This is a genomic window from Caldicellulosiruptoraceae bacterium PP1 (assembly GCA_041320695.1).
Classification (GTDB): Bacteria; Bacillota; Thermoanaerobacteria; order Caldicellulosiruptorales; family Caldicellulosiruptoraceae; genus JBGGOQ01.
The window spans coordinates 1-57,671 of record JBGGOQ010000011.1 but is presented as its reverse complement, the minus strand read 5'-3'; the positions used below and the strand labels follow the sequence as shown (position 1 = coordinate 57,671).

Annotated in this window: 44 protein-coding genes, 1 other RNA gene, 2 pseudogenes and 1 riboswitch (1 of these 48 running past the window's edge); of the genes and pseudogenes, 38 read left to right on the top strand and 9 right to left on the bottom strand. The window is 28.7% G+C overall.

Features of this window, described 5'->3' with window-relative positions; genetic code table 11:
* Window positions 1-777, bottom strand: partial view of a sensor histidine kinase gene (locus ACAG39_10905; GenBank protein MEZ0537740.1) — the 5' portion only. 702 nt of this gene lie to the left of the window's left edge; the window shows 777 of its 1,479 coding nt (coding positions 1-777); it begins with the start codon at window positions 775-777; the stop codon falls past the left edge of the window.
* 10 nt (window positions 778-787) lie between these two features.
* Entirely contained in the window at window positions 788-1,483 is a 696-nt protein-coding gene (locus ACAG39_10900) for a response regulator transcription factor (protein MEZ0537739.1), read from the bottom strand.
* A 205-nt stretch (window positions 1,484-1,688) separates the two neighbouring features.
* Between ACAG39_10900 and ACAG39_10895 the strand changes: the two genes are divergently transcribed.
* The 4 genes from ACAG39_10895 (at window position 1,689) to ACAG39_10880 (ending at window position 5,712) form a co-directional block, all read left to right on the top strand.
* Window positions 1,689-3,863, top strand: a complete 2,175-nt coding sequence (locus tag ACAG39_10895) for a glycosyltransferase family 39 protein (protein MEZ0537738.1) — start codon at window positions 1,689-1,691, stop codon at window positions 3,861-3,863.
* Between the two features lie 17 nt (window positions 3,864-3,880).
* Entirely contained in the window at window positions 3,881-4,816 is a 936-nt protein-coding gene (locus tag ACAG39_10890; GenBank protein ID MEZ0537737.1) for a glycosyltransferase family 2 protein, read from the top strand.
* Window positions 4,816-5,247: a GtrA family protein gene (locus ACAG39_10885; GenBank protein MEZ0537736.1), complete on the top strand. Its 432-nt coding sequence runs from the start codon at window positions 4,816-4,818 to the stop codon at window positions 5,245-5,247. Before ACAG39_10890 ends, ACAG39_10885 begins: the two co-directional genes overlap by 1 nt.
* Window positions 5,248-5,316: 69 nt before the next feature.
* Complete coding sequence (locus ACAG39_10880; protein ID MEZ0537735.1) at window positions 5,317-5,712, top strand: VOC family protein; 396 nt, start codon at window positions 5,317-5,319, stop codon at window positions 5,710-5,712.
* A 26-nt stretch (window positions 5,713-5,738) separates the two neighbouring features.
* On the opposite strand, the gene ACAG39_10875 is transcribed toward ACAG39_10880, so the two are convergent.
* Entirely contained in the window at window positions 5,739-6,473 is a 735-nt protein-coding gene (locus ACAG39_10875; GenBank protein MEZ0537734.1) for an SIMPL domain-containing protein, read from the bottom strand.
* A gap of 184 nt (window positions 6,474-6,657) precedes the next feature.
* Here ACAG39_10875 and ACAG39_10870 point away from each other — a divergent pair, with 184 nt between their 5' ends.
* Window positions 6,658-8,844, top strand: coding sequence for an alpha-galactosidase (locus ACAG39_10870; GenBank protein ID MEZ0537733.1), 2,187 nt, complete (start codon window positions 6,658-6,660; stop codon window positions 8,842-8,844).
* A gap of 55 nt (window positions 8,845-8,899) precedes the next feature.
* Here the strand turns inward: ACAG39_10870 and ACAG39_10865 are convergent, their stop codons facing one another.
* Window positions 8,900-10,603, bottom strand: a complete 1,704-nt coding sequence (locus tag ACAG39_10865; protein ID MEZ0537732.1) for a phospho-sugar mutase — start codon at window positions 10,601-10,603, stop codon at window positions 8,900-8,902.
* Between the two features lie 193 nt (window positions 10,604-10,796).
* Here ACAG39_10865 and ACAG39_10860 point away from each other — a divergent pair, with 193 nt between their 5' ends.
* The 13 genes from ACAG39_10860 (at window position 10,797) to ACAG39_10800 (ending at window position 28,163) form a co-directional block, all read left to right on the top strand.
* Window positions 10,797-11,237: a MarR family winged helix-turn-helix transcriptional regulator gene (locus ACAG39_10860; GenBank protein MEZ0537731.1), complete on the top strand. Its 441-nt coding sequence runs from the start codon at window positions 10,797-10,799 to the stop codon at window positions 11,235-11,237.
* 38 nt (window positions 11,238-11,275) lie between these two features.
* Entirely contained in the window at window positions 11,276-13,501 is a 2,226-nt protein-coding gene (locus tag ACAG39_10855) for an ABC transporter ATP-binding protein (GenBank protein MEZ0537730.1), read from the top strand.
* Complete coding sequence (locus tag ACAG39_10850; protein ID MEZ0537729.1) at window positions 13,498-15,384, top strand: ABC transporter ATP-binding protein; 1,887 nt, start codon at window positions 13,498-13,500, stop codon at window positions 15,382-15,384. Before ACAG39_10855 ends, ACAG39_10850 begins: the two co-directional genes overlap by 4 nt.
* Window positions 15,385-15,552: 168 nt before the next feature.
* The gene (dinB, locus tag ACAG39_10845) at window positions 15,553-16,791 is read left to right on the top strand and encodes a DNA polymerase IV (protein ID MEZ0537728.1); all 1,239 of its coding nucleotides are present in this window, start codon (window positions 15,553-15,555) and stop codon (window positions 16,789-16,791) included.
* Between the two features lie 23 nt (window positions 16,792-16,814).
* On the top strand, window positions 16,815-17,045 hold the full coding sequence (locus tag ACAG39_10840; protein ID MEZ0537727.1) for a hypothetical protein: 231 nt from the start codon (window positions 16,815-16,817) through the stop codon (window positions 17,043-17,045).
* A gap of 136 nt (window positions 17,046-17,181) precedes the next feature.
* A complete protein-coding gene (locus ACAG39_10835; GenBank protein MEZ0537726.1) occupies window positions 17,182-17,853 on the top strand; it encodes a 4Fe-4S binding protein in 672 nt (223 codons plus the stop codon).
* Between the two features lie 221 nt (window positions 17,854-18,074).
* A complete protein-coding gene (locus ACAG39_10830) occupies window positions 18,075-19,100 on the top strand; it encodes a substrate-binding domain-containing protein (protein ID MEZ0537725.1) in 1,026 nt (341 codons plus the stop codon).
* Between the two features lie 454 nt (window positions 19,101-19,554).
* Window positions 19,555-21,057: an alpha-N-arabinofuranosidase gene (locus tag ACAG39_10825; protein ID MEZ0537724.1), complete on the top strand. Its 1,503-nt coding sequence runs from the start codon at window positions 19,555-19,557 to the stop codon at window positions 21,055-21,057.
* Window positions 21,058-21,191: 134 nt separating this feature from the next.
* Entirely contained in the window at window positions 21,192-23,132 is a 1,941-nt protein-coding gene (locus ACAG39_10820) for a glycoside hydrolase family 127 protein (GenBank protein ID MEZ0537723.1), read from the top strand.
* 284 nt (window positions 23,133-23,416) lie between these two features.
* Complete coding sequence (locus tag ACAG39_10815; GenBank protein MEZ0537722.1) at window positions 23,417-25,504, top strand: ribonucleoside triphosphate reductase; 2,088 nt, start codon at window positions 23,417-23,419, stop codon at window positions 25,502-25,504.
* Between the two features lie 120 nt (window positions 25,505-25,624).
* On the top strand, window positions 25,625-26,311 hold the full coding sequence (locus ACAG39_10810; GenBank protein ID MEZ0537721.1) for an anaerobic ribonucleoside-triphosphate reductase activating protein: 687 nt from the start codon (window positions 25,625-25,627) through the stop codon (window positions 26,309-26,311).
* A 15-nt stretch (window positions 26,312-26,326) separates the two neighbouring features.
* Window positions 26,327-27,601: an MFS transporter gene (locus tag ACAG39_10805; protein ID MEZ0537720.1), complete on the top strand. Its 1,275-nt coding sequence runs from the start codon at window positions 26,327-26,329 to the stop codon at window positions 27,599-27,601.
* A 97-nt stretch (window positions 27,602-27,698) separates the two neighbouring features.
* Window positions 27,699-28,163, top strand: coding sequence for a hypothetical protein (locus ACAG39_10800; protein MEZ0537719.1), 465 nt, complete (start codon window positions 27,699-27,701; stop codon window positions 28,161-28,163).
* Between the two features lie 28 nt (window positions 28,164-28,191).
* Here the strand turns inward: ACAG39_10800 and ACAG39_10795 are convergent, their stop codons facing one another.
* Window positions 28,192-29,067 (bottom strand): helix-turn-helix domain-containing protein, encoded by an 876-nt coding sequence (locus tag ACAG39_10795; protein ID MEZ0537718.1) that lies wholly within the window; start codon window positions 29,065-29,067, stop codon window positions 28,192-28,194.
* A 155-nt stretch (window positions 29,068-29,222) separates the two neighbouring features.
* Between ACAG39_10795 and ACAG39_10790 the strand changes: the two genes are divergently transcribed.
* From ACAG39_10790 to ACAG39_10780, 3 genes are all read left to right on the top strand, one after another.
* A complete protein-coding gene (locus ACAG39_10790) occupies window positions 29,223-30,311 on the top strand; it encodes a Gfo/Idh/MocA family protein (GenBank protein ID MEZ0537717.1) in 1,089 nt (362 codons plus the stop codon).
* A 25-nt stretch (window positions 30,312-30,336) separates the two neighbouring features.
* On the top strand, window positions 30,337-31,125 hold the full coding sequence (locus ACAG39_10785; protein MEZ0537716.1) for a sugar phosphate isomerase/epimerase family protein: 789 nt from the start codon (window positions 30,337-30,339) through the stop codon (window positions 31,123-31,125).
* Window positions 31,126-31,214: 89 nt separating this feature from the next.
* Window positions 31,215-32,657, top strand: a complete 1,443-nt coding sequence (locus ACAG39_10780) for a glycogen synthase (GenBank protein ID MEZ0537715.1) — start codon at window positions 31,215-31,217, stop codon at window positions 32,655-32,657.
* Here the strand turns inward: ACAG39_10780 and ACAG39_10775 are convergent.
* Window positions 32,654-36,097: a tetratricopeptide repeat protein gene (locus ACAG39_10775; protein ID MEZ0537714.1), complete on the bottom strand. Its 3,444-nt coding sequence runs from the start codon at window positions 36,095-36,097 to the stop codon at window positions 32,654-32,656. The two genes, ACAG39_10780 and ACAG39_10775, sit on opposite strands and share 4 nt — an antisense overlap.
* Window positions 36,098-36,209: 112 nt before the next feature.
* Window positions 36,210-36,295, top strand: a riboswitch (cyclic di-GMP riboswitch).
* 107 nt (window positions 36,296-36,402) lie between these two features.
* Here ACAG39_10775 and ACAG39_10770 point away from each other — a divergent pair.
* Window positions 36,403-36,810: a hypothetical protein gene (locus ACAG39_10770; GenBank protein ID MEZ0537713.1), complete on the top strand. Its 408-nt coding sequence runs from the start codon at window positions 36,403-36,405 to the stop codon at window positions 36,808-36,810.
* A 53-nt stretch (window positions 36,811-36,863) separates the two neighbouring features.
* Here the strand turns inward: ACAG39_10770 and ACAG39_10765 are convergent, their stop codons facing one another.
* Window positions 36,864-38,069 (bottom strand): diguanylate cyclase, encoded by a 1,206-nt coding sequence (locus ACAG39_10765; protein ID MEZ0537712.1) that lies wholly within the window; start codon window positions 38,067-38,069, stop codon window positions 36,864-36,866.
* Window positions 38,070-38,090: 21 nt separating this feature from the next.
* Window positions 38,091-38,792: an MBL fold metallo-hydrolase gene (locus tag ACAG39_10760; protein MEZ0537711.1), complete on the bottom strand. Its 702-nt coding sequence runs from the start codon at window positions 38,790-38,792 to the stop codon at window positions 38,091-38,093.
* 198 nt (window positions 38,793-38,990) lie between these two features.
* Between ACAG39_10760 and ACAG39_10755 the strand changes: the two genes are divergently transcribed.
* The 3 genes from ACAG39_10755 (at window position 38,991) to ssrA (ending at window position 40,416) form a co-directional block, all read left to right on the top strand.
* Complete coding sequence (locus ACAG39_10755; GenBank protein MEZ0537710.1) at window positions 38,991-39,392, top strand: pyridoxamine 5'-phosphate oxidase family protein; 402 nt, start codon at window positions 38,991-38,993, stop codon at window positions 39,390-39,392.
* 195 nt (window positions 39,393-39,587) lie between these two features.
* Window positions 39,588-40,055: an SsrA-binding protein SmpB gene (gene smpB, locus ACAG39_10750; GenBank protein MEZ0537709.1), complete on the top strand. Its 468-nt coding sequence runs from the start codon at window positions 39,588-39,590 to the stop codon at window positions 40,053-40,055.
* Window positions 40,055-40,416, top strand: a transfer-messenger RNA (tmRNA) gene (gene ssrA / locus ACAG39_10745). Before smpB ends, ssrA begins: the two co-directional genes overlap by 1 nt.
* Window positions 40,417-40,754: 338 nt before the next feature.
* Here ssrA and ACAG39_10740 read toward each other — a convergent pair.
* Complete coding sequence (locus tag ACAG39_10740; GenBank protein ID MEZ0537708.1) at window positions 40,755-41,264, bottom strand: hypothetical protein; 510 nt, start codon at window positions 41,262-41,264, stop codon at window positions 40,755-40,757.
* 294 nt (window positions 41,265-41,558) lie between these two features.
* Here ACAG39_10740 and ACAG39_10735 point away from each other — a divergent pair.
* The 13 genes and pseudogenes from ACAG39_10735 (at window position 41,559) to ACAG39_10675 (ending at window position 57,576) form a co-directional block, all read left to right on the top strand.
* Window positions 41,559-41,783: pseudogene (locus ACAG39_10735) on the top strand (ATP-binding protein).
* Between the two features lie 139 nt (window positions 41,784-41,922).
* Window positions 41,923-42,499, top strand: a pseudogene (locus tag ACAG39_10730) (transposase).
* Between the two features lie 220 nt (window positions 42,500-42,719).
* Window positions 42,720-45,893 carry a DUF4091 domain-containing protein gene (locus tag ACAG39_10725; GenBank protein MEZ0537707.1) on the top strand — a complete coding sequence of 1,058 codons (3,174 nt, stop codon included), beginning with the start codon at window positions 42,720-42,722 and terminating at the stop codon, window positions 45,891-45,893.
* 26 nt (window positions 45,894-45,919) lie between these two features.
* Window positions 45,920-48,094 (top strand): beta-glucosidase BglX, encoded by a 2,175-nt coding sequence (bglX, locus tag ACAG39_10720; GenBank protein ID MEZ0537706.1) that lies wholly within the window; start codon window positions 45,920-45,922, stop codon window positions 48,092-48,094.
* Window positions 48,095-48,291: 197 nt separating this feature from the next.
* A complete protein-coding gene (tgt, locus tag ACAG39_10715) occupies window positions 48,292-49,365 on the top strand; it encodes a tRNA guanosine(34) transglycosylase Tgt (protein ID MEZ0537705.1) in 1,074 nt (357 codons plus the stop codon).
* Between the two features lie 115 nt (window positions 49,366-49,480).
* Entirely contained in the window at window positions 49,481-50,203 is a 723-nt protein-coding gene (locus ACAG39_10710; protein ID MEZ0537704.1) for an ABC transporter ATP-binding protein, read from the top strand.
* Window positions 50,203-51,402, top strand: coding sequence for an ABC transporter permease (locus tag ACAG39_10705; GenBank protein ID MEZ0537703.1), 1,200 nt, complete (start codon window positions 50,203-50,205; stop codon window positions 51,400-51,402). Before ACAG39_10710 ends, ACAG39_10705 begins: the two co-directional genes overlap by 1 nt.
* An 87-nt stretch (window positions 51,403-51,489) precedes the next feature.
* A complete protein-coding gene (gene yajC / locus ACAG39_10700) occupies window positions 51,490-51,843 on the top strand; it encodes a preprotein translocase subunit YajC (protein MEZ0537702.1) in 354 nt (117 codons plus the stop codon).
* A 52-nt stretch (window positions 51,844-51,895) separates the two neighbouring features.
* Window positions 51,896-52,732, top strand: coding sequence for a 16S rRNA (adenine(1518)-N(6)/adenine(1519)-N(6))-dimethyltransferase RsmA (rsmA, locus tag ACAG39_10695; protein ID MEZ0537701.1), 837 nt, complete (start codon window positions 51,896-51,898; stop codon window positions 52,730-52,732).
* Window positions 52,733-52,861: 129 nt separating this feature from the next.
* Entirely contained in the window at window positions 52,862-54,619 is a 1,758-nt protein-coding gene (locus tag ACAG39_10690; GenBank protein MEZ0537700.1) for a phosphoenolpyruvate carboxykinase (GTP), read from the top strand.
* Window positions 54,620-54,682: 63 nt separating this feature from the next.
* On the top strand, window positions 54,683-55,831 hold the full coding sequence (locus ACAG39_10685; protein ID MEZ0537699.1) for a hypothetical protein: 1,149 nt from the start codon (window positions 54,683-54,685) through the stop codon (window positions 55,829-55,831).
* Between the two features lie 4 nt (window positions 55,832-55,835).
* Entirely contained in the window at window positions 55,836-56,891 is a 1,056-nt protein-coding gene (locus tag ACAG39_10680; protein ID MEZ0537698.1) for a mannose-1-phosphate guanylyltransferase, read from the top strand.
* Window positions 56,892-56,994: 103 nt separating this feature from the next.
* Window positions 56,995-57,576, top strand: coding sequence for a sporulation protein YunB (locus ACAG39_10675; protein MEZ0537697.1), 582 nt, complete (start codon window positions 56,995-56,997; stop codon window positions 57,574-57,576).
* The last annotated feature ends 95 nt before the right edge of the window (window positions 57,577-57,671 follow it).

Here is a 57,671-nt window from a genome sequence, read left to right as displayed (position 1 = left end):
TTCTTTATAAACAGGCATTTCTATTTTTTTCCCAAAATTTCTTTCAGCAATATCTTCTATATGTTGGTTTAAAGTAGCAAAAGGTTTTGTAATCTTCCTCGCTGATAAAGATGAAGGTATTATTATTATTAACGCAGAAAAAATTAAGATAATAAAAAGAATTATATATATGCCTATTTGAAGCTGATTTATTTTTTTAAGGCTTGAATAAATAACAATATAACCTAAACCAAAAGTATTTTTTTGAGAAACTTGCTTAATTAATGCTATATAATTAGTACCAGATAAATTAAAATTTAGGTACTCTACCTTTTTGATATTTTTTACTTTACTTAATTCTTGCAATATTTTATTAGAAACTTCTTTAGAAGGTTTAAAATATTCATCTTGTGTTGGTGTGATTATCTTTTTTTCTAAATCAAGTAGAATATAGTTCGCATTTAAAACTGACAAAGGTTCTCTTAATGATCTATCTAACATTAAATAAAATCTAAATATTTCATCATTTGTTTTGTTGCTTTCAATTTTAATATTATTTGATATTTCAGGGGGTATTGGTGGCGGATTTTTAATTTCTTTAGGTGGGAAAAAATCAGGCCCTTTTTTTAAAGCTGTTTCTTCAGTTCTGTTTGCAATTTTATTTAACTGCTGAATTATATCATTTTTAAAATAAATGTTTATTGCAATATTAAATATTACTGCCACTAAAGTTATTAATGTAATAACTATAATAAGGTTATATAAAAAAATACTCTTTTTTATGGAAATCTTACTCATTTTAATCATCCTATTCCTCAATAATAAAACCATAACCCCAAACGGTATCAATTTTTAATTTTGATCCAGCATTGGCTAATTTTTTCCTAATTCTTTTTATCATATCATCTGTTGCTCTTGTTTCAACATCGCTTTCAAATCCCCAAATTTTTTCAAGAAGTTCATTTCTGCTTATAGCTTTATTTTTATTTTCTACTAAATAATATAAAAGAGAAAACTCAGTTTTAGTAAGTGGAATATTGATACCTTTGCAACTTACATGTTTTGTATCAGGGTTAATGATAATATCCTTTATTATCAACTCTTTACTGTTATTTGTTTGGCTTATTGAACGATCCAATTCAATTCGACGGAAAATGCTTTTTACTCTTGCTAACAATTCCATAGGACTAAATGGCTTGGTTAGATAATCATCACTACCTAAAGTAAGCCCGGCAATTTTATCAGGTTCAGTATCTTTAGCAGATACAATAATTATTGGAACTGAACTTTTTTGTCTTATAACAGAGCAAAGTGAAAAACCATCTATTTCAGGCATCATAATGTCAATTACCAACATATCAGCAGGTTTCTTTTCAAATGCCTCAAGAAGTGACCTGCCGTCATAAAATACTTCAACATCATAACCTTCTTTTATAAAAAAAGATTTTATGATATTACATATATTTAATTCATCATCTGCAATGTAAATAAGTTTTTTGTCCATATTCATCCCCTCACAAATTATTTTACCATCTCTATAAAACCAATTGAAATATTTTAAGCTAATTGCTTCATTATTGCCACAAATTCGCCTAAAAATAAACCTGATTTAAATTAATAATACCACAGTTTATCCAAGATTATTTTTGTAGAAGTTAATAAAATAAGCTATAGAAAATACATAAATGAGATTATAGGAGATGGTTATTATGAAAATACTAAAAAATAATTATCATAAGATTGCATTATTGTTGATAATGATGTTAACTGGTTTTTTAAGTTTTTATGCAGTTACACAGGAAGGATATGTAAACACATATTATACAGCAGCAGTAAAAAGTATGCTTACTAGCTGGAAAAATTTCTTTTTTGCATCTTTCGATCCAGGTGGTTTTGTAACAGTAGATAAGCCTGCATTTGGTCTTTGGCTTCAAGCAATTAGTGCATTTATATTTGGAGTTCATGGTTGGAGTGTTGTTTTACCTGAAGCATTATGTGCTGTAATATCAGTTGCAGTAATTTACCACATTATGCAAAGATCCTTTGGCAAAGCAGCAGGATTAATATCAGCGTTAATTTTATCAATAACTCCTATATTAATTGCTGTAAGTAGAACTAACAACCTGGATTCATCACTTGTCCTTGTTTTATTATTAGCTACTTGGGCTTTAATTGTAGCTTCAGAAAGAGAAAGCTTTAAACATCTTGCACTTTCAATGATATTAGTGGGAATTGGATTTAATATAAAAATGCTTCAAGCGTTTATGGTATTACCAGCATTTTATTTGGTCTATCTTTTTACTACAAATATTAAAATTAAAGAGAAAATAAAACACTTAGTTGCAGCAACAGCAATACTTTTAACTGTATCTTTTTCATGGGCAATACTTGTAGATTCTATTCCTGCTAATAACAGGCCATATATAGGAAGTAGTAAAACAAACTCTGTTATAGAGCTTGCATTAGGTTATAACGGCATTCAAAGATTATTAGGTAACACAATGAATGGGAATAATAGACCCAATATTAATATAAATAATAATGTTTCAAATAATCAGACAATAAATCAAAATAATAGTATACAAAATATGCCGGTTCCACCTAATTGGAATAACAATCAAAATGGTTCTCAGTCTTCAAATAATAATATGGTTCAAACACCTAATAGCAATATGTCTCAAAGTAATACAAATGAAAATATGCCTAATCCTCCACCAAATTTACAGAATGGAAATAATGGAAGATCATTTATGGATAGAGGTTTTGGTGGGCAAAATGGATTTGGAGGCCCTGGAGGAATAGGAGAGAACGGGCAAAAAGGTATTCTAAGAATATTTAATCAAAACTTAGCAGGACAGATAAGTTGGTTTATTCCACTATCATTATTTGGAATATTAATTTTAATATTAAGAGTTAGAAAAAAAGATGTTAATTTAAGAAATTTGTATCTTAGGCATTTAATTTTATGGTCTGCTTGGTTAATCCCAATGATAATATTTTTCAGTATAGCTGGATTTTATCATAGATATTATCTATCAATGTTGGCACCAGGTATTGCTGCATTAACTGGTATTGGCATTGTTGAGATGTGGAAGGCATATATGCAAAGTGGATGGAACTTTATGTTACTGCCTATATCTTTATTTTCTAACGCATTAGTTCAGATATTGATTGTTTCAAGATATAATGAATGGAGTAAATATTTAATTCCAATTATTGCAATATCTACTGTTATAGCAGTACTAGGTCTAATTATAATAAGAATTTTAAAAATGGATTATTTAAATAAAACTATCAAAACATTAATTGCATTAGGGTTAGTTGGACTTTTAGTTTCACCTGCTATATGGTCTTACACTCCAATAATGTATGGCTCTCAAACAACTTTACCAATAGCAGGTCCAGAACTTAATTCACAAAGAGGAATAAATATGTCTATGAATACTCAAGTTTCGAATAGCAATAAGATTAAACAAAATTCTGAGGATATTGTATCTTCTAAACTTATTGATTTCTTACTTAAAAATAGAAATGGAGAAAAATATATTGTTGCTGTTCAAAATGCAAATTCTGCAGCACCTATAATATTAAAAACTGGATTACCCGTAATGGCTATTGGAGGCTTTTCTGGATCAGATAATATTTTAACTGTTGAAAAACTAAAACAAATGGTTAAAAATGGAGAAATAAGATTTATTATGATTGGCGGCATGGGTGGTAACCAATCTGATATTATGCAATGGGTAATATTAAACGGGAAAATCATTTCTGCTGATAAATATACAGATTCTTCAAACCAATCAAATTCATTTGGTTTTGGTGGACGGGATATGGGACATGTAACAGCACTTTATGACCTCGCACCTGAAAAGGGACTAAAGTAATAGGGGGGGAAAGTGAAATGAATAGCAATGTTGTTTATTCGATCGTTGTTCCAGTTTTCAACGAAGAATTAGTTATTAATGAAACATATAAAAGATTAAAATATGTAATGGATAGCCTAAATGAGAGCTATGAAATAATATTTGTAAATGATGGTAGCAAAGATAAATCTGGTGAGATTCTAAAAAATATATGTAATAAGGACAAGAATATTAAACTCATTAGTTTTTCAAGAAATTTTGGGCATCAAGTAGCTATAACCGCTGGAATTGATTATTCCAGTGGTAGTGCAGTAATAATAATTGATGCAGATTTACAAGATCCACCTGAAATAATACCAAAAATGACTGAAAAGTGGAAAGAAGGATATCATGTAGTTTATGGTAAGAGAATCAAAAGGAATGGTGAATCATTTTTCAAAAGATTTACTGCAAAAGCCTTTTATAGAATTCTTAGAATGATGACAGACATTAATATACCTGTTGATACAGGTGATTTTAGACTCATGGATAGAAAAGTTTGTGATGCACTAAAATCAATACCAGAAAAAAATAGATATGTTAGAGGTCTTGTAAGTTGGATTGGTTTTAAACAAACTGGTGTTGAATTTGTGAGAGAAGGAAGATTTGCTGGGGAAACAAAATATCCGCTAAAAAAGATGCTTAAGTTTGCATTTGACGGAATTACTTCTTTTTCATACAAGCCATTGAAACTTGCCACTTATATTGGAACTATTATATCAGTATTAAGTTTTTTCTATTTAGTTGTTGTTATAATTGAGAAATTATTCACAAATTTTACTGTTAAGGGTTGGACCTCAATTGTAGCTTTAAATCTTTTCTTTAATGGTCTTATGTTTATAATGATAGGTATTATTGGAGAATATATAGGAAGGATTTATGATGAAGCAAAAGGCAGGCCACTCTATATTGTAGATGAAAAGGAAGGATTTTAATGCAAAACTTTGATAATTATGAGTTAAATAATAATAGCTTATTTATTAAATATAGGTCATTTTTACGTTTCGTATTAGTGGGATTACTAAATACAAGTGTAGATTTCTTTGTTTTTACAATATTTCATAGTTTGTTTTTCTTAGATGTGTCATTTTCTCAGTCAGCTGGTTATATTACAGGGACATTAAATAGCTTTGTTCTAAATAAATTATGGACATTTGAAAATCAAAAAACAAAAAAAGTTACAACTATTAAACAATTTTTAAAATTTATTTTAGTAAATATTGTGTCTCTTATAATATCAGTAATTTTAATAAGAAACTTAACCTATAGCTTAAATTTAAATCCATATTTTTCAAAGATAATTGTCACTGTAATTACACAATTTGTTAATTATTATGGTTATAAACTATGGGTTTTTAATAAATAACCTTTCTTGATATATTATTCTTTAATAGGGTAAAATTAATCTAATATCACATTAAGGGAGGATAATTTTGTGAAAAGCATTATTCCACATATAACTTTTAATAATTGTAAAGAAGCTATTGAATATTACAAAAGTATTTTTGGTGGAGAAGTGAAGAATGTACAATTAGCTTCTAACAATCCAATGTTTAAGGAACACAAAGACAAGATTTTACATGCTGAACTTCATATAAATGAAAATTGTATCATTTATATGGTTGATAACTTTGGGAAAGATATAACATCTAATTTTATTGATCTAATTTTAGAAATGGATAGTGAGGACGAGATAAAAAGAGTATATGAAGCACTTTGTAAAGATGGAACTATTAAATTAGAGTTGCAAAAAACATTTTGGGGAGCACTTCATGCAATGGTTACCGATAAGTATGGAGTAACATGGGGGTTAAATTATACTATTAAATAATTGAGGGAAGTTTCTTCTTCCCTCAATTATTTAATTTCAAACTCACAATTAACAATTGCAGTTATTTCTTTATCAACAGATGATGTATCATTGATACCATAATCAGCAACCTCTGTTGAATATAATGGGGTTATTTGAAATACTCCCATTTTGGCAGATCTAAGATTACCAATCTTTATACCAGTACTATTGGCTATTTGACTTGCTCTGTTCATTGCATCTTTAGTTGCAAGCCCCAGCATATCAACCTTTAGGTTAGCTATTTTTGTATAATAGTATTGTGGAGGTAGAGACTCGAATTGAATACCAAGATTTATAAGTTCAGTTGATTGTCTTGAAAGCTCAGTTATTTTGTCAACGTCACTTGAAGTAATCTGAATACTTTGAACTAATCTGTAACTATCAACCTTAGTAGAATAAACACCATTTGGTAATACTTCATAATTTGTAATGGTTGATATTGATGAAAAAACAAAATCCTTTTCACTAAGACCTTTTGATAAGAAATAATTTTTGACTTTTTCATGACTTTCTTGAAGTGTTTTATATGCTTCTTTTAAATCTTTTGATTGTGTTGAGAAGTTACCTGTCCATTTTACCAAATCTGATTTTATTTGCTTCTTTGCAGAACCAGTCACTAAAATTGTGTTTTGATTTGACCTTAGATTAATTAAACCTTTGGATAAAAACGCAGAGGAAATGGTTAAAGAAGCTCCTAAAATTAAAGCAATTATAATATAGGTTATATTTTTGCTATTCATATTTTTGTACCTCCTTTTTCCTTATACTACCTTTTAATTATTAAAACGTCAATAAATATTATTCGTTATTAAATAATGATTGATAAAATAAAATGAATTTAGATATTTTATTATTTATATTGACAAGACTGTTATTAATGCTATATTTTGATTATAAAAAATATATTAAGGCGGTGTTGAATTTATGCCAATAATTTTTGATAAGATTAATAATGTTTTTCACATTAAAGCTAAAGAAACAAGTTACATAATTAAAATCTTTAAAAATAAATATCTTGCCCATATTTATTGGGGTAAAAATATTGATTATGTAAATTTACCAGATGAAGTTGTAACAGGTGGAAGAGCATTTGGAGCAACACCAGATGCAAATGATAAAACTTATACATTTGATGCCATGGCCATGGAATATCCTGTATATGGTAATTCTGATTTTAGAGCTCCTGCATTTCAAATTGAGCTTGAAGATGGCTCAAGAATTTGCAATCTTGTATATAAATCTCATTTTATATATAATGGTAAACCAAAGTTAGAAGGTTTACCTGCAACTTATGTTGAAAATGATAACGAAGCCCAAACACTTGAAATTGAGCTATATGATGAATTGGTTAATTTGAAAGTTATTCTATATTATACGGCATATGAAGATTATAATGTTATAACACGTAGTGTTAAAGTAATAAATGAAGGTACAAAGAAAATTAAACTTTTAAGAGCTCTAAGTATGTCTGTGACATTTGATAATGCTGATTTTGATTTACTCCATCTTTGGGGTTCCTGGGCTAGAGAAAGAATGGTTGAAAGAGTTCCAGTTATTCATGGCTTACAAGTAATTGAAAGTGCTAGAGGTGAAAGTTCGCATCAACATAATCCATTTATTGCTCTTTTAAGCAAAGATGCTACCGAAAAGAGTGGTGATGTATATGGATTTAGCTTGGTTTACAGTGGTAACTTTGCGTCAATAGTGGAAGTAGATCAATTTGATACTATAAGGGTATCCATGGGAATTAATCCTTTTGAGTTTACATGGGTGTTAAATCCAAATGAGAGTTTCCAAACACCTGAGGTAGTCATGGTTTATTCTTCTAATGGCATTGGAGATATGTCGCGTACTTATCATAGACTATATAGAAAAAGGCTATGCCGAGGAGCTTATAGAGATAAGAGAAGACCAATATTAGTTAACAATTGGGAAGCAACATATTTTAACTTTAATGAAGAAAAATTATTAAGTATTGCAAAAGAGGCTGCAGATTTAGGAATTGAGCTTTTTGTATTAGATGATGGATGGTTTGGGAAAAGAGATGATGATACTACTTCTTTAGGAGACTGGTTTGTTGATAAAAGAAAATTACCTAATGGGCTTGATGGGCTTGCTAAAAAGATAAATGAAATGGGATTAAAATTTGGACTTTGGTTTGAACCTGAGATGATTTCCCCTGAAAGTGAACTATTTAAAAAACATCCTGATTGGTGTTTCCAGGTTAGAGGAAGAAGTATAACACAGTGTAGAAACCAATATGTTCTTGATATTTCGCGAGAAGAAGTCAGAAATGAAATACTTAGAATGATGAAAGAAATTTTAAAAACTACTCCAATTGAATATATTAAATGGGATATGAATAGACCTTTGACAGAGGTTTGGTCTTTTGATTTGCCACCTGAGAGGCAAAAAGAGGTATTCCATAGGTATGTATTAGGATTATATAAGATGATGGATGAGCTAATCACAGAGTTTCCACATATACTATTTGAAGGTTGCTCTGGCGGTGGTGGTAGATTTGACCCCGGTATTTTATATTTTATGCCTCAAATATGGACTAGTGATGATTCAGATGCAATTGAAAGACTCAAAATTCAATATGGAACAAGTATAGTTTATCCTGCAATAACAATGGGGGCTCATGTATCTGCTGTTCCTAACCATCAGGTAGGCAGAATAACACCAATGGAGACAAGAGGACATGTTGCAATGTCTGGTTGTTTTGGATATGAGCTTGATCTAAATAAACTTTCTGAAGATGAAAAGAGGATAATAAAAGAACAAATAGCACAGTATAAAAAGATTTGGCATATTTCACAAGAAGGGGATATGTACAGGCTAATTAGTCCATTTGAAAAAAATGCTGCTTCATGGATGTTTGTAACAACTGATAAAAAAGAAGCATTTGTTGTGTACGTAAATATTTTATCTGAGCCTTTACCACCTTTAAAGAGACTTAAACTTGATGGACTTGATCCAAATAAAAAGTACAATATTGAAGGCACAGACAAAGTTTATTATGGTAGTGAACTTATGAATTTGGGATTAGAAATTCCAAGTATTTTTGGAGACTTTAAGTCGTTTTTGTGGGTTTTAAAAGAGTGCTAATTATTAGTTTACAAATAAAGGGTGTCCTGGAATTAAAAAGAACACCCTTTATTTATTATTTTATCAAATTCAAGAAATCTTCTTTAATATTATTAAGCTTCAAATTTGCATCTTCGAGTGTTTTACTTGATGTAGCAAAATAAAATTTTATCTTTGGTTCAGTACCTGAAGGTCTTGCTGTTACAATGCTCTCGTCTTCTAAAACAAGCTGAATAACATTTGATTTTGGAAGAAGTATTGTAGAGGTACTATTTGTTTTTAAATCTTTATCGATGCTATATAGATAATCCTTTACTTTTACTACTTCTAAATTTGCAATACTTTTTGGTGTATTTGATCTTAGCATTTCCATTATGGATTTTATTTTTTCACTGCCTTCTATACCTTCAAGGGTTATTGATTTTAAATCTTCTTTATAATATCCATATTTTTCATATAAGGAAATAAGGCCTTCATAAAGGCTCATACCTTTTAATTTATAGTATCCAGCCATCTCACATATCAACATAGAAGCTATAACGGCATCTTTATCTCTAACAAATGTTCCTGCTAAATATCCATAACTTTCTTCAAATCCAAAAACAAAGCTATTGCTATTTGTTTCTTCAAACTCTTTTATCTTTTCACCAATATATTTAAATCCTGTTAGAACATCAATAATATGTGCATTATAACTTTGTGTAATCTTTCTTGCCATTTCAGTAGTTACAATGGTTTTCACAATAGTTGGATTTAGTGGCATTGTATTTGTCTGCTTTAGGTTTTCTAAGATATAATGTGTTAAGAGTGCTCCTGTTTGATTACCAGTTAAAACTACATATTCTCCTTCTTTATTCTTAACAACAACCCCAACTCTATCACAATCTGGGTCTGTTCCAATAATTAAGTCTGCTTCAATATCTTTTGCCATTTCAATTGCTCTTGTAAAAACCTCATGTTCTTCTGGGTTAGGGTATTTAACTGTTGAAAAATTAGGATCAGGATTTTCTTGTTCTTTTACAACATATACATTTTTGTATCCAAGTTCACTTAAAACCCTTCGTACAGGCTTATTACCAGTTCCGTGTAAAGGAGTATATATAACTTTCAAATTATCTTTAACTTTTTCAACAATATCTTTGTTAACAGTAAGACCTTTTACAAGTTCAACATATTTTGCTTCAACTTCATCTTCAATATAATTAAAAAGCCCTTTTTGTATAGCATTTTCTAATTCTAATTTTTTAATATTATTATAATCAACAGCATTAATTTCTTTTAAAATCCCTTCAGCATGTTCTTCTGTAATCTGTCCACCATCAGACCAATAAACTTTGTAACCATTGTATTGCTTTGGATTATGACTTGCAGTTATTACAATACCTGCTGTTGCGTTTAAATGTCTAACTGCATAAGAAAGCATTGGAGTAGGTTTTAGTTCTTTATATATATATGTCTTTATTCCATTTGCATTTAATACTAAGGCTGCTTCTTTTGCAAAAACATCACTAAACTTTCTTGAATCATAAGCTATTGCAACCTTTGCATCTTTAATATTTTGTTTATTGATATAGTTAGCAAGACCTTGTGTTGCTTTTCTAACAGTATATATATTCATTCTATTTGTTCCAGCACCAATTATGCCTCTTAGTCCTCCTGTACCAAATTCAAGCTCTCTATAGAATCTTTCTTTGATTTCGTTTTCATCAAGGTTTTCAAGCTCTTTTTTTGTTTCAGGATCAAAGTTAAGCCACATATTATACATTTCTTTATAGTTCATTAATTTATAACCTCCTGATAGTGAAAAATAATCTTAATAACCATTTTATTTATTTTTATAGAAAATGGCAAGGATATAAAAAGTTTTTTATATGCTTGACAAATATATTAAATAGAATTAAAATATATTTCGCACACAAAATATTTCTATGCAAAAAATATGAATAGAAAATAATTTTTGAGGGTGGTGAATTATGGAAGAAGTTAACAATGGCTATAAAATACTTAAGATGTTAAAACAGATTATGTCAATGATTAAACAAAGAGTGGAATATCAATATAAAGATTTTGATCTTACAGGACCACAGGGTATGCTTATTGGAATATTAACTCATTATGGAGAGATGAAAATAAGTGATCTTAGTGAAAAAATTGGCTTATCAAATAGTACTGTATCTGGAATTATTGACAGATTAGAAAAACAGCAACTTGTAGAAAGGGTGAGAAGTACTGAAGACAGAAGAGTTGTTTATGTTAGAGTAACTTCAAAGTTTGAAAAAATGTTTCAACAGTACTTTAAGGACATTGAAAAAAGATTTGAAGAAAGTATTAATAAGGCTACACCTGAGGAATTAGATAAAATTTTTGAGGGGTTAAATACATTAAAAAATGTATTAGAAAGAAGAAAAGACTAATAATATGATACAAACTTATATAAGGAGAAGATGTGACAATGCTAAAACTAACTAAATATCTTAAGCCCTATGTTATTACAATAATAATTGCAATAACTTTTATATTTATTCAAGCAATGGCAGACCTTACATTACCTGATTATATGTCGAATATTGTTAATAAGGGTATACAGCAAGGAGGTATTGTAAATGCAGTACCTATTGCAGTTAGAAAAAGTCAAATGGATAAGCTAATCTTGTTCATGAGTAAAGAAAATAAAGAAGAGGTTTTAAAAAATTATACATTAGTAGATAATACCAGTAATGATTATGATAAATATGTTAAAGATTATCCTTTAGTTTCAAAAGAACCTATTTATATTTTAAAGAAGATTGATAAAACTGAGATTGATAAAATAAACTTGCCAATAGCCAAAGCTATTGTTACAGTAGATGGAATTCAAAAGGCTAAAGCTAATGCAAAAAATGGAGTTTTAGAATTTAATGGGCAAAAAATACCAGCAAATATTGATATTTTTGCACTTATGTCACAACTACCACAAAGTGAGCTGCAAAAGATAAGTGAGCAAATGGATAAAAGGCTTGCTTCATTAGGGGATAATATGATTATACAAGCTGCTACAACAGCAATAAAAGATGAGTATAAAGCAATAGGTATGAATACAGATAAAATTCAGAACAACTACATTATCAAAACTGGACTTTTAATGCTTTTAATAACATTACTTAGTGCTTTGTGTACAGTTCTCATTGGGTATTTTGCAGCTAAAGTAGCTGCTGGTTTAGCAAGAGATTTAAGAAAATTTGTATTCACAAAGGTAGAGAATTTTTCAAATGCTGAATTTGATAAGTTCTCAACAGCATCTTTGATCACTCGAACAACAAATGATATAACGCAAGTGCAGATGCTAATGGTAATTATGATAAGAATGATTTTTTATGCACCGATTATGGGCGTAGGTGGAGTGTTTAAGGCATTAGCAAAAAGTTCATCAATGTCTTGGACTATTGCTTTAGCTGTGATAGTTTTGTTAGGACTAATATTATTATTATTTTCAATTGCTATGCCTAAGTTTATGCTTATGCAAAAGCTGATTGACAGACTAAACCTTGTAATAAGAGAAAATCTTTCAGGAATAATGGTTATAAGGGCATTTAATAATCAAAAATTTGAAGAGGATAGATTTGATAAAGCTAACACAGATATAACTAAAGTTGGACTCTTTGTAAATCGTGCTATGGCAGTTTTGTTTCCAGCTATGATGTTTATTATGAATGGTGTTTCAATACTAATTGTATGGGTTGGAGCACACCAAATACAAAACTCAAGCATGCAAGTTGGCGATATGATGGCATTTATGCAATATGCAATGCAGATTATATTCTCTTTCCTAATGCTTTCTATGCTATTTATTATGATACCTAGAGCTTCAGTTTCAGCTAATCGTGTTGCTGAAGTTTTAAACACAGAACCGACAATTATAGATCCAAAAACACCAAAACAATTTAATAAGAATATGTCTGGAACAATTGAATTTAAGAATGTTTCTTTCAGATATCCTGGAGCTGAAGAAGATGCACTAAAGAACATAAACTTTAAAATACTTCCTGGTCAAACAACTGCTATCATAGGTAGAACTGGATCAGGGAAAACAACATTAATTAATTTATTATTGAGATTTTATGATCCAACAAGTGGGGAAATATTAATAGATGGAGTAAACATAAAGGATGTAACACAACATGAATTACGCAGTAAAATAGGCTACGTTCCGCAAAAAAGTTGGTTATTTAGTGGAACTATTGAATCAAATTTAAGATATGGTAAAGAAGATGCCACATTTGAAGAAATAAAAGAAGCAGCAGAAATTGCTCAAGCTATGGAATTTATAAATGAAAAACCGAAGAAATTTGAAACAGAAATTGCTCAAGGTGGAACCAATGTTTCTGGAGGTCAAAAACAGAGATTATCAATAGCAAGAGCACTTATTAAGAAGCCAGAGATTTATATTTTTGATGAAAGCTTTTCTGCTCTTGACTTTAAGACAGAATCAGCTTTACGGAAAGCTATAAAAGAAAGATTAACATCGAGCACAGTTATTATGGTATCTCAACGTGTATCAACTATTGTTAATGCTGATCAGATTATTGTTCTTGAAGATGGTGAAATAGTTGGTATAGGTAAACACAAAGAATTATTAAAGAACTGTGAAACATATAGGGAAATTGCATTATCGCAGCTATCTGAGGAGGAATTGGCATGAGCGAACAAAACATAAATAAAAATGATTCAAGATCACATAGTCCTAGAAGAAGACCTGGTCATGGACCTAGGCCTGGTGGAATGATGATTGTTGGAGAAAAGGCACGAGATTTTAAGGGAACAATGAAAAAACTTATTCAATACCTTAGTGAATATAAATTAGGTATAATAACTGTATTTATATTTGCGGCAGCAAGTGCAGTATTTTCTATTGTAGGTCCTAAAATTCTAAGTAAAGCTATCACTAAGATATTTGAAGGAATAATGAGCAAAATAACTGGAACAGGTAATGGTATTGATTTTGAATATGTTGGTAGAATTATCCTTATACTTTTAGGCCTTTATATAATAAGCTCTTTGTTTGCATATTTACAAGGATGGATAATGTCTGGAGTTTCGATGAAAGTAACTTATAGATTCAGAAAAGAAATATCAGAAAAGATAAATAGAATGCCACTTAAATATTTTGAAAGCACTAATCAAGGAGAGATTTTATCTCGTATTACCAACGATGTTGATACTATAAGCCAGACATTAAATCAAAGTTTATCCCAAATAATTTCATCAGTTACAACAGTAATTGGTGTATTGATTATGATGCTCAGCATAAATTGGCTTATGACATTAGTTTCGTTAGCTATAATTCCATTATCTTCTGTTTTTGTAGCCGTTATAATTAAATATTCTCAAAAGTATTTTAAAGAACAGCAAGAATATTTAGGACATTTAAATGGACATATTGAAGAGATGTACGGGGGACATAATATTGTTAAAGCATTCAATGGAGAAAAAAAGAGTATTAAGAAATTTGAAAACTTAAATAATTCGCTTTATACTGTATCTTGGAAGTCGCAATTTTTAACAAGTATTATGATGCCTATTATGAACTTTATAGGAAATTTAGGATATGTTGTTGTTACTGTTATGGGTGGTTGGCTTGTAATTAAGAAAACTATAGAAGTTGGTGATATACAAGCCTTTATTCAATACATTCGTTCATTTACACAACCTATAGCTCAAATAGCAAATATTTCAAATATATTGCAGCAGACTGCTGCCTGTGCTGAACGTGTATTTGAGTTTTTGGGAGAATCAGAAGAAATACCTGATACTCCAAAACCTATTAATTTAGATGATATAAAAGGTTCTGTTGAGTTTAAGAATGTTCATTTTGGATACAATCCTGATAAGATAATAATTAATGATTTTTCTGCATTTATTAAACCAGGACAAAAAATAGCAATTGTTGGACCAACTGGTGCAGGAAAAACTACAATGGTTAAACTTTTGATGCGTTTTTATGATGTTAATGATGGTGCTATTCTTATTGATGGACACAACATTAAGGATTTTTCACGTAAAGACTTGAGGTCTTTATTTGGAATGGTTTTACAAGATACTTGGCTATATAATGACACTATAATGGAAAATATTAGATATGGCCGACTTGATGCAACAGACCAAGAAGTAATACAAGCAGCAAAGGCGGCTCATGTAGATAGTTTTGTTCATACCTTACCTGGTGGGTATAATATGGTTTTAAATGAAGAAACAACAAATATTTCACAAGGGCAAAAACAGTTAATTACTATTGCAAGAGCTATACTAAAAAATCCTAAGATACTTATTCTTGATGAAGCTACAAGCTCTGTTGATACTCTTACTGAGATACAAATACAAAAGGCTATGGATTATCTTATGAAAGGACGAACAAGTTTTGTTATAGCACATAGGCTTTCTACAATACGTGATGCTGATTTGATACTTGTAATGAACCATGGCGATATTGTAGAACAAGGAACTCATGAGGAACTACTTAAAAAGGGTGGATTTTATGCAAGCCTTTATAACAGTCAGTTTGAAACAGAACAAATAAGTGCATAAATAATTTAAAGGGTGTCTTTTTGTTAAAGAAAAAGGCATCCTTTTTTTATTTAAATATTATCATCACTTATAAAGTATTTTTTATCAATACTAAAAATTACCTCTTTACTATACGAATATTTGTTTGTATAATATATATGCAAACAATTGTTCGTAGAGGGTGATTGCATGGATAGAGTAATATTACACTGTGATTTAAACAATTTCTATGCATCTGTTGAGTGTCTTTATAATCCAGAGATAAGAGATAAACCAGTTGCAGTATGTGGAGACCCTGATTTAAGACATGGAATTGTTTTAGCAAAAAACAATATAGCTAAAAAGTATGGGATAAAGACAGGGGAGGTAATATGGCAAGCAAAGAAAAAGTGCTCACCTTTGGTGGTAGTAAAACCAAACTATTCTTTATATTTACGCTTTTCGAAAGAGGCAAGGGAGATATACAATGACTACACAGACAAAATAGAATCTTTCGGGATTGATGAATGTTGGCTTGATGTAACCGAAAGTGCAAAGGTATTTGGTAGTGGTGAAAAGATTGCAAATGAAATAAGACAAAGAGTGAAAGATGAACTTGGAATTACTGTGTCAATTGGTGTTTCGTTTAATAAAATATTTGCAAAACTTGGAAGTGATCTTAAAAAACCTGATGCTGTAACAGTTATAACAAAAGAGAATTATAAAAAACTTGTTTGGCCTTTACCAGTAGAAGATCTTCTATATATTGGTAGTGCAACTAAAGCAAAACTATATAAAGTAAATATAACTACTATTGGAAGATTAGCAAATACTCCAATACATGTTTTAAAATCAATGTTTGGTAAATGGGGAGAAATAATTTGGAATTTTGCAAATGGACTTGATAATACTCCTATTATACCAAACAGCTTAGAAACTTCAATAAAAGGGATAGGTAATAGTATGACATTACCCTATGATTTAAACAACAATAGTGATGTTTTATATGTTTTTTACGTTCTTGCTGAAAGTGTTGCTGAAAGACTAAGAAAGCACCATTTTAAATGTAGAACGATACAGATATATATCAGGGATAATAATTTATTTTCAATAGAGCGACAAGAAACTATGGAAACACCAACATATATATCAGATGAAATTGCTAAAAAGGCCTTTGAGATATTTACGAAAAATTGGAATTGGATATATCCTATAAGGTCTTTGGGTATAAGAACAACCAATTTAGTACCTTCTGATATACCCATGCAAATGGATGTATTTGAAGGTTATAGAAGGTTTAAAAAAGAGGAGATAGAAAAAAGAGTAGATGATATAAGAAAAAGATTTGGACATTATTCTATCCAAAGAGCTTTGATGCTTATAAATCCTAAGCTTAATGCTAATCCAATTGAGGAGAATATCATTCATCCTATCTCATATTTTAGATAAAAAATAAAGGAAGGTAGGGTACAATGCAAAAAATATTTTTAGATGTTTATGCTCGTTTTACAAAAGAGGGTGACATGGAACCTGTATATTTTGTTTGGGAAAATGGCAAAAAATACAAAATAGATAAGGTTTGTGAAAAGAGGAAAGCCGCCAGCCTAAAAGTTGGTGGACAAGGAATAAGATATAAATGTAGGGTATTAGGAAAAGAAATATATCTTTTTTATGAAGATGGGAAATGGTTTTTTGAAACATAGAATATATAAGCATGATATACTAAAAAAAGTAAAGTTTCATAAATGATTTTATTAATGATGTCAGTTGACTACCATACCCATGTAGAGTATATAATATAACCTGCAACTTAAATTTATACTACTTGGGGGTGGCAAAATGAAATATATATTAAAAAACACAAAAGAAACTGATAAAAAAGTAAAAGAAGCAAAATACAAAAGGATAATTGGATTAATTGTCCCTATTGTTATAGTAATAGGTTATGTGAATCCATTATTTGGGTTAACCATTTTTGGTTGTATGTTAGGAGCACTATTACTTAGTCTTTATAAAGGTAGAATTTGGTGTGGTAAAATGTGTCCAAGGGGAGCTTTTTTAGATGCTTATATTAGCCTTTTGAGTAAAAATAAAAAGATACCCAAAATTATGAAGGCAAAATGGTTTAAGATATCAATTATTATAATATTAATGTTTTTAATGATTACAAATTATATTAGAAGCAATGGCAACGTGTTGTTATTTGGTGAATGTATGGTAAGGCTACTTTTAATAACTACGGTCATAGCAATAGCTTTAGGTATAATCTATAAACCAAGAACATGGTGTTCAATATGTCCAATGGGGACTTTAAGTGGCTTAATTGGCAAAAAAAATAGATCATTATTAATTAACAAGAATAATTGCGTTGGCTGTAAGTTATGTAATAAAAAATGCTTAATGGAAGTAAAAGTTTATAAATATAAGGACATTGGAAAAGTTATAGATGCAAATTGTATAAAATGTGGACAATGTGTAAATGTATGTCCGAAAGAGGCATTACAACAATAATAATATATAAAAGACCGTCAATGAATATAATAAGTTGACGGTCTTTTTACTTGTTCTTATACAAGTTTAACAAAAAATGATATTGACTAAAAAAAACCAAAGTGGTATATTAAAAATATCATATTGGTATTAAATAGGTATTATTTATAATTCATTATTGGTATTTTAAATGGTATACATAACGTAAAAAATTGCAGGAGGTTATTTAAATTAAGACTAAAATGTTAAGCAAAGAAAAGGTAATAGAAGAATTAAAAAAACTTATAAGCACAAACAGAAATGGTACGTATAAAAAAATACCGGCTGAAAGAGAATTGGCAGAGCTTTATAATGTAAGTAGAACAACAATAAGAAATGCAATAAAGGAATTGATAAAAGAAGGTCAGCTAATACAAATACAAGGTAAAGGAACATATATAACACCAGGAATAAAAAACAAAGAAGTTCATATTATATGTTCTCCCGATATAAAAAGAAACGACCCATTTTATAATAAATTATTTGGTGATATTACTGATATTACTACTAAAGAATCAATAAATCTATTATTAATTACAGCAGACAGTATACCTAATGATGTAAAGGATATTCCAGTAATTGTTGTTGGTATTATTGATGATAATTTATTACAAATATTGAAAGATAATTATAAAGTGGTGATTACGCTCGAAGAATATATAAATCATAATGATATTATACAGATTTCATTTGATGATTATAAAATTGGATGGAATGCAGCAAATTTATTAATTGAGTATGGCTATGAGAACATTATTCATTTAGCAGGTCCAGACAAATACACCTCCTCACTATTAAGAAAAAATGGATTTATTGACAGAATAAAAAAAGAAGAATATATACAATTACAATATGAAATTATTAGTGGAAAAATGAATTGGAGTTCAGGTTATAAATTGGCTGACATTGTTTTAGAAAGATATATGAAATATAAAAAACCTATAGCAGTATTTGCAGCTAATGATTGGATGGCTGTTGGGCTAATTCAGAGACTTAAAGAAGAAGGAATCAAAATTGGAAGTGATATATCAATAATAGGATGCGATAATATATTCCTATCCTCTGAAATAGTTCCATCACTAACTACATTTGATTGGGACTTAAAAAATTTAATGTTAGAGATACTTCAATTAATTAACAACAATAATTTATCGGCAAAAAAAATCCTATTGACAGCTGATATTGTAATGAGAGAGACACTAAAAAAGAAAAAAGATGGTCCTCAATAAAACAGAGGACCCATAAATATATTGTTTTTAAGCATATTAAAGTAATTATAATAATGAAACATTACAAAATCAATATCAAAAATAGCAAAATTATAAATAAATTAGCTGCTATGAAATATCAAAATATTAACAACTTATTATATTTATTCACAAAGTAAAAATACATAATGAAAAGCAATAGCATAAAAAATATTTTTGAAAAAGGGGGGATGATAAAGGAAATTGATAGTCAATTTTTATTCAAAAGTTTTGTGGTTGTGTAAACGTGTTAAATAAAATCAAATAATTAGTTAGAAAATAGAATTTTTTATACTATTCACCGGATTAGATAAAAAAGGCATATCTGTTTGGGGCAAAAAAGTAAAATAAATTTTTCATTATTAAAAGTTTATAAAACTATATTAATATAGTTTTATATAAAATTACTAACATTATAAGGTTAAGGAGGCTTAACATGAAGAAGGCAAAAATCATTTATAATCAAGATTATTCAATAGCAAAAATTGATAACAGAATTTATGGTTCATTTATTGAGCATCTTGGAAGAGCAGTTTATACAGGGATATATGAACCTGATCATCCAAGTGCTGACGACATGGGATTTAGAAGAGATGTTTTTGAAATTGTAAAAGAAATTAATGTTCCAATTATAAGGTATCCAGGTGGGAATTTTGTATCAGGATATCGTTGGGAAGATGGTGTAGGTCCTGTTGAAGAAAGGCCAATAAGACCAGATCTGGCTTGGAGGGCAATAGAGCCTAATAAAATCGGAACAAATGAATTTGTTGAATGGGCAAAAAGAGCTAATTCAGAAGTTATGATGGCTGTAAACCTTGGGACAAGAGGACCAGAAGATGCAAAAAATTTAGTAGAATATTGTAATTTTGAAAAAGGAACTTATTACAGTGATTTAAGAAGAAAACATGGATATGAAAAACCACATAATATAAAAGTATGGTGTTTAGGGAACGAAATGGATGGTGACTGGCAGATAGGCCATAAAACCGCAGAAGAATATGGTAGGGTTGCCCATGAGACTGCAAAGATGATGAAGTGGGTAGATCCTACAATAGAACTTGTTGCATGTGGAAGCTCTGGGAGAGGAATGCCAACATTCCCACAATGGGAAGCAACAGTATTGGAACATACCTATAATGATGTAGATTATATATCACTTCATACTTATTATGGTAACTATGATAATGACACAAAGAACTTTTTAGCAAAGCCATTAGAAATGGATGATTTTATCAAAACAGTTATTTCAGTATGCGACTTTGTGAAAGCTAAGAAAAGAGGTAAAAAAACAATAAATATATCTTTTGATGAATGGAATGTGTGGTATCATTCAAATGAAGCAGACAGGAATATGGAACCATGGATGGAAGCACCACCATTATTGGAAGATATATATACATTTGAAGATGCTATTGTTGTTGGAGGAATGCTTATCACCCTTTTGAAACATTCAGATAGAGTAAAAATTGCATGTCAAGCACAGTTAGTAAATGTTATTGCTCCAATATTTACTGTCAAAGGTGGTCCTGTTATAAAACAAACAATATATTATCCATATATGTATACATCGGTATTTGGTAGGGGTACAGCTTTAATGCCAATAATACATTCAGAAAAATATGATTCAAAAGAAATTACTGATGTACCATATATTGATTCAATAGCAGTAGTAAATGAAGAAAAAAGAGAGTTAGTTATATTTGGAATTAATAGAGATCTTGAAGAAGATTCAATAGTTGAAATAAATTTAGGAGGTTTTGAAAATATACAATTTAAGGAACAAGTGGTATATATAAATGATGATATAAAAGCAAAGAATACTCCTGATAATCCTAATAATGTAATACCACAAAAAAGAAATGATGTAAAAATAGAAGGAAGTTCAGTTGAATGTGTATTTCCAAAATTATCATGGAACATGATTAGATTGTCATATTAGGCTTTATTTATTTTGATATATACTATCCTCCTCTTAGTAAAAATATAAAAATTAATACTTATTAAGAGGAGGTTTATTTTTGCCAAATAAAAATTAATAAAACATTATAAAATTTAAGAGGAGTGATCTGACAAATGATTATTCTCAAAAACCCCGAAATAAAACAAGTGGAAATTACAGATTTATTTTGGAGTAAATATGTAAAACTTATTAGAGATGTAGTTGTTTGTTATCAATGGGAAGTTTTGAATGATTTTATTGATTTGCCTGATAAAAGTCACGCAGTTAAGAATTTTAAAATTGCAGCAGGACTTGAAGAAGGAGAATTTGAAGGCTTTGTATTTCAAGATAGCGACCTTGCAAAATGGATTGAAGGTGCTTCGTATATACTTGAGAGATTCCCTAACAAAGATTTAGAGAATAAGGTAGATGAAATAATTGATATAATAGCAAAAGCACAGTGGGAAGATGGATATCTAAATACATATTTTACTTTAAAAGAAAAAGGGAAAAGGTGGACTAATTTAGAAGAGTGTCACGAATTATATGTAGCAGGACATATGATAGAAGCTGGTGTTGCATATTTTAAAGCAACTGAGAAAAGAAAGCTTTTGGATGTTGTTTGTAAACTTGCTGATCATATTGACCAAATTTTTGGAGAAGAAGAAGGAAAATTGAAAGGCTATGATGGGCATCCAGAAATCGAACTTGCATTAGTTAAACTTTATGAAGTTACAAATAACCAAAGATACCTAAAACTTGCCAAGTTTTTTGTTGAAGAAAGAGGGAAAGAGCCATATTTTTTTGATATTGAATGGGAAAAAAGGGGCAAAAAAGAACATTGGCAAGGCTTTAAAAGATTGGGAAGAGAGTATTTACAAGCACATCTACCAGTAAGAGAACAAAAAGAAGCAGTTGGTCATGCTGTAAGAGCTGTATATCTATATTCTGGTATGGTGGGGGTAGCAGCTCATACAGACGATATGGAGCTTTTAAAGGTATGCAAGAATTTATATGAGGATATTATTAAAAGAAAAATGTATATCATAGGGGCTATTGGGTCTTCTGCATATGGTGAAGCTTTTACATTTGAGTATGATCTTCCAAATGATCTTGCTTATGCAGAAACTTGTGCTTCTGTTGGACTTATTTTCTTATCTAATAATCTATTTAAGACAAGTCCATCTTCTTTGTACTATGACACAATTGAAAAAGCATTATATAATACAATTATTGGTGCCATTTCATTAGATGGGAAAAAATACTTTTATGTAAACCCTCTTGAAGTAAATCCAAAAGAATGTGAAAAAAGAGCAGACCATCACCATGTAAAACCAACAAGACAACCTTGGTTTGCTTGTGCTTGTTGTCCGCCCAATGTAATTAGGTTATTAGCATCTTTAGGAAAATACATTTACTCATATTCCAATGATACTATCTTTGTAAATCTTTATATAGGCAGTTCAGCTAGTTTACCAATAAGTAATAGTAATATTGAATTAGAGCTGATTAGTAGCTATCCTTTTGGTAATGAAGTAAAATTGCGTTTAAAAGGAGCAAATAATTGTAAATTTAAACTGATGTTAAGAATCCCAAGCTGGAGCAAAGACTATTCTATTTATTTAAATGGCACACCAGTTTTTGCTAAAATAAATGAAAATGGATATATAGCCATTGAAAGAGAATGGAATGATGCTGATGAAGTTAAACTTGAGATAATAACTGAGATAAAAAAGATTAGATCAAATCCTAATGTTAGAGAAAATATAGGGAAAATTGCAGTAACAAAAGGACCAATAGTTTTTTGTGCTGAAGAAGTTGATAATGGGAAGAATCTTAATCAGATTTTTATAGATGAAAATGCTTCAATTAGTTTGAAATTTGATAAAGAGATATTAGATGGTGTTTTTGTAGTTGAAATGAATGGATATAAAATAGATTCTGAAAAATGGGGAGATGAACCATATAAGGAAGAAGCATACAAACTAATACCACACAAGATAAAATTAATTCCATATTATGCTTGGGCAAATAGAGGTATTGGTGAAATGAGTGTTTGGCTTAATACATTATAACTTAATTAAATCTAAAGCATTATATATTAAATTTATAAATAAAAATTAAAAAATAGACTAAATTGCACTTTTTCTGATACTTGCATTTATTTTCAATTGCTAAGTATTCAGAATTAGTGCTTTTTTTATGCAGTCATTTTTATATAATTATTTTTTAAAGATATTGTTATATAAAATCATTTTTATGTTCGCTCTTTTAAATTTTTTTGGTAAGATATATAATATATTGTGTCAAAAATAAATTACCATACAATATATTGTATATTATTAAGGGGTGAAGGGTAATGATTACTAAGGTAAAGAAACGTGATGGTTCAATTGCAGATTTTGATAGAAAAAAAATAGAAAACGCAATATTTAAAGCAGCAAAGGCTGTCGGTGGTTCAGATTACTCGATTGCTGAAAAGCTAACCGACCAAGTGGTGGAAATACTTGAAAAAAGATTTGGATTTGGGACTCCAAACGTTGAAGAAATTCAGGATATAGTAGAAAAGGTTTTAATTGAAAATGGACATGCTAAAACAGCAAAAGCATATATTTTGTATAGAAAACAACATCAAGATATAAGAGAATTTAAGAACCTTTTCCTTGATATTGAGAATACTGTTGACCAATACATAGGTAAAATTGACTGGAGAGTAAATGAAAACAGCAATATGAGTTATTCACTTCAAGGGTTAAACAATCATATATCAACTGCTGTTATATCAAAGTATTGGTTAAACAAAATATATCCTAAAGAAGTTGCTGAGGCTCATAGCAATGGCGATTTTCATATTCACGATTTAGGTCTTCTATCTGTATATTGTTGTGGTTGGGATTTAAGGGATTTACTTATTTCAGGTTTCACAGGTGTTGAAGGGAAAGTTGCTTCAAAACCAGCAAAACACTTTAGAACAGCTTTAGGACAGATAGTAAACTTCTTTTATACACTACAAGGCGAAGCAGCGGGTGCTCAAGCTTTTTCAAGCTTTGATACTTATCTTAGCCCATTTATATATTATGACAAACTAACATATTCAGATGTAAAACAAGCATTACAAGAGTTTGTATTCAATACTAACGTTCCAACTCGTGTAGGATTTCAAAGCCCATTTACAAACATAACTCTTGATTTAGTTCCACCATCCACACTAAAAGATGAACCAGTTATAATTGGTGGGCAGTTAATGGACAGAACTTATGGTGAATTCCAAAGAGAGATGGACATGTTTAACATGGCTTTTGCTGAGGTTATGATGGAAGGTGATGCAAAAGGCAGAATATTCTCTTTCCCAATACCAACGTATAATATTACAAGAGATTTTGATTGGGATTCACCAGTGATTGATAAAATAATGGAGATGACTGCAAAATATGGACTTCCCTACTTCAGTAATTTTGTAAACTCAGATATGAGTCCAGAAGATGCGAGGTCAATGTGCTGTCGCTTAAGGCTTGACAACAGAGAGCTTAGAAAACGTGGTGGGGGACTATTCGGTGCCAACCCATTAACTGGTTCAATAGGTGTTGTAACAATTAATTTACCAAGAATAGGGTACTTATCAAAGAGTGAAGATGAATATTTTGAGAGATTAGCAAAACTTATGGATATAGCAAAACAGAGCTTAGAAATAAAAAGAGAGATACTAGAAAAGCTAACAAAAACAGGCCTTTATCCTTACTCAAAGTTTTATCTTAGAGATATTTATGAAAGATACGGAGAGTATTGGAAGAATCACTTTAACACAATAGGAATTGTTGGAATGCATGAGAGTTTACTTAACTTTAAGGGTATTGGTATTGATACCGAAGAAGGAAGAGAGTTTGCTTTAAAAGTTCTTGATTTTATGAGAGATAGGATAATGAGCTATCAAGAAGAAACTGGAATGTTATATAATTTAGAAGCAACTCCTGCAGAAGGAACATCTTATAGATTAGCAAGAAAAGATAAAGAACAGTATAAAGATATAATTACTTCAGGACAAGAAGAACCATTTTATACTAATTCTACAATGCTACCTGTAGATTTTACAGAAGATATATTTACAGCTATTGAACTTCAAGAGGAGTTACAATGTAAATACACTGGTGGGACAGTTATCCACGGATTTATTGGTGAAAAAATTGATGATATTAATGTTTGCAAAGATATTGTTAAGAAAATTGCATATACTTATAAGATTCCATATTATACAATTACTCCGACATTTTCAGTATGTCCTGACCATGGATATATTGCAGGAGAAAACTTCAAGTGTCCTATATGTGGTAAAGACTGTGAGGTTTACAGTAGAGTAGTTGGATATTATAGACCAGTACAATGCTGGAATAAGGGAAAACAAGAAGAATTTAAGTTTAGAAAAGAATACAAAATAAAAGCTTTAGTTTAAAAATATTGATATATTTAAGAAATTTCTAATATAGATTTTTTAATTAAATTAATGATAAAATAATTTAGAATCGAAAATTAATAATTTAGAATTGAAAATTGAGAATGGAGATTGGAAACAATGTTAGTAGATTTTATGAAGGTATCTACTGTTGATTATCCTGGAAAAGTTGCAGCTACCGCTTTCTTTGGTGGCTGCAACTTTTCGTGTTATTTTTGTCATAACTCAAAATTGATAAGAGCATATAACGAAAAGATGAACGAAGAAGAATTTTTTAATTATTTAGATAAAAGAAAAGGAATTGTTGATGCTGTATGTATAACAGGTGGAGAGCCTACATTAAATGAAGAATATCTTATTTGGTTTATAAGACAACTTAAAAAAAGATCTCTATTAGTTAAATTGGATACAAATGGATCAAATCCAAATATCATTAAAGAAATAATAAATAATAATTTAATCGACTATATAGCTATGGATATTAAAACTTCACTAAAAAAATACAAAGATTTAACAGGATATGATAATATAGATAACATAAAAGAAAGTATAGAAATTATAAAAAACTCATTTATTAATCATGAATTTAGGACAACAGTTAGTGAACGTTTCCATGAATTAAACGATTTTATTGAAATAATCAATTTAATTGATAATAGCAAGTATTATTTACAGCCATATTCATATTCTCCAAATGTATTAGATGTAGAAATCTCAGGGCAACAAAATCAAGATCTTTCTTTTTTATATAAAATAAAAGAAAAGTTGAATAACTTGGGACACCATAATATCATAATTCGTAGCTAAAATGGGGGTTATTGTATGTCAATAATAAAGGACCAATTTGCAGCACTTGTGGAATCATTTAAAATGATAAATAAAAACACAAAAAGGGTACTACTTTTTGAACCGTTTTTTACTATTCCTTATGGCATGTTTGTTATATATTCATCTATTTATATGACACGTATGGGTGTTAAAGACTATCAAATAGGAATATTATCAACAGTATTAAATCTTGTTATGCTTTTATCCGCACCTATTGCAGGAATTTTAGCAAACAGGTTAGGTAGAAAAAAGACGTTATTTATTGGTGATTTTTTAGCATGGGTATTATACGCTTATATTTTCTTTTTTGCTAAGGATTTTAAATGGTTCTTAATTGCAACAATATTTAATGGGTTAACTCGTATACCAGAAATAGCATGGAGACTTCTACTAATTGAAGATGCTACCGAAAATGAAAGAGTAGCTATATACTCTTTAACCGTTTTTATATGGAATATAGGAAGTCTTTTTGCTCCACTTATGGGCATTTTAGTTGCGAAATTCGGAGTTATTCATGCTACAAGAGGTGTGATATTAGCTTTTGCAATATTAGTTAATGTTCTTATACTGGTAAGACATTTGATTACTTCAGAAACATCAGTTGGTAGGACAACATTAAAAGAAAATGAAAATAAAGAAAGAAGCATAACAAAAAGATTTATTGAGTACAAAGAAACAATTATTTATATTATAAAGAAAAAAGAACTACTTCTTATTATGTTGGTAATTGTTTTAAATAACTTTAATATGATATTTAGAGATACATATAGAAATCTTTATCTTACAGAAAGGTTAAAATTTGCTGACGATATAATCTCTACATTTCCAACTATTTCTGCAATAATAACAATTATCTTTATATTAATTGCAATACCAACTTTAAAAGATAAAAATCATGACAAGGTTTTATTATATGGCATAATATTAATATCAATATCAAATTTAATATTTCTATTTGCACCGTCGGGAATAATTGGATTTATATTAGTTATTTTTGTTGTTCTGCTTAATGCCATTGGTTCAGCAATTTATGCAGCATTTGTTGATGCTATTTTTGCTAATTCAATTGAAGACCATAAAAGGGCATATGTATTTTCGGCCTCTATGGTAATAATCTCGCTTCTATCAATGCCAATGGGTGCAATTGCTGGACAGCTTTATTCAATATCAAAAATAATTCCATTTATTATAGCTTTTATCTCGACATCGCTTTGTATTGTATTAATCTATAAAAAAATATCATTAACCGAAAATATTGTCGAGAAATAGCAAAACTAAGTTTATGTTTTTTTTATGAAGGGTATAAAATTATTATTACCTTTTTCTTTTTCATAAAAAATCAATAAAGTGTTTGGAGGGTATTATTATGGAAGAGGATTTATATGATTTAGATATCCTTGCTATTATTAAAACAAACAATGGGAGAGAATTTGATATAATAAAAGGTGATAATCAATTTAAGCAAAGCATTTTGAGGTTTAGCAATATTTCTGAACTAATGGAAGAAACAGAGAAATATAAATTTTTTGAGCTTCTCAATAAACGGGTTGAAATGGATAAATTTTTCTATTCTAATACTAAATTAACTATTGATGGTTATACATATTATGGGCTTATTATTTCTACTAACGATAATAAAAATCTGTATTTGCTTTTACTTAATTGTAATGTTACAAAGGAACCCATATATTTTAAAAGTCTTTCAAAATTAAACAATGAGCTAATGATAACTCAAAAAGAGTTATATAAGAAAAATATTGAATTACAGAAATTAAATAAAAAATTAAATGAAATGTTAATTACAGAAGAACTAACAGTTTTATATATATGAATGCAAAAATAAAATGAAGACCTTGTAATTATTTAATCAATTTCATCATTTTCTTTTTGTATTCACCTGGCGAACATTGATTGTATTTTTTAAATATTTTATAAAAATGAGCCATATTAGGCATGCCAATCATAAATCCTACTTCATCAATTGTTTTATCTTCAGTTAAAAGAATTCTTTCAGCTTCTTTTATTTTACGTAGATTTACGTAATCAGTAAAGCTAAGGCCAACAGCCTTTTTAAAATATTTAATAAAATGATAATAACTCATATTTGCAAGTTTACACACATGTGTTATTTGAATTTTACTATGTATATTAGAATCAACATATTCAAAAACTTTTTTTAGTCTTCCAATTTCTAGATTTTTTGAATTATCAATAATACATTTATAATCATTTCTTAATATTTCTAGTAGTATCTTTTGAATCTCAATGCTAATAGCAAGTTCAAATCCTTTCTCTTTTTTATAAAATTCATCATATATATTATTAATTGATAAAAAAACATTTTTACTCACGTCATTTTTTTCTTGAAAGATATAATTAAGCTTTCCTAATGGATTGTTGCTATCAATAAAGTATTTCACATATTGCATTATAGCAGGATCAATAAATTTAGATAAATCAAATTGTAAAACAATATATTCAGTTATTTTTGAACTAGTTGCCATATCGTTATGTATCTGTGATGAACCAATTAGAACAACATTGCCTTCTTTAATATTATAACTTTCGCTGCCAATATATACATTTAATTCTCCCTTTAAAATAGCTAAAAATTCTATCTCTTTATGATAATGCCAGTTTCCATTTACACTTTTATTTTTGGACTGTTTCCATATTCTTATCGGAAGTAAAGGCTCATCAAAATATATTTTTTCATAAGAATTATCTTCAAACATATTTTTCACCTCATATAAAATCCCAAAATAGCATAATAAAATAACTATTTATGAAATATAAAAAAATATTTATTACTTATAAAATTAATATTATAATGATATATTTAATTTTGCAATAGCTAAAAAAGATAAAAAATAAACTCAAGGGGGATGTTATAATGAAAGAAAAGTTAAGGGTTGGTATTATTGGATGTGGTGGTATTGCAAATGGTAAACATATGCCTAGTTTAGCAAAAGTTAAAGAAGTTGAGATGGTTGCTTTTTGTGATATTATTGAGGAAAGAGCTGCAGAAGCAGCAGAAAAATATGGTGTTGAAGGTTCAAAGACTTATACAGATTACAGAAAACTTTTAGAAGACAAAACAATTGATGTAGTACATGTATGTACACCAAATAAATCACACTCTGAAATTACTGTTGCAGCATTAGAAGCTGGCAAACATGTAATGTGTGAAAAGCCAATGGCAAAAGATGTTAATGGTGCTAAGGCTATGTTAGAAGCAGCTCAAAGAACAGGTAAAAAACTAACTATTGGTTACCAAAATAGATTTAGAAAAGACTCACTTTATCTTAAGCAACTCTGTGATAGAGGAGATTTGGGAGATATTTACTTTGCAAAGGCTCATGCAATAAGAAGAAGAGCTGTTCCTACATGGGGAGTATTCTTAAATGAAGAAGAACAAGGTGGAGGCCCATTAATTGATATAGGAACACATGCACTTGACTTAACTCTTTGGATGATGAACAATTATAAACCAAAATATGTTGTAGGTAATGTTTATAAGAAATTATCACAAACAGAAAATGCAGCTAATGCATGGGGACCATGGGATCCTAAGAAATTTACTGTAGAAGATTCAGCTTTTGGGTTTATTACAATGGAAAATGGAGCAACAATAGTTCTTGAATCAAGCTGGGCTATTAATATGCTTCAAGTTGGTGAAGCAATGACAACACTTTGTGGAACTAAAGCAGGAGCTGATATGTGGGGTGGCTTAAAGATTAATGGTGAAGAATTTGGTAAGCTTTATACAAAGAATATTGAATTAGATGCAACTGGTGTTGCTTTCTATGATGCAGTCAGTGAACATCCTGCAGATTTAGAAGCAAGATATTGGATTGATGCAATATTAAATGATAAAGAACCATTAGTAAAGCCTGAACAAGCTTTTGTTGTAAGCCAAATTCTTGAAGCTATTTACGAATCTTCAAAGACAGGAAAACCTGTTTACTTTAATGATTAATTATATTTAAATGGGAGAAAAACTAATGAAACTTGGAATTATTGGTTCACCAAACAAAGAAAGCTTTAAATATGCAAAACAAAAAGGGCTTGATTTTTTAGAATTTACATTAAATATTGGCTATGATTTAGATAATCAATTTTTTAATAAATTAGATGAGATTAAAGATTATATAAATAAATATAATGTTTTAGTTGGTTCAATAGGAAGATGGGGAACTGACAAAATAAGCTCAAAAGGTGAAATAATAAAAGAGGAATTAGAAATTTCGAAAAAATTAATTGATGCTTGTGAATTTTTAAATTGTCCAGTTTTTGTTTGTGGTGTCAATTATGTTAAAGAAATATCTTTTTACCAAAATTGTTCGCTAGCGATAGAATTTTTAACTGAGTTAGTTAATTATGCAAAACAAAAAAACGTAAAAGTAGCAACATATAATTGTAGATGGAATAACTTTATTTATAGTGAAGAAACATGGAAAATTATACATGGCCACATTGATGACCTTGGAATAAAATACGATCCTTCTCACAGTATTTACGATAATGGAGACTATCTAAAAGAAGCAAGAGATTGGGGTAAAAGATTTTACCATGTTCATATAAAAGGGTCATTAATGATTGATAGGCAACGCTTTGACGATCCACCAGCAGGTCTTGATATAACTAATTGGGGAGCTTTCTTAAGCATACTATATGCATATAATTATAAAGGTGGTTTATCAATTGAACCACATTCACAAAACTGGCATGGTGAACTTGGCGAGAAAGGTGTTGACTTTACAATAAGGTTTTTTAAAAATCTTATTTTATAAGATTGTAAGCGATAGGAGCAAAATCCTGTCGCTTTTTATTTTTTATGGGTATATTATTATTATTATAAAAATAAGTTAAGGTGATTTGTGTGAATAAATCTTTATTATTTGTCTCGCCAGAAGTCTTTCCATTTGCAAAAACATCAGGGATTGCTGATTATTCTTTTTCACTACCGAAAGTGCTAAAAAAGCGAGGAATGAACGTAACTATTGTTATGCCCAAATATAAAGTTGTTGAAGCAAGGGTAGAAACTTTAGTTGATTTTCCTATTAAAATAGGTAGCAGAAAAGAGACGTGCATAATAAGAAAAGGGGAAATACAACAAGATAATTTTGAAATTCCAATATACTTTATTGATAACTATCATTATTTTGATAGATCTGAATTATATGGTTATGATGATGATGGAGAGAGATTTGCTTTCTTTTGTAATGCAGTAGTAGAGTTTATGCAAAGATTTAATGTATATCCAGATATTATACATCTAAATGATTGGGAAACTGGACTTATAGCAGCATTAATCAGAAATGGCTATAAAAGGAGACAAGTTTTCAATAAGACAGCTTCTGTTTTTACTATTCATAACATTCATGAACAGGGCAATTTTACTCCAGACATACTAAAATATATAAATTTGGAAGAAGATATATTTGATGTTGATGGTATTGAATTTTACGGCGATGTTAGTTTTTTAAAAGCAGGGATTGTTTTTTCTGATTTAATAACAACTGTTAGTAAAACTTATGCAAAAGAGATTCAGCAGGCTGAATATGGTGAACGAATGGAAGGAATATTAAGAAAACGAAAAAGTCATTTAAAGGGAATATTAAATGGTATTGACTATGATATTTATAATCCTAAAACAACCCCATATATAAAATATCCATATTCATTAAAGGACATCTCTGATAAGGTTTTGAATAAATATTATCTTCAAGAATTAGTCGGATTTGATAAAAGCGATAAAATGCTTTTAGGCATGGTTTCAAAAATAAATGAGCAAAAGGGATTTGGTATATTAGTTGAGGTACTAGAAAGATTACTAAAAAAAGATATTCAAATTATTATCTTAGGAGAGGGAGATAAATACTATCAAAGAATATTACAAGATATTTCGCTAAGATATAACAGTAAAATGAAACTATTTCTTAAATTTGATACACCTTTAGCTCAGTTAATTTATGCAGGTTCAGATGCAATTTTATTACCTTCAAAAACTGAGCCTTGTGGTATGGCTCATATGATAGCATTAAGATATGGATCAATTCCAATTGCAAGGCTAACAGGTGGATTGGCTGATTCAATAACAGAATTTAGTGAAGAAGACAATGATGGCAATGGATTTCTATTTTTGAGGTATTCACCTGAAGAATTTTATTCTGCAATAGAGAGAGCTGAATATTACTATAATAAAAAAGAATATTGGCAAAGGATTATTTATAATGCCATGTCGAAAAATTTATCGTGGGAAAAAACAGCACAAGAATATATAGAAGTATATGAAAGTGCAATATCAAGCATTTTAGCTTAAATGCCTGATATTGTCTTTTTGTAAACACAATCATCAACACTTTCAATATGTTTTTTTGCTTGTATAATAGAATATTTTGCCTTTTCGTAGTTGTATGTAACTGAGTAAAAATCATATAATCTATAAAAACATTTGGATATCTCATAATCAGATTCAATAGCCTTTGCCATATCTACTGACTTAATTAGTAAGTTTTCTGCTTCAGAGTAGTTTTTCAATTCAATCAAAATAATAGATTTAAGTCTATAAGCTTTGATTTGTTTCATTCTATTATTTGAATTATCAGCAAGATTGATTGCTTTATTGATAAATTCTAATGCTTCTTTATAATTTTTTTCCTTGTAAAAAATTAAAGCTGATAATCGATATAAATCACTAAGTAGCATTAAGTCATTTACATTTTTCAGAAGATTTTCTGCTTTATATAAACATTTTTTTGCAAAATTATATTGATTAAAGGTAATATAAATTTTAGCAAAATTTAAATAATATAATGATTCTTCAGCTTCAAGGTTAATCTTTTTTGATATTATTAAAGATTTTGTAAGATAATTTTTTGCGTTTTGATAATCACCTATTTCAATATATATTTCAGCTAAATTAATATAGCATAAACATAATTCATATGATAAGTTTTTATCTTTTGCAATTCTAAGCGAAGTTTCTATATTTTTTAATGCTTTTGTAAATTGTCCCTTTTCAAAATATATTATTGCTAAATTTATATTAAGAGTACATAAAAGATGACTATTACTTATATCAGTAGAGATATCAATAGCTTTTGTGATAAATTTAATGGCTTTACTATTATTTCCTGTTGAATGATAAATAACACCCAAATTACTTGAAATTTTTGCCATTACATATAGATTATTTGACTGTTCAGCAAACTCAAATGCCTTATTTAAAAGATCTATCGCATTTTCAGCATCTCCATATTGAAAATAAAATGATAAGGAGGCTATATTTAATATTTTAGCTAAATTTTCATAATCTCTATTTTTCTTGAGTATTTCTTCAGATTTTACTGCTATTTCAATTACTGATTTATCTTCTTTATAACTTAGCAAGGTACATTTTAAATATAATAATTTACCCCAGTAAAAATGCTCTTTACTAAGTATATTTTCAAGTTCATTAATTATTTTTTCAGATTCATCTAAATATGATAATGTATTATAAATTTCACAAAGCTTTATTTTTGATAAAATTTTATCATCATCAAAATTGGTGTTGTGTGATATATTTTTTAATAAGTCAATAGCTTTATCGTAGTCTGATGTATTTATATAAATATTGCTTAAATTGTATAAAGCATCAGTACTTAAATTATCAAAAGATAAATTATTTTCCTTTGCTATGTTGAGATATTTTTCATATATAACTTTAGCATCTTTATAAAGTCTTTTAGAAAAATATAAATGAGCTAATTTACTGTAATACTCTAGTGCTTTCAAAAAATCATTTGCTAAATAATAATGTTCAGAAAGTAAATTATATAAATTTTCTAGGTTATAGTCTTGTTTTTTTTCGAGTAAATTTGCGAAAGACTTGTGGATATTTATTTTATCATATTTTGGCAACAGATTATAAATAAATGATCTTAAAATATCATTTTCAAAAATAAATATAGATTCATTACTTTTTGAAATAGTTGATTTTAAATATATAAATTTCATTTTAATTAACTTTTGAATGCATTTTTCCATAGATATATTATTGGGTGCAAGAAAATTCAACCATTCAGAACTAAACTCATTTCCTAATACAGAAGCAATTTTGATAACAATTTGACAATCATCATCAAGTAATGAAAATTTTTCACTTAATAATTTTTCGGTAGATATTGGTATTTTATTATAATTGTTTATTGTTGCAATGTTATTTTGAATAACAATCTGGTTTTCGTTTATTAATGTATTAACAAATTCCTTAATAAAATATGGATTGCCTTGAGTTACATCATAAATATATTTTATAAACTTTTTATCAACATATTGGCATTTTAATTGACTTAATATTATTTTTTCAATTGCTCTAATTGACATTGTTGGAAGGTATATTACATTGCTTTTTATTTTTCTAATTTTATATGAAGAGGATAATAATATAAAAAGTTTATTTTTTATTTCAGAATTTTTTACTAAATCAATAATAATTGAGTAAGATTGTGGATCACAATTATCAAAATCATCAAAAATAATTATATAATCGTTGTTATATGCAGAATATCTAATAAATTTAATAATTTGATTATTAAGTTCGGTTTGTATATCTTGATAGCTCATTGAGTTTAGTATCTTGTTAAAGCCTTCATCAACATCTATTCCTAATATTAATGAAAGGAAATTAAAACTTTTTATTATATCATCATAAGGTAAATCTCTATATAAAAAATCTAAATAGGATAATAATCTGTTCTTTTTAATTCTTTGAATATTATCATATTCAATATTTAAGATATTACATATCAATATAGCAACAGAATAGAATGATCTGTTACTCAAAAGTTTGTTTGAAGGGATATATAAAATTTTAAATTTATTATCAATAGTATTAATCCAATTTTTAATTAATGTTGTTTTACCAATACCATGAGGACCAACTAATTGAACAACATTATTCTCACCTGATGCAAAGAACAAGTTTAGTTTTTTTATTATATTATTTTCATCGATAAATTCATCAAAAAGATTTATTTGTTCATCTCTAATAGAAATAGGGATATATGCTTTTATTGGCTGTTCTTTATTTTTGGCAATTATTGAAAGGGGATTCGAATATATGAATGTTTTACTTGTTTCGACATAAATATTTTCAGATACTAAAATTCTACCTTTTTCACATGCTGACTGAAGCCTCTGAGCTGTATTTACAACATCACCTATAACAGTGTAATCCTTGTCATAAAGACCTCCAACGTTACCTACTGATACAATACCGTAATCTATACCTATTGATATATTTAGATCAATATTGTGTTGTTTTGAAAATTCATTAGTTAATTCTAACATTCTTAATGCACATAAAACAGATCTCTTAGCATCATCAATATGTGATATTTTTACTCCAAAAACTGCCATAACACAGTCTCCAATAAACTTATCTATTGTTCCTTCATATTGATAAATGGGCTTTGTTACATATTCAAAGAAATTATCTATAAGAATTTTTAAATCTTCTGGATTCATTTTTTCTGATAACTTTGTAAAACCTGAAATATCAGCAAACAAAACTGCAACTTTTTTAATTGATTCATTATATTCTAGTTCAGAATTATTTTTTAGAATTATTTTTGCACCACAATTAAAACAATAATTTGCATATTTTGGATTTGGAAAACCACATGATTTACAGGCAAAAGCAAATTTCATACCACATATAACACAAGTATTTATATCTGTTGATGGGAGCTTATATCCACAGTTGAAACAAATCATAATTTCATCCCCTAAAAATTATAAAAAAACACTTGAAATTTATAAAAAAATAAACGATAATATTATTGTAATATATATTTGATAATTTTATTATACATCTGTTAATATTATATGTCGACAATAGCAAACTTACCGAAAGGTAAGGACGCAAAGCCATGGGTCTAAGGGTTTTTTACCTATGATTGCCAGGTTGCCGAAACATATATTGATTTATGCAACCTTCAAAATAGCATATTTCAATATATATGGCACCTGACAAAAGTCACGGTGCTTTTTTAATTATTTATATTTTGGAGGTGTGTAGAATGTTTAAGTTCAAAAGGTTATCAGCAATTTTATTAATTACTTTACTATTTTTATCTATGTCAATAGCATTTGCCGATGATAATCCAATTACATTTAGTAATACCTTTACAGTTACAAATGATGGTGGGAAATTTAATGTTGGATTTGTTGAAATAGAATTTAAAAAGAATTCACTACCAGCAAATATTAATCAAATTACATTAAATGCAGAGATTTATGCAGAAAATGGAACAGTATATATTGAGTTTAGACCAGATGTTGAAAAGTTTGATAAACATGTTCATATTCGAGTAGATAATTACAAAGGATTTATTTATGATAAAACATTAGGGAAAAATACTGAAGTAAATATTAAAAAGTTTAATTTTATTGCCGATCATTTTTCACGATATGCTTTAGCAAGATAATATTGAAAACCCCTCAAACTCCTTTATTATATAGAAAAGGCCTCTCTTAAATTTCACGAAAGGCCTTTTTGCTTTCTTTTATCTTTATACATTTCTTCATCAGCTATTTTAATTAATTCATCTAAAGATAAATTACTTGCAGGATCAAATTCTGAGAAACCATGGCTAACTGATATTTTGTATGGTTTCGAAGTTGAAGAATTAAAATCATTTATTTTATTTTGAATTCTATTCCAAACAATATTAGCTTCATTTAATGTTGCTTTATGAAGGATTATAACAAATTCATCTCCTCCATATCTGAAAACTATATCATAACTTCTAACAACTTCTTGAAGTATTTTACTGACAATTTTAAGCATTTCATCTCCTTCTTGATGTCCATAAGTATCATTAACAGTTTTCAAATTATTTACATCAAGAAAACCAACAACAAAGTGGATATCATTTATCTTTGCCAATTGAATTTGTTTTTCAAGCATTGATAGACCTTCACTTCTTGTAAGAAGTCCAGTTAAAGCATCCAAAGTTGCATATCTTTTAAATTCTTCCTGTTCAATAAGCAAATCTTCGCTTAGATTAGCTATAACCTGCCTCATAGAATTAAATATACTGACTAATGCATGTCTTGTATTTGCTGTATTTTTTTCTATTTTATCATAGAGTAATAATCTTTCAATTAAAATTGCTGCTTGTGAACTTAAATTAATTATCAATTCTTTATCATCATCAGTGAAATCAATCACAAATTTAGAAACTGTATTTTTATCTAATGTAATGGTATTATCTACCTTTTTATTAATAATTTGAAGAACACCAATTACATTTCCTCTTAGATCTACCATAGGTATAGTCATAAGGTTAACTGTTTTATAATTTAATCTTTCATCAAAATCTTTATACTGATGAAAAGAAAAATTGTTATTTTTTTTATCTAAATTATTAATTATAACTGGACTACCCGTTAGAGCAACATAACCAGCTATGCTATTTTCATCTACTAAAATCCTTTCACCAATAAAATTAAAATTAACTGATCTATTCATTGAATGTTTTATTTTTAAATATTTCTTTTTGTTTTCTTCTTCAACTAAATATATAGTTCCACCATCACTTGAAGTAATATTTAGTGATTCATTTAAAATAATTTTAAGAATTTCATCAATATCTTTTTGTTTAATAATTAATATTCCAATGTTATTTAGAGCCTTAATTATATCTTTTAATCTATTAATTTCACTTTGAGCATCATTATTCATAATATATTAACAACCCCTTGGTTATATACTTTTTACTATATTAAATCCATTCTTTATAACCCATTCATGATTCAAATTATCATCATAGTGCATACAATATACTTTATTTCTAAAATTTAGGGGTATATATTCAAATAGATCTTCAATAAATAAATGTAGATGATTTTTGTATGAACATGTATCTTGATAAAAATATTGGATTTCATTACTAAGGAATCTATCTAAAATATAATTATTTATATCTCTTGAGTCACCACTATAAAATATCCTATAATTATCAAAATTTATTATATATCCAAAACAATTCAAAGAAGCTATATGATTTTGTCTTACATATTGTATCGTCAAGTTATACTCATTTATTAAATAAGAATTTTTACTTGGCTTAACGATCTGATAAATTTTATCATCAATACCGCATAAATGTAATATATTTTTAATTGCATCTATATCAGGGAATATGATAATTGGCTTTATGTTTTTGATGAAATATAGGTATAAAAGAAAGTCACCTAAAGAGCCTATATGATCAAAATGTGTGTGTGTCAATATTATATAAACAGAATTATATTTTACCAATAATTGTTTTTTTATTATTTTTTTAAAAACAGTACCACCACAATCAATAAGAAAAAAAGCATCTTTTATTGTAAAATATGCAGATGTATTTTCTTCATTAATACTAAAAGCATTCCCACAACCAAAAAATTTAAGAAATGACATTATTGTTTCCACCTTTTTTAATCAGAATTTATTTGGCTTTTATATTCAAGGCCCATTAATATAAAACTTATATTAGCCTTTATTAAGAAAAAAAGAACTATGTAAGAAAAATTATCGTACTTGCAAAAAAAATACCTATGACTTTATTATAAAACACGAAGGCATTATTTCAATACAATTTTGAATGGAGGAATTAAAATGGATAAACTACTTGAGTATTTAAAAGAAAAGCAAAATGGTGATTTTGCAACAGTAGATAATGGCAAACCAGACGTGAGACCTTGGCAATTCCAATTTGCAAAAGATAGGAAACTCTATTTTTGTACAGCTAATACAAAAAAGGTTTATAAGCAAATGAAAGAAAACCCTAATGTAGCATTTTCATGTATGACAAGTGATGGTAAAACAATTAGATTATATGGAAAAGCTGAATTTACTAGTGATGTATCAATAAAACAAGAGGTTTTAGATAGGAATGAAGGAATAAAAAGGATATATAAATCTGGCGATAATCCAATTTTTGAAGTGTTTTTTATTGAACATGGAAAAGCGGAGATATCTGATTTTTCAGGTAACCCACCAATTGTAATAGAGTTTTAAGATGAAAGGGGCAGAATGAAATAAATGCCCTTTTTTTAATATGTCAAAATATATTCATTAAAAAGTAATATGGTATGATTAAAAATGTTTTATGAAAAAGCAGCAAAAGGATGAGAATATATAGCAACTATTGAAAGATTAAAAAGAATTTAGTATAATAATATAATGCAATTTTGTCATTAAGGATGATAATTTATGGGAAGTACTGATGATATAAAAGTAATAGCTACCAATAGAAAAGCTTATCACGATTATTTTATTGAAGAAACTTATGAAGCTGGAATTGAGCTTAAAGGAACTGAAGTAAAATCAGTAAGACTTGGGCATGTAAATCTAAAAGATAGTTTTGCTTCGGTTGAGAAAGGAGAAGTGTTTTTGTATAATTTGCATATTAGTCCTTACGAAAAGGGTAACATTTTTAATGTTGACCCTATGAGAGATAGGAAACTTCTTCTTCACAAATATGAAATAAACAAGATTATTGGATACATTCAACAAAAAGGTTACACATTAGTACCATTGAAAATATACTTAAGAAGAGGTAGAATAAAAGTGGAATTAGCAATAGCAAAAGGTAAGAAACTTTATGACAAAAGAGAGGCTATTGCCAAAAGGGATGCTGACATGGAGATTCGCAAAAAGATGAAAGAATATTTAAAATAGGGGGCGTGTTTGGAATTCGACGGGGGTAGGCGGATTTCAAATAGCGGGTAGTGGTTTTCTCGGGTCCACTATAAACAATCGAGATGAAAAATAACTGCTGATAGACAAGAATTAGCTTTAGCTGCCTAAGTGCAGCTAACGTCCACCATTAGTGCCCACAGCTAATGTGATGGGCGTCAACCTATGTGGGGAACCACAAATTAGGTTTCTCAGGCCTTTTTTGTGGAACAAATCCTGAGATAGTCAATAAATAGCCTGCCAATGGGCGATTTATTGATGAAAACTAAAACATTGACTGCACCCGGAGAGGTTTGAGGTTCGATGCCTTCGGACAGGGGTTCAAATCCCCTCGCCTCCACCAAAATTGAACAATTCATTGATACGATGGATAGAAGCCTTGAGAAATCAGGGCTTTTTTAATTTTTTGAAATGGCAGCAATATTACTTATATATACTGTGAATATTAAAGGTGAACTTTTAATCTAGATAATGTCAAGCCTTGCTCAAGAGGAGAGCCGTTCGATTAGTGAAAATGTAACCTGGGGCTAAATAAAAATGTTTTCAGATTGGAAGTTTAGTCTACCATATTAAAAAAGTTGGGTGTGTGAATATTTTTGTGTATTCAATTAAATTATACCTTATAAAGAAACGCAGTTTACAAATATCTTGTAAACTGCGTGCTTTGATTTATTTATATTATTATACATCTTTAATATTATTTATATTATTGACATAAAGGTAACCTTGAGCACTCATTGAATTATGTCCATCTTGAATATAATTATATATCTTTTTATCATTGAAGTTTAATTTTGTTACTAGTGTACAATATATTTCATCCTCTTTTTTTAACCTAACTTGTGTGCATGAAATTAAAAATGTAACAAATCTATCCATTTCATAATCATCTATGTCCATACCATTAGCTAAGCCATATAATCTAAATACATCTTTAACACTCATTTTTCTCTTAATATCTATTATATTTCTGTTATAAATATTTTCTATGTATGTACCTTCTGCTACTATATTAATTAAACCGTTTTGAGCATCATCAACATAAAAATATACTTTGTCTCCCTCTTGAAGTTTAGCTGGTGCTGGGTTGTTTACATTCCAATAGTTTACATAAATTATCCTTTGTTGATTGTAATGATTTTTTACATTATTAAACCATTCTAGATCCGCTTTCATCACTATCGTTGCCATATTAACTCCTCCTTGTTTACAATTTATCACACAAAAAATATATGATTCTTTGATTTATTTAATGACTAAAAACTCATACCTTTTAACCAAAGGGGACGGTTCTGACTGGCTCACTTGTACGAAAAACAAACCATTCATAAACTTCTTTTTAAGCCATATCAACTGGCTCATATAGGAAAATATGGAAAGCCAGAACCGTCCCTGTTGGTTCAAGAAACTGGCTTGAAAATGTTGCAAATGTAAGAATACATGGTACAACTAAGAAAGTTCCCAAAGAAGTTTTCAATTCAATAGAAAAGGTATGAAAGGGGATCAATAATAATAACAACAAACAAAGTATTTGAGGAGTGGCCGAGGATATTTTATGATCCAGTTTTGGCCACAGCTATTTTAGATAGGTTTGTTCATCACTGTCATTTTGTAGTTATCAAAGGTGAAAGTTACAGGATGAAACAAAGAGAAGGTGTAATAAAGTCTATTGTTGATGATTCTAAAAAACAATTGAATAATGGTAATTAATTTTTTTGACTTATAGGTGGGGAAAAAATATTGTTAGTTATAAAATTAAATGCAAAAGGGTAAAAAATATTAAAGCCATAGCCACCAACTGTGTATGATATTAGTTGTTAAGACAAAAACATGCACAGGAGGGTGAACTATGGCTCATAATAATAATACCACAAGAAGAAGAAAGTTTAAACATCTAAGTGAAGCAGAACGAGGAACGATAGAAAAGCTAATAGAAGTAGGACTAAGCATAAGAGAAATAGCAAAAAGATTAGGGAGAAATGCAAGTACTATATCACGAGAGATAAAGCGAGGAACTATAACACAAATGAGGAGTGATTTGAGTACATATAAAAAGTATTTTGCACAAACAGGCCAGGCTGTTTATGATAAGAACAGAACAAGTGCTGTAGGAAAAAAACTATTAGAAGTAGAGGAATTTTTAAAGATTACAGAGGAGAAGATTAAAAAAGAGAAATGGTCAGTGGATGCAGTGGTTGGATACTGTAGAGAGGAAACCAAAGGGCAAGAGCATAGAAGAAAGGCCACAAATTGTAAATAACAGAGAAGAATTTGGGCATTGGGAAATAGATACCTTAATAGGCAAGCGTTCTTCAGATAGTGTATTAGTAACACTTACAGAGAGGAAAACTCGATTTGGTTTAATTTTTATAATACAAAGCAAAGAAAGCGATTATGTAAAAGATTTGTTTGTTGTTCTAATTAATTTGTAATTTCCAGTTACTTTTAAAAAAGTGTTGCATTTAATATTGCAATTTAGAAAATAAAAATTAACAAAAGTCCTTAATTTCAAGGGCTTTTTATTTTTGTTAGGAGCAACACCATATCTTTTTTATTATCTAATTGTTGACAATAATAATATCATATCATAAAATTTAATTAATTAAGTTAATTAATATAATATTTTTATTTAAGGAGATGTTCTTTGTGATTTTTGAAATTAAAAGTTCAAATGAATGGTTATTTCCTGATAGTAAGGTTGATATAACAGGAAATAAATCAATAAGGCTAACTTCAGCAAGAGGAGGTTATACTTCATGCCAAATATTATTAAATAATGTTGAGATAAATAAAGAGGTTCAAATAAAAATTACAAGCCCTAAACATATTAACTATGAAATTTATCGTCTCATAGATGTCTTAGTTGAGAAAAATACTGGTCCAATAGGTTTTTGCTTACAAGAAGGTGAATTATGTGAAGGTTATACAACCAGAAAAGCACCATTTAGAGTATTCGATGCTTTAAAACCTTTTGAAGAAAATGAATATACAAATAAAGAAACAGAAGCATTTTATATTGCATTTAAAATTAACAAAGAACTTTGTGAAGGAATTTATGAATTTGATGTTTGCATTAAGTTAGGAGATGAAATTGAAAAAATACCAGTTAGTATAAAAGTATTTGATGTAATAATACCAGAAAATGAAAATTTATATATTTCTAATTGGTTTAATATAGAAAACATGGCAACACAACATAATTTGGAGATATGGTCAGAAGAGCATTGGAAAATGATAAAACTTTATGGATTACTAATGAGACGAGTAAGACAAACACATTTTTGGGTTTCTATTGATTTAACAATTGTAAAAAAAGATGCAAATGGAAGATATATTTTTGATTTTAGTAGAACTAAAAGATTTATTGAATTATATCTTGGTCTAGGGTTCAAATATATTGAAGGTGGCCCTATAGCTTTTCGAAAAAATTTTAAAGATTCATACTTTGTAGTAAATTGTTGTGGGAATATTGTAAATGCTCTCACAGACGAAGGATATGATTTTATTTCACAATTTTTAATTGCTTGGAAGAATTTTCTAAAAGAAAACGGGTGGTACAATATAACAGTTCAACATGTGGCAGATGAGCCAACTGAGGCATGTTCAACAGAATATAGAGTTCTATCAGGTATTGTACGTAAATTTCTACCAGGTATAAAAATAATTGAAGCGGTAGAGTATTATGACTTAGATGGGGCAGTAGATATATGGATACCTAAAAATGTTTATTATCAAGAAAATATAGTTGAATTTGAAAGAAAAAGACAGAATGGTGATGAATTATGGTTCTATACTTGCTGCTTACCAGGAGGCTATTATTTAAATAGATTACTAGATATGCCTTTGATTAGAACAAGATATTTACACTGGGGAAATTTTAAATATAAGTTAAGTGGATATCTTCATTGGGGATTGAATTTTTGTGATAATAACCAAGATCCATTTAATCAAAAAGATATATTTTTTCCACCTGGTGATACACATATTACCTACCCAGGAAATGGCAAGCCTTGGGGAAGTATGCGTTTAGAGGCTATGAGATCAGGTATTGAAGACTTCGAAATATTAAAAATATTAGAAAGAAAAAATAGCTCATTAGCAAAAGATATTGTAGATTATTGTATAAAATCTTTTGACAATGTAAATGAGAATATTGAACAATTTGAGAATATAAGAAATATGCTTCTTTCTGCTGCATCAGAAAAATTTAACACGAAATTAGTAAGTTCGCTTGTTAAAGTATTTCCTGATAAAGAACCTGATGAAGAATTTATTAAAGCTTCAGCACTAAAAGGTGAAGTTTTTAATTTTCAAGTTGCATATAAGTCAAATAGCTTAATGAAAAATATAACAATATTAGTGGAGTCAGATCTTAGAGAATATATCAGTATTTACAATGTTGGACTTGTTCCATCAGAATTACCTTGTTATTCTGACCATGATGATTTTATATTAAGATCTACTCCAGGTCTTTATCCTGACCCTCTTTATCCAATTGAAAGATATATTTCTGTACCTCCAAACCAATGGAGAGCAATATGGGTAAGCATAAATATACCTAAGGAGTTAAACCCAGGTATTCATAAAGTTAAACTTATTTTTTATGATGAACAAAATAACTTTTTAAATTCGTGCAGTTTTGAGTTAGAAATCATAGATAAAATATTACCAGAGCAAAAGATAATACATACTGAATGGTTCTATTTAGACTGCTTGGCAACATGGTACAATGTAGATATATTTTCAGAGGAGCACTTTGAAATCATTGAGAAATATATAGAATGCTATGTTGAACATGGAATGAATATGATACTTACCCCTTTATTTACTCCACCGCTTGAAACAGAAATTGGCCACGAAAGACCTACTGTACAATTAGTTAAAATTAAAAAAATAGGTAATCAATATATATTTAACTTTTCATTATTAGAAAAATGGATAAATCTTTGTAGAGAAAAAGGTATAAAATATTTTGAATTTTCACATTTATTTACTCAGTGGGGAGCTAAGCATGCTCCTAAAATAATTGCTGAGGTAAATGGAAAAGAAGAGAAAATATTTGGTTGGGAAACTGATGCAAATTCAAATGAGTATAGTCAATTTTTAGGGCAATTTCTTGATGAATTAAGTAAATTTATTTATGCTCACAATCTTGAGAATAGTGTCTATTTTCATATATCAGATGAACCGGGGCTATATAATATTAATGAGTATGAAAATGCAAGGAAATTAATTAACTCTCGTTTTCCAATTATTGAAGCCTTATCAGATTATGAGTTTTATAAAAAAGGTCTTGTTGATATACCTGTTGTTTCAACAGAACATATTAATAAATTTATTGAAAATAACGTTGAAAACATATGGGCATATTATTGCTGTTGTGAATATAAGAAGCTTTCAAACAGATTTTTTAATATGCCTTCATTAAGAACTAGAATTTTAGGTTTCCAGCTTTATAAATATGGAATAAAAGGCTTTTTACACTGGGGATTTAACCATTGGTATTCACAAAAATCACTGTATGAAATAGACCCATTTAAAGTGACTGACGCAGGATTAGCATTTCCTTCAGGTGATGCCTTTTTAGTATATCCAGGTGCTAACAAACCGATAGGTTCTATAAGACTTAAGATAATGTTAGAAGTAATGCAAGATATTAGAGCTTGTGAACTATTAGAAAAAATTAAGGAAAGAAATTTTGTAATGGATATATTAGAAAAGAATGGTGAGATAACATTTACAGAGTACCCAAAAGATAATAACTGGTTTATTGAAACAAGAAACCTTATATATAATGCACTAAAAAATGCTATTAAATAGATTACGGAATTTCGGAGGGGACAATCATGGAATTAAATGAAATTAAGAATATAATAAAGAATATGACCTTAGAAGAAAAGATATACCAATTACAACAACTAACACCAGAATTTTTTCAAAATGATATTGAAACAAAATTAACAGGTCCACTTCAAGAAATGGAAATTGATAAAAATGTAATTAATAATACAGGAAGTATATTAGCTGCTTATGACGCAAAAACAATTAAAAATATACAAAAGGAGTATTTGAAAAACAATAGAAACAAAATTCCTTTACTTTTTATGGATGATGTTATTCATGGCTTTAAAACAATTTTTCCCATTCCTTTAGGATTAGCATGCAGTTGGGATATTGAGTTAGTGGAGAAATGTGCTTCAATTTCTGCTAAAGAAGCTGCAGTTTCGGGTATACATGTAACATTTTCTCCAATGGTAGATTTAGTTCGTGATCCAAGATGGGGAAGGGTTATGGAGTCAACAGGTGAAGATCCATATTTGAATAGCCAATTTGCTAAAGCATTTGTTAAAGGATATCAAGGAGATAATTCTTTTAGTGATATATTTAAGATAGCTTGTTGTGTAAAACATTTTGCTGGTTATGGTGCATGTGAAGCAGGAAGGGACTATAACACTGTTGATATTTCAGAAAGATTTTTATATGAATTCTATTTACCTTCCTATAAAGCAGCTATTGATCAAGGCTGTGAAATGGTAATGTCTGCATTTAACTTGATTGATGGAATACCAACGTCTGCAAATAAAAAATTATTTAGAGATATTTTAAGAAATGAATGGGGATTTAAAGGAGTTACAATATCAGATTGGAATGCTGTTGAAGAAATATTAATAAATGGGGTTGCTGAAAGCAAACAAGATGCAGCAAAAAAGGCGATAGAAGCAGGAATAGATATTGAAATGATGTCAACAAATTACGCTAATTATCTTAAAAATTTGGTAGAGAATAAAATAATTGATGAGAGTCTTATTGATGAGGCAGTAGAAAGGATATTAACATTAAAAAACAAGTTAGGCTTGTTTGAAAATCCTTATCGCACAGCAGATGAGGAACTTGAGAAAAAATACCATTTATGTCCTGAACACAGAGCGACTGCACGTGAAGCAGCAGCAAACTCAATGGTACTGCTTAAAAATGATGAGGTACTTCCTCTAAAAAAAGATGCCAAGATTGCATTGATAGGTCCATATAGCGATAATAAAAATATTTTAGGAAGATGGTCAGATAGAGGGGACCCTGAAAATAGCATTACACTCAAAGAAGGTATTCTTTCAAAAATAACTTATAAAGATAATTTAATTGTCGAAGAAGGATGTAAACTTAATCAAAAACAGTATGATACTAATGATGAGCAGTTATTAAACAATGCTTTTATTGCATGCAAGGAAGCTGATGTTATAATTCTTGCTTTAGGTGAAGATGAAGATATGACTGGAGAAGCAGCAAGTAGAGCTGATATAAGTATCCCTGATAATCAAATTCGATTAGCAGAAAAAATTCTTGAGGCTGGGAAGCCCGTTATTCTTGTTTTATTTAATGGACGTCCACTTGTATTAAAATGGTTTAATGAAAAAATGTCTGCAATATTAGAAGCTTGGTTTCCAGGAACTGAAGGAGGAAATGCTATAGCCGATATTCTTTTTGGTGACGTTAATCCATCAGGAAAGCTTACAATGTCGTTTCCGTATAATGTTGGTCAAATCCCTGTTTATTATAATTCTTTTAACACAGGAAGACCCAAAATACCTGGTGAAGATAATAAATATACTACATGCTTTTTAGATATACCTAATGAACCTTTGTACCCATTTGGTTATGGTCTTAGCTATACAAGATATAAGTATAGTAACTTGAGTCTAAATAAAGAAAGTTTTACTTATGGTGAGAATATTATAGCGACAGTCGAAATAGAAAATATAGGAAATTATTCAGGTTTTGAAATTGTTCAGTGGTATATAAGAGATATTGCAGGAAGTGTTGCAAGACCAGTTAAAGAACTAAAAGGATTTGAAAAAATCTTCTTAAAACCCGGTGAGAAGAAAAAAGTAGAATTTGTAATAACAGAAGAAAAACTTAAATTTTATACTATTGATATGAGTTATAAAGCTGAAAAAGGCAGATTTAAACTATTTGTTGGAGGTAACTCTGTTGATTTAATAGAAGCTGAGTTTAAATTTATTTAATAATTATAAGAAAAAAGTGGATGTCCAATTTTAAAAAAAGCTGGGCATCCGCTTTTTTTGTATTTTAACTTTAGACGGCTATGATAAACAAAGTAAGCTAAAATCAGTTAAAATATAATTAATGTTTATTTTTTTACAAAGTGGTATGATAAAATAATAAAGCATATATTATTAGGTTTATTTGAAAGGAGATACTAATGGCTATAAAATTTGAAGTTATAAAAAAGAGTAAAAAGTCTAATGCTCGTCGTGGTAGATTATATACTCCGCATGGAGTAATAGAAACTCCTATTTTTATGCCAGTTGGCACACAAGCAACAGTTAAAGCTATAATGCATAGAGATTTAGAAGAAATTAACACACAGATAATTTTAGCAAATACCTACCATTTATATCTAAGACCTGGTACTGATGTATTAAAAGCAGCAGGTGGACTTCATAAATTTATGAATTGGAATAAACCTATATTAACTGATAGCGGTGGATTTCAAGTATTTTCATTAAATGAGTTAAGACAAATAACAGAAGAAGGTGTGGAATTTAGATCCCATTTAGACGGTTCAAAACATTTCTTTACACCAGAGAAGGTTATAGATATACAAAATATAATTGGTTCAGATATTATTATGGCTTTTGATGAATGTGTTCCGTATCCTGCAGACCATGAATACGTAAAATGGTCAATCCAAAGAACAGCAAGATGGCTAAAAAGATGCAAGGACCATCATAGAAACACAGAAAATCAAGCATTGTTTGGGATTGTTCAAGGTGGTGTTTATAAAGATTTAAGACAGGAAAGTGCGAAGATGACAATAGAAAATGATTTGCCTGGGTATGCAATTGGAGGTTTATCTGTTGGTGAACCAAAAGACCTTATGTATGAAATGTTAGAGGTTCTTCACCTTATTTTACCTGAGGATAAACCAAGGTATCTTATGGGAGTTGGAACACCTGATTGTTTATATGAAGGTGTTTTAAGAGGTGTTGATATGTTTGATTGCGTTATCGCAACAAGAATTGCTCGAAACGGAACGGTATTTACTAAAGAAGGAAGAATGATTGTAAGAAATGCCACATATGCAAAAGACTTTAGGCCAATTGAAGAGGACTGTGACTGTTATACATGTAAAAATTTTACAAGAGCATATTTAAGACATTTAATTAAGGCAGAAGAAATACTTGGAGCGATGCTTTTATCAATTCATAACGTAAGATTTTTGCTTAGATATATGGAACAAATTAGAAAAGATATAGAAGAAGACAAAATCTAAATTATTAATAAATTTATTAAGTTAGCAAAATATATTATTATTAGTTATTAATATTTATTGAAAATTCTCAATTATTTGTTATAATAATTATAAAATTATTCATTGGAGGTAATTGATGTTAGAATTAATAAATTTGAGCAAAGATTTTGGACAGATTAAGGCTGTATCAAATCTTAGTTTCAAAGTTAATAAGGGAGAAATATTTGGTCTTTTGGGTGAGAATGGTGCAGGTAAGACCACTACATTAAGGATGCTTTCTACAATGATAAAACCGACAAGTGGAACAGCAGTAATTAATGGTATTGATTTAATAAAAGAACCTGAAAAGATAAGAAAAAGTATTGGTATCCTTTTTGGAAGTGAAAGCGGATTATATAATAGATTAACAGCAAGAGAGAACATTAAATATTTTGCACAACTTCATGATATGAAGAAAAGCGAAATAGATGATAGAATTAAGGAATTAGCTGAGAAGTTTGATATGGTTGATTTCTTAGATAAACCAGCTGGAAAACTTTCAAAAGGAATGAAACAGAAGGTTTGTATTGTAAGATCTATAATACACAATCCACAGATAATGCTTTTTGATGAACCCACAAATAGCCTTGATGTTACATCGGCAAGAGAGGTGCATGATTTTATTAGATTTTGTAAACAAGAAGGAAAGACAATAATATTTTCCAGCCATACTATGAGTGAAGTAGAAAAGCTATGCGATAGGATTGCAGTAATACATAAAGGTGAATTAGTGGAAATTGGAACAGTTGATCAACTTAAAGATAAATTTAATAACAAGAATTTAGAAGAAGTTTTTATGAGATTGGTAGGTGCTGAATAATGAATTTAACTCATGTAATGATTATACTTAGAAAAGAATTAAAGGATATTTTTAGAGATAGAAAAACATTTCTAGTATCAATAATTCTTCCTATGTTGATGATGCCCATAATTATGCTTTTTTCTATGTTAGGTGCAAAAGAAATGACAGATGTAAAACCAGAAAAAACTCCTATTATAGTAATTAACGAAGGTAAAAATAAATCTCTATTAGAACTTTTGATTAAATCAGATTTTAATATTATTACAGATAAGAATCCAGAACAACTTCTCCAAGATGGAAAGGTAAAAGCTATAATAATAATACCAAGTAATTTTGAAACAAAAATAAATAATGAAAAAAAAGCACAACTAACAATAAAAATGAACGAATCCGATCCAAAGTCTGGAACTACTGTTTCAATAATTAAAAGTATATTAGATCAGTATACAAAACAGATTATAAAGGCAAGGTTATTATCCAAAAATATAAATCCTGACATATTAGATCCTATAAATATTGATACTGTAAATGTTGCTCCACCACAAAAAACTGCAGGATCATTTCTTTCTTTACTTATTCCAATGTTTTTAGTAATGTGGATTGCAACAGGAGGCATCAATGCAGCAGTTGATTTAACAGCTGGAGAAAAAGAAAGAGGAACTTTAGAACCACTTCTTTCAACTACTTGTTCCAGATCCTCGATTATTACGGCAAAATATTTAGCAGTTGCAATTATGTCTATAATTGGTGGTTTGTCAACTTTATTAGGACTTATTGCTTCTTTTTTAGCTATACCACATATAATAGATACAGGTAATGGACAAGGGATTTTTGATGGCTATAAATTATCAATTGAAGTTTCTATATTGATGATTATATCGATATTGCTAACTGCTATAATTTTTTCAGCCATTGAAGTAGCGTTAGGTGCGTATGCAAGAAGTTTTAAAGAAGGACAAACATACTTATCACCTTTATCTTTTGTTGTATTGATTCCTGCATTTTTGACAATGTATAAAATGCCTAATGAAATCCCATTTAGCTATTATATTATTCCTATAATGAACTCTATAGCAATTTTCAAAGAATTTATATTAAATGAAGTAAATATCTTACATTTATTTGCATTTATAGGTTCTTCACTTGTTTATGTGGTTATTGCAATTAACTTTTCTACTAAAGTATTTCAAAATGAAAAAGTGCTATTTAGGCATTAATAAATTTTGTTGCACATATTATGTCAGGTTGATATAATATTCTTGTTTATTGAACAAAAAGACCAATTTTTTAGGAGGTTAAATTTTATGGGTTTTCTTTTTGATTTAGTATATGCGTCAACTAATAGTGCTCAAAATCAACCAGCATCAGGTTCTGTTGCTGCAGCATTAATTACACAATTTATTCTACCTATAGTATTAATGTTTGTTTTATTTTATGTAATGCTTATAGTTCCTCAAAGAAGAAGGGATAAACAATTTAGAGAAATGTTAAATTCACTAATAGTTGGGGATGAAGTAGTTACTACAGGTGGAATTATAGGCAAAATAGTTAGTATCAAAGATGATACAATAACAATCGAAGTAGGTGCTGATAAAGTAAAGCTTAAAGTATATAAATGGGCTGTAAAAGAGGTTACAAAAAAAGCTGAACCTAAGTAAGATAATGGTTCTGGAGAATAATCTTCAGAACCTTTTATTTTAAATATAGAGGGTGGTTGCTATAACAAAAACAGAACTTATAAAATTACTAAATTTATATAATCTATCTGCTGATAAAAAACTTGGACAAAACTTTTTAATAGATGAGAATGTTGTAAAAAAGATTGTTAATCTTGCTGATGTGGTAGGTAAAGATGTAATTGAAATTGGATCAGGTCCAGGAACTTTAACAGTTTTTCTATCTCGGATTGCGAATTCAGTATATGCTGTTGAGATAGATAAGAAAATACTAAATGTATTATTAGAAGTTACAAAAGAATTACAAAATGTAAATATTATAAATGAAGACATTTTACAGTTTGATTTTCATAATCTCAAGAAGGACAAATTAATAATAGTGGGGAATCTTCCGTATTATATTACATCTCAAATATTATTTAAGATTTTTGAAAATAGAAAATTAATTGACTCTTTCACAATTATGATTCAGAAAGAAGTGGCTCAAAGGATACTTGCAAAACCTAATACAAAGGAATATGGGATATTAACTGTTTCATTTAACTTTTATTGCGATTATGTGGATCAATTTATGGTTAGCAAGAATGTCTTTTATCCAAAACCTGATGTTGATTCAGCAGTTATAAAAGCAAAATTTAAAGATAATATACCAGATATTGATGAAGCTTTGTTTTTTAGTATAGTTCATGCATGTTTTAATACAAGAAGAAAAACAATTTTAAATGCTTTAAGTATAAATCTGGATATTGAAAAAGATAAAATTGAAAGAATTTTAGATAAAGCAAATATAGATCCCAATTTAAGAGCCGAAAATTTAACTGTTGAAAATTATTTAACACTTTATTATACTGTTGTGAAAAATATGAAATAAAAGCTATTTAAAATTTCATTTTTTCAACAAATATTTAACAATCCTTTGACTTTTTAGTATAATATATAGTATAATATACTCTAAAATGCAATTTGAAAATATAAATCTTGCAAGGTGGTGTTTTTATTGTTGGATATAAAAGTTAATCAAGTAGTGTTGAATTGGATTGACGAAATGGCTAAAATAACAAAGCCAGATAATATTGTTTGGATTGATGGAAGTGAAGAAGAAAAAGTAAGGCTTACAAAACAAGCTGTTGAAAGTGGAGAATTAATGGAATTAAATCAGGAAAAACTTCCTGGGTGCTATTTGCACAGAACTCATCCATCTGATGTTGCCAGAGTAGAAGACAGAACATTTATTTGTACAAAAACAAAAGAAGAAGCAGGACCTAATAATAACTGGATGGATCCAGATGAAGCTTATAAAATGCTTTTTGCTTTGTTTGATGGTTCAATGAAAGGTAGAACAATGTATGTTGTTCCTTACTTAATGGGGCCTGTTGGATCACCATATTCAAAGGTTGGAATTGAGCTAACAGATAGCATTTATGTTGTTCTTAACCTTAGAATAATGGCAAGAATAGGGAATGTTGCATTACAACATTTAGGTGATTCAGCTGATTTTGTAAAAGGACTACATTCAAAAGCAAGCTTAGATCCAGAAAAGAGATATATTTGTCACTTTCCACAAGATAATACTATTTTAAGTGTAAATTCAGGATATGGTGGAAATGTTATTCTTTCCAAAAAATGCTTTGCTTTAAGAATTGCAAGTTACTTGGCTAAAAATGAAGGCTGGCTTGCTGAACATATGTTAATTTTAGGTGTTGAAGATCCAAAAGGAAATGTAACATATATTGCAGGAGCTTTTCCGAGTGCATGTGGAAAAACTAACTTGGCTATGTTAATTCCACCAGAACCATTAAAAAAATTAGGATATAAAGTTTGGACTGTTGGTGATGATATTGCATGGCTCAGAATTGGTGAAGATGGAAGACTATGGGCTATAAATCCTGAAGCAGGATTTTTTGGTGTTGCTCCAGGAACAAGTTACAAAACAAATCCAAATGCTATGGAAACAGTGAAGAAAAATACAATATTTACAAATGTACTACTAAAAGAAGATGGAACAGTTTGGTGGGAAGGAATGGATGGTGAAGCACCTGAAAGAGGTATAGATTGGCTCGGAAGACCATGGACAAAAGACAATGGAGAAAAAGGTGCTCATCCAAATGCAAGATTTACAACACCAGCTTCACAATGTCCATCAATATCAAAGGAATGGGAAAATCCAAATGGTGTTCCAATATCAGCTATTCTTTTTGGTGGAAGACGTGCAAAAGTTGCTCCATTAGTATTCGAAGCATTTGATTGGAATCATGGTGTTTATGTTGGAGCTACAATGGCTTCTGAAACAACAGCTGCAGCTATGGGTAAAGTAGGTGTTGTAAGACGTGACCCAATGGCAATGTTACCATTCTGTGGATATAATATGGCTGATTATTTTGCTCATTGGCTTAACATGGGTAAGAAAATTAAAAATCCACCAAAAATATTTAATGTGAACTGGTTCAGACAAGATGAGAATGGCAAATTCATATGGCCAGGATTTGGTGAAAATCTAAGGGTATTAAAATGGATTATTGAAAGATGTGAAGGTAAAGTATCTGCAAAGGAAACACCAATTGGATATGTTCCTTTTGTTGATGATCTTTACTTAGATGGGCTGGATATTAGTAAAGAGACTGTAGAAGATCTATTAAATATTGATGTGGATCTTTGGAAAGAAGAAGCTAAAATGCAAAACGAATTTTTATCACAATTTGGTGTTAAGCTACCACAAGAATTAAAAGAATTTAATCAAAAACTTGTAGAAAAACTATAATAATATCACAAAAACTTTCCTCCTTCATATACTGTTACAAAGGATATGAAGGAGGTTTTTATTTTGTTAGATAGAGTTTCATTTACAAGACAAGTAGTTATACTTAAAGGGATAGAAACAAGAAAAGATTTAATACCAAACGGTTATATAAAGCTTCAAAAAATAGGTAATATTTTGGAATTTGATTTGGTATTGCAATCTGTTTTTGTTGACGAGGAAAAGCTAAATTTTTATGCTATAATTAAACAATCATCATATTTACCTATTTATTTAACATCATTACCTAAACCTAAAAAGGGTAAATTAGAACATTATCTTTCTACAAATTGCTCGAATGTATTTACTACAGGAATTCCATTCAATGAAATTATAGGATTTTTAGTTGCAAAAGAAAAAAAAGACAAAATAGATTGCCTTTTAATAGGTGAATTAGATGGGAATAACCTTTTCAATATAGAAAAAGATATTCTTAGTTATTTTAATAAAGCTCATGAAAAAAAGAATGAAGAGAAAAAAATAGGATTTAAAGTAGAAGATATAAAATTAAGCAATATAGACATAGCTGACTATGAAAAAAGTGAAAAACAAGAAGGAAAAGATGAAATAAAATTAATAGATGAAGATAATTTAAAAATTGAAGGAAATTATGATGTAAATGCAGATAAAGAAAACAGTATTATTCAAATTGATAATAGTAATTTAGATTTTAATAAAGATATTGATGAACAAATAATTGAGGTAAATAAAACTAATGAAGATGACAAGAAAGATGAAATAGAAAATCGTGAAGAAATAGAGAATAGATTTAATGTTTTAGAATTTGGTAATAAGGAGGTTTGGAGAAGAATTTTTAATGAACTTAAAGAAATAGGTGAGAAACATAAACCTTTTTCTGGTGATAAAGTCAAATGGGTAAAAATTGATAAAAAAGATGTATATAAGGTTTCACAATATCATCCATTTTTATATATGCTTTCGAGCCCATTTGTTTTAAAGTTAATTGGTAATTATGGCTATATTATCATTGGCTTAAGATCCTCAAAAAGAAATGATAAGATTGAAATATTATTGCCTGGTGAATTTTCTGAGGAAGATCAAAACAATGCAAGAGTTTTTGGATTTAGTGAATTTATTACAAAAGATAATAAAATTTATGAAGGAAAAGACGGGTACTGGAGAATGTCTATTGAGCTAATTCAAGGAGAAGTATAAATATATGTTCTATGCCTGTATCTTGTCTGGAGGTCAAGGAACTAGACTGTGGCCCCAAAGTAGAAGAACCTTTCCGAAGCAATTTTTGCAGTTATTTGGAAACAAAAGTTTTTTGCAATTAACATATGATAGAATATCTAAAATCATTGATTCAGAAAGAATTTATATTATTACCCATAAAGATTATTATGAACAAGCAAAGCTACAATTACCTCATATAAAACAAAGTAATATTTTAATTGAACCTGACAGAAAAGAAACTGCTGCGTGTGTAGGTTTAGTTACAACATATTTATTAAAAAAAGATCCAAAATCAGTAATTGGATTTTTTCCATCTGATCATTTTATATCAAATGAAGCTAACTTTATATCATGTATTTCAACAGGGTACAAATTAGCTGAACAAGGGTATATTATATCATTTGGAATAAAAGCGACCAGACCTGAGACCAATTATGGTTATATTGAAAGAGATAAAAAAATTGATGAAAAATTATATAAAGTAAAAAGGTTCATTGAAAAACCTGATTTAAAAATAGCTATGAGGCTAATCGAAAAAGGATTTTTATGGAATAGTGGTATTTATATTGTAAGGTCTGATATGCTATTTAATGAAATAAAAAAGTATTTACCTAATTATTACAAAACTTTTATGAAAATATATTCAAGTATTGGGAAAGACGAGTATGTTAGTATTTTAAATAAAGAATATGAGCAATTAGAAAAAATATCAATAGACAAAGCTATAATGGAGAAAACTAAGAAGTTATATGTTATAGAAGGAGATTTTGATTGGGACGATATTGGGACATGGCGTGCATTTGAAAGAATTATGAAAAAGGACGAAAAAGGTAATGTAATTAGAGGAGATGCAGTTACTGTAGATACTTCAGATTGTATTTTTTTTACAGATAAATTTGTTACATCCATTGGAATTAAGGATATAATACTTGTCTCGGCAGATGATGCAATTTTAATATGTCATAAATCAAGAGATGCTGAGATAAAAGATATAATACAAAATATGATTTTAAGTGAAAAATATAAAAAATATGTCTAAAACAAAAATTATATAATAAAATATTATTGAATAATGAATATAGTATAAAAAAATGAGGTTTTACAATTATAATAAAATTAGACGCCAAAGGATATTAATTCTTTTGGCTTTTATTTTAATTTTTCTAATCATTGTTTTCACTGTGCTATCATATTATATTGAAAATAAATTTGAAGAAGTATTTGTAATTAAATCTAAAGGAATAGTGACTGAAATAATAAACAATCAGATCTTAAATTTAATAAACGCAAATAATATTAGTTATGATCAATTTGTTATTTCAAAAAGTACAAATAATGGTATTGATATTGTTACCATAGATAATTTAAAAATAAACAAAATTATATCTCAACTTATTTTAAATATAAATAAAAAATTGAATCAATTATATCCAATTAAAATAAAATTAAAATTTGGGTATTTTTTCAGTAATGTATTTTTTATAGATATGGGACCAGAAATAACAGCACAAATAATTTCTATAAATATTATTTCTCCAAAGGTAAAATCAGAATTTTTGTCAGCAGGAATAAACCAAACAATTCATAGATTAAACTTAGATTTAAATGTTGAATGTGTACTATTATTATCACACTCAAAAAAGAAAACTACGTATAATCAAAAAATACCTTTGGTTGAACAAGTTTATATAGGCAAAATTCCAACAATATATTTTAATAAATAATATAAAATAATTATTAATTTTAAGAAAATTAAAGAATTATAAAGAAAAATAAATATCATTTTATATTTTGATTATTTTTGACGATTAATGACTAA

Excerpts from the sequence above, each read along its gene's own strand:
- ACAG39_10900 (MEZ0537739.1), bottom strand. The coding sequence starts at position 1,483 with ATGGACAAAAAACTTATTTACATTGCAGATGATGAATTAAATATATGT.
- ACAG39_10895 (MEZ0537738.1), top strand. The coding sequence starts at position 1,689 with ATGAAAATACTAAAAAATAATTATCATAAGATTGCATTATTGTTGATA.
- ACAG39_10890 (MEZ0537737.1), top strand. The coding sequence starts at position 3,881 with ATGAATAGCAATGTTGTTTATTCGATCGTTGTTCCAGTTTTCAACGAA.
- ACAG39_10885 (MEZ0537736.1), top strand. The coding sequence starts at position 4,816 with ATGCAAAACTTTGATAATTATGAGTTAAATAATAATAGCTTATTTATT.
- ACAG39_10875 (MEZ0537734.1), bottom strand. The coding sequence starts at position 6,473 with ATGAATAGCAAAAATATAACCTATATTATAATTGCTTTAATTTTAGGA.
- ACAG39_10870 (MEZ0537733.1), top strand. The coding sequence starts at position 6,658 with ATGCCAATAATTTTTGATAAGATTAATAATGTTTTTCACATTAAAGCT.
- ACAG39_10865 (MEZ0537732.1), bottom strand. The coding sequence starts at position 10,603 with ATGAACTATAAAGAAATGTATAATATGTGGCTTAACTTTGATCCTGAA.
- ACAG39_10860 (MEZ0537731.1), top strand. The coding sequence starts at position 10,797 with ATGGAAGAAGTTAACAATGGCTATAAAATACTTAAGATGTTAAAACAG.
- ACAG39_10855 (MEZ0537730.1), top strand. The coding sequence starts at position 11,276 with ATGCTAAAACTAACTAAATATCTTAAGCCCTATGTTATTACAATAATA.
- ACAG39_10850 (MEZ0537729.1), top strand. The coding sequence starts at position 13,498 with ATGAGCGAACAAAACATAAATAAAAATGATTCAAGATCACATAGTCCT.
- dinB (MEZ0537728.1), top strand. The coding sequence starts at position 15,553 with ATGGATAGAGTAATATTACACTGTGATTTAAACAATTTCTATGCATCT.
- ACAG39_10840 (MEZ0537727.1), top strand. The coding sequence starts at position 16,815 with ATGCAAAAAATATTTTTAGATGTTTATGCTCGTTTTACAAAAGAGGGT.
- ACAG39_10835 (MEZ0537726.1), top strand. The coding sequence starts at position 17,182 with ATGAAATATATATTAAAAAACACAAAAGAAACTGATAAAAAAGTAAAA.
- ACAG39_10830 (MEZ0537725.1), top strand. The coding sequence starts at position 18,075 with ATGTTAAGCAAAGAAAAGGTAATAGAAGAATTAAAAAAACTTATAAGC.
- ACAG39_10825 (MEZ0537724.1), top strand. The coding sequence starts at position 19,555 with ATGAAGAAGGCAAAAATCATTTATAATCAAGATTATTCAATAGCAAAA.
- ACAG39_10820 (MEZ0537723.1), top strand. The coding sequence starts at position 21,192 with ATGATTATTCTCAAAAACCCCGAAATAAAACAAGTGGAAATTACAGAT.
- ACAG39_10815 (MEZ0537722.1), top strand. The coding sequence starts at position 23,417 with ATGATTACTAAGGTAAAGAAACGTGATGGTTCAATTGCAGATTTTGAT.
- ACAG39_10810 (MEZ0537721.1), top strand. The coding sequence starts at position 25,625 with ATGTTAGTAGATTTTATGAAGGTATCTACTGTTGATTATCCTGGAAAA.
- ACAG39_10805 (MEZ0537720.1), top strand. The coding sequence starts at position 26,327 with ATGTCAATAATAAAGGACCAATTTGCAGCACTTGTGGAATCATTTAAA.
- ACAG39_10800 (MEZ0537719.1), top strand. The coding sequence starts at position 27,699 with ATGGAAGAGGATTTATATGATTTAGATATCCTTGCTATTATTAAAACA.
- ACAG39_10795 (MEZ0537718.1), bottom strand. The coding sequence starts at position 29,067 with ATGTTTGAAGATAATTCTTATGAAAAAATATATTTTGATGAGCCTTTA.
- ACAG39_10785 (MEZ0537716.1), top strand. The coding sequence starts at position 30,337 with ATGAAACTTGGAATTATTGGTTCACCAAACAAAGAAAGCTTTAAATAT.
- ACAG39_10775 (MEZ0537714.1), bottom strand. The coding sequence starts at position 36,097 with ATGATTTGTTTCAACTGTGGATATAAGCTCCCATCAACAGATATAAAT.
- ACAG39_10770 (MEZ0537713.1), top strand. The coding sequence starts at position 36,403 with ATGTTTAAGTTCAAAAGGTTATCAGCAATTTTATTAATTACTTTACTA.
- ACAG39_10765 (MEZ0537712.1), bottom strand. The coding sequence starts at position 38,069 with ATGAATAATGATGCTCAAAGTGAAATTAATAGATTAAAAGATATAATT.
- ACAG39_10760 (MEZ0537711.1), bottom strand. The coding sequence starts at position 38,792 with ATGTCATTTCTTAAATTTTTTGGTTGTGGGAATGCTTTTAGTATTAAT.
- ACAG39_10755 (MEZ0537710.1), top strand. The coding sequence starts at position 38,991 with ATGGATAAACTACTTGAGTATTTAAAAGAAAAGCAAAATGGTGATTTT.
- smpB (MEZ0537709.1), top strand. The coding sequence starts at position 39,588 with ATGGGAAGTACTGATGATATAAAAGTAATAGCTACCAATAGAAAAGCT.
- ACAG39_10740 (MEZ0537708.1), bottom strand. The coding sequence starts at position 41,264 with ATGGCAACGATAGTGATGAAAGCGGATCTAGAATGGTTTAATAATGTA.
- bglX (MEZ0537706.1), top strand. The coding sequence starts at position 45,920 with ATGGAATTAAATGAAATTAAGAATATAATAAAGAATATGACCTTAGAA.
- tgt (MEZ0537705.1), top strand. The coding sequence starts at position 48,292 with ATGGCTATAAAATTTGAAGTTATAAAAAAGAGTAAAAAGTCTAATGCT.
- ACAG39_10710 (MEZ0537704.1), top strand. The coding sequence starts at position 49,481 with ATGTTAGAATTAATAAATTTGAGCAAAGATTTTGGACAGATTAAGGCT.
- ACAG39_10705 (MEZ0537703.1), top strand. The coding sequence starts at position 50,203 with ATGAATTTAACTCATGTAATGATTATACTTAGAAAAGAATTAAAGGAT.
- yajC (MEZ0537702.1), top strand. The coding sequence starts at position 51,490 with ATGGGTTTTCTTTTTGATTTAGTATATGCGTCAACTAATAGTGCTCAA.
- ACAG39_10680 (MEZ0537698.1), top strand. The coding sequence starts at position 55,836 with ATGTTCTATGCCTGTATCTTGTCTGGAGGTCAAGGAACTAGACTGTGG.